Annotated in this window: 39 protein-coding genes and 1 pseudogene (2 of these 40 cut by a window edge); 12 read left to right on the top strand and 28 right to left on the bottom strand. The window is 53.8% G+C overall.

Annotated features, from left to right (window positions below; translation table 11 throughout):
- The 4 genes from ftsH to smpB form a co-directional block, all read right to left on the bottom strand.
- On the bottom strand, nucleotides 1-1,711 hold the 5' portion of the coding sequence (ftsH, locus tag METAL_RS06440; RefSeq protein ID WP_005370748.1) for an ATP-dependent zinc metalloprotease FtsH. The gene continues 194 nt to the left of window position 1, outside the view; 1,711 of the gene's 1,905 nt are visible here — the first part of the coding sequence; the start codon lies at nucleotides 1,709-1,711; the stop codon falls past the left edge of the window.
- A gap of 154 nt (nucleotides 1,712-1,865) precedes the next feature.
- Nucleotides 1,866-3,239: a sigma-70 family RNA polymerase sigma factor gene (locus METAL_RS19860; protein ID WP_005370746.1), complete on the bottom strand. Its 1,374-nt coding sequence runs from the start codon at nucleotides 3,237-3,239 to the stop codon at nucleotides 1,866-1,868.
- A 1,117-nt stretch (nucleotides 3,240-4,356) separates the two neighbouring features.
- Nucleotides 4,357-4,710 carry a HopJ type III effector protein gene (locus tag METAL_RS06430; protein ID WP_005370744.1) on the bottom strand — a complete coding sequence of 118 codons (354 nt, stop codon included), beginning with the start codon at nucleotides 4,708-4,710 and terminating at the stop codon, nucleotides 4,357-4,359.
- A gap of 72 nt (nucleotides 4,711-4,782) precedes the next feature.
- Complete coding sequence (gene smpB, locus METAL_RS06425) at nucleotides 4,783-5,268, bottom strand: SsrA-binding protein SmpB (protein ID WP_005370742.1); 486 nt, start codon at nucleotides 5,266-5,268, stop codon at nucleotides 4,783-4,785.
- Nucleotides 5,269-5,373: 105 nt separating this feature from the next.
- Between smpB and METAL_RS06420 the strand changes: the two genes are divergently transcribed.
- From METAL_RS06420 to METAL_RS06410, 3 genes are read left to right on the top strand one after another with little or no spacing between them, the layout of a single operon-like run.
- Complete coding sequence (locus METAL_RS06420) at nucleotides 5,374-6,735, top strand: sodium-dependent transporter (RefSeq protein ID WP_005370740.1); 1,362 nt, start codon at nucleotides 5,374-5,376, stop codon at nucleotides 6,733-6,735.
- A 2-nt stretch (nucleotides 6,736-6,737) separates the two neighbouring features.
- Nucleotides 6,738-7,169 (top strand): type II toxin-antitoxin system RatA family toxin, encoded by a 432-nt coding sequence (locus METAL_RS06415; protein ID WP_005370739.1) that lies wholly within the window; start codon nucleotides 6,738-6,740, stop codon nucleotides 7,167-7,169.
- Nucleotides 7,162-7,461, top strand: a complete 300-nt coding sequence (locus METAL_RS06410; RefSeq protein WP_005370738.1) for an RnfH family protein — start codon at nucleotides 7,162-7,164, stop codon at nucleotides 7,459-7,461. The genes METAL_RS06415 and METAL_RS06410 overlap by 8 nt, the downstream gene beginning before the upstream one ends.
- A 17-nt stretch (nucleotides 7,462-7,478) precedes the next feature.
- On the opposite strand, the gene METAL_RS06405 is transcribed toward METAL_RS06410, so the two are convergent.
- Both METAL_RS06405 and METAL_RS06400 read right to left on the bottom strand, forming a co-directional pair.
- The gene (locus tag METAL_RS06405) at nucleotides 7,479-8,345 is read right to left on the bottom strand and encodes an aldo/keto reductase family protein (protein WP_005370735.1); all 867 of its coding nucleotides are present in this window, start codon (nucleotides 8,343-8,345) and stop codon (nucleotides 7,479-7,481) included.
- Nucleotides 8,346-8,890: 545 nt separating this feature from the next.
- Nucleotides 8,891-9,499: an outer membrane protein assembly factor BamE gene (locus tag METAL_RS06400; RefSeq protein WP_005370734.1), complete on the bottom strand. Its 609-nt coding sequence runs from the start codon at nucleotides 9,497-9,499 to the stop codon at nucleotides 8,891-8,893.
- 179 nt (nucleotides 9,500-9,678) lie between these two features.
- Between METAL_RS06400 and fur the strand changes: the two genes are divergently transcribed.
- The 3 genes from fur to lolD are packed head-to-tail and all read left to right on the top strand — an operon-like array spanning nucleotide 9,679 to nucleotide 12,040.
- Entirely contained in the window at nucleotides 9,679-10,095 is a 417-nt protein-coding gene (gene fur / locus METAL_RS06395) for a ferric iron uptake transcriptional regulator (RefSeq protein WP_005370733.1), read from the top strand.
- Nucleotides 10,096-10,119: 24 nt separating this feature from the next.
- Nucleotides 10,120-11,367, top strand: a complete 1,248-nt coding sequence (locus tag METAL_RS06390; RefSeq protein WP_005370732.1) for a lipoprotein-releasing ABC transporter permease subunit — start codon at nucleotides 10,120-10,122, stop codon at nucleotides 11,365-11,367.
- Nucleotides 11,360-12,040, top strand: coding sequence for a lipoprotein-releasing ABC transporter ATP-binding protein LolD (lolD, locus tag METAL_RS06385; RefSeq protein WP_005370731.1), 681 nt, complete (start codon nucleotides 11,360-11,362; stop codon nucleotides 12,038-12,040). Before METAL_RS06390 ends, lolD begins: the two co-directional genes overlap by 8 nt.
- A gap of 111 nt (nucleotides 12,041-12,151) precedes the next feature.
- Here the strand turns inward: lolD and METAL_RS06380 are convergent, their stop codons facing one another.
- A complete protein-coding gene (locus METAL_RS06380; RefSeq protein WP_157203443.1) occupies nucleotides 12,152-12,718 on the bottom strand; it encodes a DUF2062 domain-containing protein in 567 nt (188 codons plus the stop codon).
- A gap of 123 nt (nucleotides 12,719-12,841) precedes the next feature.
- On the opposite strand from METAL_RS06380, the gene METAL_RS06375 reads away from it, so the two are divergent.
- Entirely contained in the window at nucleotides 12,842-15,109 is a 2,268-nt protein-coding gene (locus METAL_RS06375) for a DNA internalization-related competence protein ComEC/Rec2 (RefSeq protein ID WP_005370729.1), read from the top strand.
- A 15-nt stretch (nucleotides 15,110-15,124) separates the two neighbouring features.
- Here METAL_RS06375 and METAL_RS06370 read toward each other — a convergent pair whose 3' ends face one another.
- Both METAL_RS06370 and METAL_RS06365 read right to left on the bottom strand, forming a co-directional pair.
- A complete protein-coding gene (locus METAL_RS06370; protein WP_005370728.1) occupies nucleotides 15,125-15,712 on the bottom strand; it encodes a CDP-alcohol phosphatidyltransferase family protein in 588 nt (195 codons plus the stop codon).
- Entirely contained in the window at nucleotides 15,709-16,377 is a 669-nt protein-coding gene (locus METAL_RS06365) for an endonuclease/exonuclease/phosphatase family protein (protein ID WP_005370726.1), read from the bottom strand. Before METAL_RS06365 ends, METAL_RS06370 begins: the two co-directional genes overlap by 4 nt.
- Nucleotides 16,378-16,507: 130 nt before the next feature.
- On the opposite strand from METAL_RS06365, the gene METAL_RS06360 reads away from it, so the two are divergent.
- On the top strand, nucleotides 16,508-17,464 hold the full coding sequence (locus tag METAL_RS06360; protein WP_005369880.1) for an IS5 family transposase: 957 nt from the start codon (nucleotides 16,508-16,510) through the stop codon (nucleotides 17,462-17,464).
- A 200-nt stretch (nucleotides 17,465-17,664) separates the two neighbouring features.
- On the opposite strand, the gene METAL_RS06355 is transcribed toward METAL_RS06360, so the two are convergent.
- Nucleotides 17,665-18,198 (bottom strand): CDP-archaeol synthase, encoded by a 534-nt coding sequence (locus tag METAL_RS06355; protein WP_245549484.1) that lies wholly within the window; start codon nucleotides 18,196-18,198, stop codon nucleotides 17,665-17,667.
- Between METAL_RS06355 and METAL_RS06350 the strand changes: the two are divergent.
- The 4 genes and pseudogenes from METAL_RS06350 to METAL_RS06335 all read left to right on the top strand — a co-directional run.
- A pseudogene (locus METAL_RS06350) lies at nucleotides 18,170-18,639 on the top strand (transposase); the annotation flags it as partial. The gene METAL_RS06355 and the pseudogene METAL_RS06350 overlap by 29 nt on opposite strands.
- Nucleotides 18,640-18,839: 200 nt before the next feature.
- Nucleotides 18,840-19,721 carry a 3-mercaptopyruvate sulfurtransferase gene (gene sseA / locus METAL_RS06345; protein ID WP_005370725.1) on the top strand — a complete coding sequence of 294 codons (882 nt, stop codon included), beginning with the start codon at nucleotides 18,840-18,842 and terminating at the stop codon, nucleotides 19,719-19,721.
- Nucleotides 19,722-19,750: 29 nt separating this feature from the next.
- Nucleotides 19,751-20,731 (top strand): ABC transporter ATP-binding protein, encoded by a 981-nt coding sequence (locus METAL_RS06340; protein ID WP_245549483.1) that lies wholly within the window; start codon nucleotides 19,751-19,753, stop codon nucleotides 20,729-20,731.
- Nucleotides 20,728-21,489 (top strand): ABC transporter permease, encoded by a 762-nt coding sequence (locus METAL_RS06335; RefSeq protein WP_005370722.1) that lies wholly within the window; start codon nucleotides 20,728-20,730, stop codon nucleotides 21,487-21,489. The genes METAL_RS06340 and METAL_RS06335 overlap by 4 nt, the downstream gene beginning before the upstream one ends.
- 206 nt (nucleotides 21,490-21,695) lie before the next feature.
- Here the strand turns inward: METAL_RS06335 and METAL_RS06330 are convergent, their stop codons facing one another.
- From METAL_RS06330 to METAL_RS06245, 18 genes are all read right to left on the bottom strand, one after another.
- Entirely contained in the window at nucleotides 21,696-22,181 is a 486-nt protein-coding gene (locus METAL_RS06330) for a phage virion morphogenesis protein (RefSeq protein ID WP_005370720.1), read from the bottom strand.
- A gap of 25 nt (nucleotides 22,182-22,206) precedes the next feature.
- Nucleotides 22,207-22,425 (bottom strand): DUF935 domain-containing protein, encoded by a 219-nt coding sequence (locus METAL_RS06325; RefSeq protein ID WP_005370718.1) that lies wholly within the window; start codon nucleotides 22,423-22,425, stop codon nucleotides 22,207-22,209.
- Between the two features lie 322 nt (nucleotides 22,426-22,747).
- On the bottom strand, nucleotides 22,748-23,506 hold the full coding sequence (locus METAL_RS06320) for a hypothetical protein (RefSeq protein WP_213069473.1): 759 nt from the start codon (nucleotides 23,504-23,506) through the stop codon (nucleotides 22,748-22,750).
- Nucleotides 23,507-23,514: 8 nt separating this feature from the next.
- Complete coding sequence (locus METAL_RS06315; protein ID WP_213069472.1) at nucleotides 23,515-24,495, bottom strand: toll/interleukin-1 receptor domain-containing protein; 981 nt, start codon at nucleotides 24,493-24,495, stop codon at nucleotides 23,515-23,517.
- 1,171 nt (nucleotides 24,496-25,666) lie between these two features.
- On the bottom strand, nucleotides 25,667-26,359 hold the full coding sequence (locus METAL_RS06310) for a hypothetical protein (protein WP_005370713.1): 693 nt from the start codon (nucleotides 26,357-26,359) through the stop codon (nucleotides 25,667-25,669).
- 169 nt (nucleotides 26,360-26,528) lie between these two features.
- Nucleotides 26,529-26,828, bottom strand: a complete 300-nt coding sequence (locus METAL_RS06305; RefSeq protein ID WP_005370712.1) for an addiction module antidote protein — start codon at nucleotides 26,826-26,828, stop codon at nucleotides 26,529-26,531.
- Nucleotides 26,829-26,831: 3 nt separating this feature from the next.
- A complete protein-coding gene (locus METAL_RS06300; protein ID WP_005370711.1) occupies nucleotides 26,832-27,128 on the bottom strand; it encodes a type II toxin-antitoxin system RelE/ParE family toxin in 297 nt (98 codons plus the stop codon).
- Nucleotides 27,129-27,382: 254 nt separating this feature from the next.
- A complete protein-coding gene (locus METAL_RS06295) occupies nucleotides 27,383-27,613 on the bottom strand; it encodes a hypothetical protein (protein WP_005370709.1) in 231 nt (76 codons plus the stop codon).
- Between the two features lie 43 nt (nucleotides 27,614-27,656).
- Complete coding sequence (locus METAL_RS06290) at nucleotides 27,657-28,820, bottom strand: tyrosine-type recombinase/integrase (RefSeq protein ID WP_005370708.1); 1,164 nt, start codon at nucleotides 28,818-28,820, stop codon at nucleotides 27,657-27,659.
- 156 nt (nucleotides 28,821-28,976) lie between these two features.
- Nucleotides 28,977-29,948 carry a sulfotransferase domain-containing protein gene (locus tag METAL_RS06285; protein WP_005370707.1) on the bottom strand — a complete coding sequence of 324 codons (972 nt, stop codon included), beginning with the start codon at nucleotides 29,946-29,948 and terminating at the stop codon, nucleotides 28,977-28,979.
- Between the two features lie 75 nt (nucleotides 29,949-30,023).
- Complete coding sequence (locus tag METAL_RS06280; protein ID WP_005370706.1) at nucleotides 30,024-32,024, bottom strand: carbamoyltransferase family protein; 2,001 nt, start codon at nucleotides 32,022-32,024, stop codon at nucleotides 30,024-30,026.
- A 127-nt stretch (nucleotides 32,025-32,151) separates the two neighbouring features.
- Nucleotides 32,152-33,459 (bottom strand): glycosyltransferase, encoded by a 1,308-nt coding sequence (locus METAL_RS06275; RefSeq protein ID WP_245549482.1) that lies wholly within the window; start codon nucleotides 33,457-33,459, stop codon nucleotides 32,152-32,154.
- A 147-nt stretch (nucleotides 33,460-33,606) separates the two neighbouring features.
- The gene (locus tag METAL_RS06270) at nucleotides 33,607-34,800 is read right to left on the bottom strand and encodes a PepSY-associated TM helix domain-containing protein (RefSeq protein ID WP_005370700.1); all 1,194 of its coding nucleotides are present in this window, start codon (nucleotides 34,798-34,800) and stop codon (nucleotides 33,607-33,609) included.
- A gap of 84 nt (nucleotides 34,801-34,884) precedes the next feature.
- Entirely contained in the window at nucleotides 34,885-37,461 is a 2,577-nt protein-coding gene (locus METAL_RS06265) for a TonB-dependent siderophore receptor (protein WP_040578300.1), read from the bottom strand.
- Nucleotides 37,462-37,662: 201 nt separating this feature from the next.
- Entirely contained in the window at nucleotides 37,663-41,862 is a 4,200-nt protein-coding gene (locus METAL_RS06260; protein ID WP_005370697.1) for a non-ribosomal peptide synthetase, read from the bottom strand.
- Complete coding sequence (locus METAL_RS06255) at nucleotides 41,859-51,644, bottom strand: non-ribosomal peptide synthetase (RefSeq protein WP_005370690.1); 9,786 nt, start codon at nucleotides 51,642-51,644, stop codon at nucleotides 41,859-41,861. The genes METAL_RS06260 and METAL_RS06255 overlap by 4 nt, the downstream gene beginning before the upstream one ends.
- The gene (locus METAL_RS06250) at nucleotides 51,641-54,985 is read right to left on the bottom strand and encodes a non-ribosomal peptide synthetase (protein ID WP_005370688.1); all 3,345 of its coding nucleotides are present in this window, start codon (nucleotides 54,983-54,985) and stop codon (nucleotides 51,641-51,643) included. The genes METAL_RS06255 and METAL_RS06250 overlap by 4 nt, the downstream gene beginning before the upstream one ends.
- Before the next feature lie 174 nt (nucleotides 54,986-55,159).
- Nucleotides 55,160-57,671, bottom strand: partial view of a non-ribosomal peptide synthetase gene (locus METAL_RS06245; protein WP_245549481.1) — the 3' portion only. The gene runs 662 nt beyond the window's last position; only the last 2,512 of its 3,174 coding nucleotides appear in the window; its start codon lies off the right edge, out of view; it ends in the stop codon at nucleotides 55,160-55,162.

Genomic DNA, 57,671 nt, shown 5'->3' with positions numbered 1-57,671 from the left:
GCAGGATGTCGACGTGCTCGGTCAGGATCTGCTCGGCCCGGTGGTAGTTGCGGTCGATCACCGCCTTGATCTCTTCATCGATCTGGTGGGCGATCTCGTTCGAGAACGAGGAGCCCGGCGAGGCGTAGCCCATGAACGGCTGGCCGCTCTCTTCGCCGTATACCTGCGGCCCGAGTTTGTCCGAGAACCCCCAGCGCTTGACCATGTTGCGCGCCAGTTCGGTCGCCCGCTCGATGTCGTTGGAGGCGCCGGTGGTGACCCGGTCGCCGCCATAGATCATCTGTTCGGCGATGCGCCCGCCGAACAGGCTGGAGATCTGGCTTTCCAGTTTGCGCTTGCTGGCGCTGTACTGGTCTTGCTCGGGCAGGAACATGGTAATCCCTAAAGCCCGGCCCCGCGGCATGATGCTGACCTTGTACACCGGATCGTGCTCGGGCACCAGCCGCCCGACGATGCAGTGCCCGGCTTCGTGGTAGGCGGTCAGCCGCTTGTCGTCTTCGGTCATCACCATGGTGTGGCGTTCGGCCCCCATCAGCAGTTTGTCCTTGGCTTTCTCCAGGTCGGCCATGGTGACTTCCTGTTTATTGGCACGGGCCGCGAACAAGGCCGCTTCATTGACCAGGTTGGCCAAATCGGCCCCGGAGAAGCCCGGGGTGCCGCGGGCGATGTATTTGAGTTCGACGTCGGCTCCGGCCGGCACTTTCTTGATGTGCACGTTCAGGATCTGTTCGCGGCCTTTCACATCGGGCAGGCCGACGTTGACCTGGCGGTCGAAACGGCCGGGCCGCAACAGGGCTTTGTCGAGGATGTCGGCGCGGTTGGTGGCCGCGATCACGATCACCCCTTCGTTGCCGTTGAAGCCGTCCATCTCGACCAGTAATTGGTTCAGGGTCTGTTCGCGTTCTTCGTTGCCGCCGGAGAAGCCGGCTCCGCCGCGCTGGCGGCCCACCGCGTCGATTTCGTCGATGAAGATGATGCAGGGCGCATGCTCTTTGGCCTGCGCAAACATGTCCCGCACCCGGGACGCCCCGACCCCGACGAACATTTCGACGAAGTCCGAGCCGGAGATGGTGAAGAACTTGACTCCGGCCTCCCCGGCAATGGCCCGCGCCAGCAGGGTCTTGCCGGTGCCCGGCGGGCCCACCATCAGAATCCCGCGCGGAATCTGGCCGCCCAGCTTCTGGAATTTCTGCGGATCGGACAGGAAGTCGACCAGTTCGACCACTTCTTCCTTCGCTTCCTCGCAGCCGGCCACGTCCGCAAACATTACTTTGCGCTTGTCTTCTTCCAGCAGCTTCGCCTTGCTCTTGCCGAAACTGCCCGCGCCGCCGGCCTGTTGGCGCCGCATATAGATCACCCAGACCGCAATCAGCAGCAGCATCGGAAACCAGGATACGAAAATCTGCATCAAAAACGATTGTTTGGGCGGTGCCACGGTGCGGATCTGCACCCCGGCGGCCAACAGGTCGTCGATCATGTGCGGATCATCGGGATTGATCGTTTCCAGATCCTGGCCGTCGTTGGTACGGATTTTGACATGGTCGCCCATGATTTCGACGCGCGTGACCTGCTTCGCCTTGACCTTGGCGAGGAAATCCGAATAAGCGATGCCGTCCATTGCCGGCGGGGGCGCGTTAAAGCGATTGAATACCAATATCAAGCCGGTGATCAGGATCGACCAGAACAGCAAGTTATATAGATTGGATTTCATTTTTATCTCTCCTGACCCTTTCTGATTTTCAAGTTCTACATGCCGGACTCCCTTCCGAAATCACCGCACCAAGTGCCCAAGGCGGCGAATAACTTATTATTTTAATCAATTAATTAAGTACGGCCTTGTTTTTTTCAAGGTCCGCGGAAATATTTTACAGAAAATTGCCCAGTTGCCCCCCGTAATGGGATCTGATTTTATTCAATGCCGCCATCTCGATTTGCCTGACCCGCTCCCGGGTCAGATTCAATTCCGCCCCGATTTCCTTCAAGGTCTTTTCCCGCTCAGTATCGATTCCGAAATGCTGACTGATGATCTTTGCCTCTCTCGGACTCAATATCCTGAACGCTTGTTCAATCAACTGCTCAAGGTCGGATTGCGCAAGCACGCCAAACGGCGTGGAAAAAACCTGCTGTTCGAGAAAATCAATGGGGGCATAGGTGTCTTCGTCATTTTCCGCGGAGGCCTCGATGGGTACCGCCGCCTGCGAAATCGCGAGAATTTTGTTGATTTCTTCGAGCGACAGACCGGTATGCCCGGCCAGATCCTGCAGGGAAGGTTCCTTGCCGAGGCGCAGGATGAGTTGCTCGCGATCCCGAAAAAACTTGTTGATCACGCCGATTTGTCCGCACGGAATCCGGACCACCCGTTCACAACGGGACAGTGCCCTGGAAATCGCCTGCCTGATCCAGTAACCCGCGTAAGTCGAAAACTTGAATCCAAGCCGATAATCGTAACGGTCTGCGGCTTTCAGTAAACCGGTCTGGCCCTCCTGGACCAAATCATCGAAATCCAGAAAACCGCCTTTGTACTGATTCGCAATATACAGAACCAAGCCGGAATTTGCGGTTACCAACTGTTGGCGCGATGCAAGCCAGAGACGTTCCTTCGCAAGCAGGCCCTGAACATATTCATAGCGGTCTTTGTTTTCGGGAAAAAGCCATTCCCATGCTCCGAAATGCTGCCGGTCGAGTTCGAGAATCGCGTCGAAATCCTCCCTGCACCGCCTGGCGTTGCGTCGTCTCAGGCGCGCACCGAGCTTTCGCCTCCCGACACTGCTTTCCGTAGCCTGCAGAGCCGCATAGCAGTGCAGATCGACCAGTTGCGTCAGATCTTTGAATACAAAGGGAAACCATTGCAAAGCCTGCCGCAGATCCTGCGCCTCGGGACCTGCGCCTGCATGAATGAACCGCTGATAAGACTGATGAATGAGAACAAGGGACGACTTCAATTCGGAGGATAGCTTCGGTTCATCGTCGACTTCCTGAGGTTCTTTGTCGAACTGCCGTTCATATTCATTAAGCAGCCACAAGGGAGTCAGCACGGAACAAAGCAATGCATCGATCAAGTCGGCTTTGCGGATTTTCAGCTCCCTTGCAATCAACATATTCGACTCCCCCGTATTGACGGTATTGACGGTGGAGCTTTCCGGTTTTTCCGCCGTCCCATCAAACTCTGGGTAGACGGTTTCCTGATCGGTCTCTTCCCTCAATTCCGAAAAATATCCTTCCGATATCGTGACAGCCATTTGCCTATCCTCCCCAAAATGTTACTGAATCAACGCTCGCAATATCCTCAAAATAAAAACTTCCTTATCTGAAGCGCCGAAAACCGTCCGTTGTTAACCGCTCGCTGCCATTGAAAAAAGCCTGTTGATTGAAAACCTTTACAATAATTATTCAATATGCTGAAAAACAAGAGCGGCCGCTCGATTTTGTTTCCCTGTCTGAGTTTGACAACACTTTGATAAATTAGTTTATTTATTGCCGACCTCACTCACTGGTAAAGCATGAATGTATTTGCAATTTAACAATTTTCACCTCCTGCGTCAAATAAAAATCTATACAATATTTATACAAAAGCATTCCGGAGAGTTGATTTGTCAATCATTTCCGGAACACTGTACATAAGCGAACGACTAAATGGCGCATGGAAAGCCTTCTTGTCAAAAAATCGAATACTGCGACTCTCCTTCAATGGACTTCTGACTGCCGAACTTGTCCGATAACGGTTTTCTTCAAGCCGTCGAGCGAACTGCCGTTCATCATCAGGTTTTTTATTGAAATGGGCCCCCGCAACATTCGCTGCAACGTAAAAAATTTATCATTATGTACAACTAAGTACAACATTACTTTTTAAAAGATAAGTATGATCAATAGTGTGGATAAATAGAAAAACGGAAGACGAACTCGCAAGATCAGTCCGGAGAAAATAAAAGAAGATTCAAGAGCGGGGGGCGCCGCACACCTCATTCTTATTGCGAGAACTTATCCGGAGAGAGCCGCTCGCGCGCTAAAACAGCCGACGGACGCACGGAATCCGCAGGAAGCCATTGCGAAAGAAAAATGAAAGTTAAACCTGTGACTTCTGATCCCGTTCACGGATAACTACTCTATGACCCAGCGTCATGCCGAAGACGGTTCTCAGTCCCGAGACGGGATAACAAGCAGTAGAAGGTAATGATTTCGAGCCAATTTTCGTCGACTGGAGTTTGCCTTTCAGATCGGCCTTGTCGGCATAAAAGGCTATCGATGATGAGTAGAAAGTTCGGTTCCCACATGTCCTTTGCGGCCGGAAGCCGGGAGGCACCGGAAAACACCTTCCGATGCCTTAAGCGGCCGGAAGATCAGGCCAGGCCGTTCGAGTTATTTTTCTTCCAGCGGCATTTCTTCGAACTGTACGCCTTCCCAGCCGTATTTTATGAAATTGCGGATATTTTGATGGCTTTTGCCTTCGGGATCTGCCAGAACCTCCTGCCGGTAAAAATCGCCGAATAAACTCAAGGTTTGCTGTTTATCCAGGTCGTGCAGCAGTGCGAAGGCGAAGATCTTGCAGGATCCTTCGTTGACTCCCGCCGAATTGACCAGGCGCTGATCGCCCAGGCCGTTGCTGAATTCGACCGGATGATAATCGTAGTGTTCGCTGATTATCGAAATCGTGTCCTGAAAGCTGACCGGTTCGTTTTTTCTAACTTTTTCTAAAAATTTGGCAAGGGACATCGGAAAGTCGAGATGAAGATTCAAGATAGGATGGGTTTAATTTCAAAAGCAATACCAACAGCCGCTCAGCCGTCAACCGTGTTTCATGATCCGGGCTTTTTCGCGCTGCCAATCCCGGTCCTTCGCACTGGCGCGCTTGTCGTGCAATTGCTTGCCTTTCGCAAGGCCGATTTCGAGTTTGGCGCGGCCGTGCTTCCAGTAGAGCGAGAGCGGAATTATCGTGTAACCCTTGCGCTCGACGGAGCCGATCAATTTGTTCAATTCGTGCCGGTTCAGCAGCAGTTTCTTGGCGCGCACCGCTTCGGGCCTGATATGGGTCGAGGCGGACAGCAGCGGCGAGATATGCGCGCCGGACAGCCAGGCTTCGCCGCGCTTGATGCTCACGTAGCTTTCCTTCAATTGCACCTTGCCTTCGCGCAGGCTTTTAACCTCCCATCCTTCCAGCACCAGCCCCGCCTCGTAGCGTTCTTCGATGAAATATTCGTGGGTCGCCTGCCGGTTGACCGCGATCGTGGAATTTTGCTGACTCTTGTTCTTTTTGGATTTTTTATCGGCCATGAGGGGCGAACGGTAATTTTCGACTGACGTAAAACAATAAATTTGTTATTTTACTCGATTAGACTCGATCCAGTGTTTTTATATAGCTTCTGATAGGCACTCCTCATGGCGAATGTGAAAAAAACGATTCACGGCGAATGGTCGTCGCGCTTTGCTTTCATCCTCGCGGCCACCGGTTCGGCGGTCGGCCTCGGCAATATCTGGAAATTCCCGTATATTACCGGCGCGAACGGCGGCGGGGCATTCGTCCTGGTGTACCTGCTGTGCGTCGCGCTGATCGGGATTCCGCTGATGATGGCCGAAACGATGCTCGGCCGGCGCACCCGCCAGGACCCGATCAATACGATGGAAATCCTGACCGAGGAAGCCGGCGCGGACAAGAACTGGCACTATCTGGGCTGGATGGGCGTCGCGGCGGGGGTGATGATTCTGTCCTACTACAGCGTGATCGCAGGCTGGTCCACCGCTTATGTGCTGAAAGCGTTTACCGGCAGCTTTTTCGACGCCGACCCGGCCGTGATCAAGGACATTTTCGACGATTTCGTCTCGAATCCGCTGCGCCTGACGTTCTGGCATTCGCTGTTCATGATTGCGACGCTGCTGATCGTGGTGCGCGGCGTAAACAACGGGCTGGAACAGGCCGTACGCTACCTGATGCCGAGCCTGTTCGGCCTGATGATCCTGCTGCTGGGCTATGCGATGACCACCAGCGGCTATTTCGACGGTTTCAACTTCCTGTTCAAGCCGGACTTCAGCAAGCTGACCGGGGATTCGGTATTGACCGCGATGGGCCAGGCGTTTTTTACGCTGAGCCTCGGCATGGGCTCGGTAATGGTGTACGGCTCGTATTTATCTTCCGACATTTCGATCGCAAAGACCTCGATCATCATCGCGGCGGCGGACACCTTTGTCGCGCTGCTCGCCGGCCTGATCATTTTTCCGCTCGTCTTTACGCACGGCCTGCATCCCGATTCCGGCCCCGGCCTGATCTTCAAGACCTTGCCGATCGCGTTCGGCTCGATGACCGGCGGCTGGTTTTTCGGGGTGCTGTTCTTTATCGTACTGGCGATCGCCGCGCTCACCTCCTCCATCGCGCTGATCGAACCCGCGGTCGCCTGGCTGGTCGAGAGCAAGGGTTACAGCCGCGAGAAAGCCTGTACCCAGGCGGGCCTTGTGGCCTGGGCATTGGGGCTCGGCACCGTATTTTCGTTCAATATCTGGTCGGACGTCAAACTGTTCGAGCGGACGTTTTTCGACTTGATCGATTATCTGACCGCCAACCTGATGCTGCCGGTCGGCGGCTTCTGCATCGCGGTATTTTGCGGTTGGATCATGCACCCTCGGCACAGCGAACAGGAACTGAACCTGGGCCGGCCGCTCTGGTTCAAGCTGTGGATGCTGCTGGTCCGTTATGTCGCCCCGCTGGCGGTATTCCTCGTCTTTCTGCATGTGGTGGGAGTGCTGTAACGATGACCGTTGTGCAGAAAAGCGCACTGGTCAGATTTTCCGCCAAACAGATGTTCGATCTGGTCAACGACATCGAGTCGTATCCGAAATTCCTGCCCTGGTGTTCGGGCAGCCGAATTCTGAAACGCGAAGGCGACATCGTCGAAGCCGAACTGACCATTTCGAAAGGCGGCTTCAAGAAAACGTTTTCGACCCGAAACCGGATCGATCCCGGCGGCAAAATCACCGTTTCGCTGCTCGAAGGCCCTTTCACCTACCTGGAAGGCGTCTGGAGCTTCATGCCGCTGCGCGAGGATGCCAGCAAGATTTCACTGGATCTGGAGTTCGAAATGCCCGGCATGCTGGCCAGCCTGGCCTTCGGCACGGTGTTCAACCAGATCTGCAACACGATGGTCACTTCGTTCACCGAACGCGCCAAGGCGGTCTATGCATAACGCCGATAACGGCCAGGACGAAGTGCTCGTAGATGTCGCCTATGCGACAAACGATGTTCAGACCCTGGTGACCCTGAAATTGCCCGCCGGCGCGACGGTGGGGGAAGCGATCGAGGCGTCGGGACTGTTGATCCATTTTCCTGAAATCGATCTGGCCGTCAATCCGGTCGGTATCTTCGGCAAGGCTTGCCCTCTCGATCGAGAAGTCAAGGCCGCCGACCGGATCGAAATCTACCGGCCGCTCCGGCACGACCCGAAGGAGGCCAGAAGGCAGCGGGCCGTCAAAAAGTAGACGCGGGTTATCCGGTTCTAAAACGCGATACGCTTGATCAGCTCGATTTCTTCGTCGGCAAGCTCAAGCCGGTAGACCGCCAGATCCTCGATCATGTGTTGCGGGTCGGCCGTACCGGTCAGCGGAATCATCCCGACCTGCAGTACAAACCGGAACACCGCCTGTTCGACCGTGCAGCCATGGCGTTCGGCGATTTCCCGCATTTCGCGCCGCCCTAACGCTGCCAGGTTCGCGGTCAAAAGGGAAAAGCCCTGGTAAGTAATGCCGTGCGCGCGGCACAGCGCCCGGATTTCCGCATCCCATCCCGTGCGCGCAAAGCAGCGGTTTTGTACGAATGCAGGCTTGATATCGGCGTTCTTGAGCAGCAGTTGCAATTGTTCGAGCGAAAAGTTGGAGACGCCGATCAGCCTGACCCGGCCGGATTCCTGCAGGTTTTCCATTGCACCCCAGGCTTCCCAGTCGGCCGAAGTCAAACCCCGGCCGGAAGCCGGCCCATGCAACAGGTAGGAATCCAGATAATCGGTATGCAGGTGCGCTAGCGAACTCTGCAAGGATTGCTCCACCTGCACCGCGTAACTGGCCTGCGAATCGTAAGGCAACCGATGATCCTGGCTCGAAACATAGGTGAATTTGCTCTGCAGGAACAGGCCGGTGCGTTGCAGTTTCCCCGAAGCCAATGCCCGACCGACCGCTTCTCCGACGCCCTCCTCGAAATAATGGCGGCGCTGATTCGCCGTATCGATTCCCAGGAAGCCGGATTCGAGCGCCAAAGCGACCAGCCGTTCGGTTGCATTCTCTTTCCAGGCCGTGCCGTAAAGAAAAGTCGGCACGCTAACGCCCCGATGCTCGATCACCGGGCTAATCGTCAGGATAGGATTCGGCATGATCATTCCTCCTTAATTTATAGCAACCGACCGGTTATAGACCCATGCCCCTATACATAAATGCCGTCATACCCGCCGGGAAGCGGGTATCCAGCGCCAGGGATGGCAAGTTCAAAACATCCCTGTAACCTGGATTCCGGAAATCCCTGACCGGGGGCAGGCTTTGCCGGAATGACGGACTTGTGTATAAGGACATGGGTTAGACCGGCATAAACATCGATGATTGCATTACGCTCGATTGCCTTAGAGGCCGGCTTTTATGGAAATCCTCACAGGGCAGGCAAATTAGGGAGGGAGCGTCGTTTTCACCTTCGCAATCCGGCGGAAACGCCAGGATCAAAATTCGGCTTCCCCCTTAAAAATCGAAATTTGATTTCCCCGAAATTTCCGACAAGATAGGCTGGAAGCGCGTCGATAAAAACCATCCGCTCCGCCATCTCGAGACCTTCCTCAACGGTTGTAATCGCATTTGGAAAGGGAGGGCTTAAAGCGAAGGAGCCTCGATTTTTTCGACATCCCGGCTCGGCCAGTCAGGGGAAACACCATCATTCACCTTCCGCGTCAGCCGGAGTGACGCCCTGCCCTTCGCCTTTCTGCGGTTCATCGCCTTCATCCGAACGCATCCAGCCGGTCAAACTTTCCCATAAGCTTTTCGATTCCTCCGCGGGCGCGTTCTCCTTCTCGCTTTCCTGCTGCGATGCGGCGGCAGACTTATCCGTGCCGAACCATCCCTTGATGGTTCCCCATAAACTTTCGTCGAGATTCCGTTTCGGCACCTCCACGGTCGCGTCGGGAGAAGGCTTGAGCACCGGCAATTTGCTCGGTTTGAAATCGCCTTGCAAGCCGACTACGCTGTCACCTTCAAAAATCAAGATGAGCCTCTTCTGTTGCCGCGGTTCGCCGCCGGGCTGATTCGAATAAAGATATTCCCATCGGTTCTCGCGAAAGGATTCCTTCAACATCGGAGACCCCATGATATAAAGCACCTGACGCTTGCTCATCCCGGGCCTGAGCTGGTCCACCATCGACTGATCCACGATATTGCCCTGTTGCACATCGACCCTGTAGACGCCGGGCAGATTATTTAAAACCGTCGAACAGGAAGCAACCGCCATTCCGGCCAGCAGCGTAAAATAAAGTAAAAACTTACGCATGAATCTCGGGTATCATAGAAAAATGCTGCATCATACCTGATGTCAAAAAATAATCCTATTCGCCTTTATTAATAAGGCCCTACCGCCTTCAACTTCTCATCCCATTCACGGTCAAAAAAGGCTACAATGGCCAATTGCAATGGAAAAACGGCTGATCTCGGCTCTATCGGAGATAACTAGTGGAATCGCATGATTTAAGAAACGCCGGCCTGAAGGTGACGCTGCCTCGGATCAAAATACTCCAAATCCTGGAAAATCAAGTCAATGACCGCCATTTGACCGCGGAGCAGGTCTATAAAATCTTGCTCAGCGAGGATGAGGAAATCGGCCTGGCCACCGTTTACCGCGTGTTGACCCAGTTCGAAGCGGCGGGCCTCGTCACCCGCCACCATTTCGAAGGCGGCAACTCGGTCTTCGAATTGGCCAGCGGCGACCATCACGACCATATCATGTGCATCAAATGCGGCAAAGTCGATGAATTTTCGGACGAGGTGATCGAAAACCGCCAGAAAGAGATTGCCGAACGGATGGGTTACAAGCTGACCGACCACGGCCTCTACTTGTACGGTTATTGTCCGAACTGCAAAAAATCCTGATTTTCCCACCTCTCGCCCAACTTCATGTTCAAACCACTGATATTTTATATCGGCTTGCGCTACACGCGTGCCAAACGCCGAACGCAATTCATTTCCTTCATTACGCTCACGTCCGTATTCGGGATTGCGCTCGGCGTCACCGCGCTGATTACCGTACTGTCGGTAATGAATGGCTTCGAAGCCGAGCTGCGCGAACGAATCCTCGGCATGACTTCGCATGCCACGGTCACCGGGCTGAACGGCCAACTCGACAATTGGCCGGAGGCGGAGGCGAAAATCAAGAATCAACCGCATGTCGAAGGCGTTGCCCCGTTTATCAGCGGTCAGGTGATGATCAACGCCGACCGCCGCGTCAGCGGCACGATGCTGAACGGCATCCTGCCCGATTATGAAAACAAGGTTTCCAAAGTCGGTGCGAACATGGTGGAGGGCAGGCTGTCCGATTTAACCGCTGGCAGCTACAACATCGTGCTCGGCGCGGAACTGGCCAACTATCTCGGCGTGATCGTCGGCGACAAGATCACCGTGATCAGCCCGCAGATCAATTCGACGCCGGCAGGCATACTGCCGCGCATGCGCCGCTTCACCGTCACCGGCCTCTTCAAGGTCGGCATGTACGAATACGACCGCAACATGGCGCTGATCCATCTCGACGATGCGGCCAAACTGTATCGGATGGATACAGCCGTTTCCGGCCTGCGGATCAAACTCGACGAAATTTTCAACGCGCCCAGGATTACCCGTGAACTGGCCTCAGAGTTCTACGGCGAGTACGTGGTCAGCGACTGGACACAGGCCCACAGCAACTTTTTCCGTGCGGTGCAGACCGAGAAACGGGTGATGTTCATCATTCTGTTGCTGATCGTGGCGGTCGCCGCCTTCAATATCGTCTCGACGCTGGTGATGGTGGTCACCGACAAGCGCGGCGACATCGCGATCCTGAAAACCCAGGGCCTGACTTCGCGCGCGGTGATGGGCATTTTTGTGGTGCTCGGTACGATCATCGGGGTGACCGGCACGGCGATCGGCACGCTCGGCGGTATTACGCTGGCCTTGAATGCGAGCACTATCGTGCGCAAGATCGAGACCTTTTTTCAGGTCAACTTTTTACCGGCCGACGTGTATTACATCAGCGAATTGCCCTCCAAACTGGTGCTGACCGACGTCTACGCGATCGCCGGAATGGCTTTTTTGCTTTCCCTGCTCGCCACGCTGTACCCCGCCTGGCAGGCCGCCAAAGTCAACCCTGCGGAGGTCTTGCGCTATGAATAACACCGCGATACTCGAATGCCGGCAATTGACCAAGCGTTACACCCAGGGCGAGCTGGACGTCGAAGTCCTGCGCGGCGTGGATTTGACGATCGGCGTGGGCGAGCGCGTCGCCATCATGGGCGCCTCGGGGTCCGGCAAGAGCACTTTGCTGCATCTGTTGGGCGGACTCGAAAAACCCAGCGGCGGCCAAGTGGTGCTGGACAACATCGACATCAACAAAATCGGTTCCTCGGGCTTGGCGAAGCTTAGAAACCGCGCGCTCGGCTTCGTCTACCAATCCCATCACCTGCTCGGCGAATTCACCGTCCTGGAAAACGTCGCGATGCCGCAGTTGATCGGCGGAAAAACGGTCAAGGAAGCGTCCGAAAACGCCGTGGAACTGATCAGGCGCGTCGGACTCGGCCACCGGATCGAGCACAAGCCGGGCGAATTGTCGGGCGGCGAAAGGCAGCGCGCCGCAATTGCCCGAGCCTTGATCAACAAGCCCGCACTGGTCATGGCGGACGAACCGACCGGTAACCTGGACAGCAAAACCGCCCATCAGGTTTACGAATTGATGCTGGAATTGAATCAGGAAATGAACGTCAGCTTCCTGGTCGTTACGCACGATCATGAGCTGGCTTCGAAGATCGGCCGAGTACTGCACATGGAAGACGGTTTGATCGTTTCTTAAAACGGTCACGCCGTTGATCCCCTTCTCCAGGCTGGAGAAGGGGTCATACCTCAAAATCCAGACCGCTTATTTTATCCGGTAGGCACAGCGGCGATTACGCAAAACCTTTTTCTATGACTTGCGCCAGTAAGTGCACTGGAAAGGCCGGATGCGATCCGCTCTTTTTTTTCTATCGGTCCATTTTTTGGTGATATGGGCCCGCCAAAAATAGTGGATGCCGAAATAGCCGGCGGCTGAAGAAATCACGCCCAGTATCAGGCAACCCAACAGGAACGGCTGCCAGACCTCTCCCAACTCGGAGAGCATATTGCCGACCGAAAAATCGGCGCTCTGCTCGGTGGCCGGCGTATTCATGAATAATAGCCCGACCCGGTAGGCGAAATAAAACAAAGGCGGCATCGTAATCGGATTGGTCACCCAGACCAGCGCCACCGATAAAGGGATATTCGAACGGAAATAAATAGCGGCGGCCGCAGCAAACACCATTTGCGCCGGCAGCGGAACCCAGGCGAAAAACAGGCCGATCGCAAAAGCCTTTGCGACCGAGTGCCTGTTCAAATGCCACAGATTCGGTTCGTGCAGACTGTCGCCCAGAAACTGCAAGTGCTTATGTCGCTTGATCACGTCGTGATCGGGAACGAGCTTGTCCAGAAGCCGTTTTACCAATTGTTTTGCCATAATGCCTAGAGAATGCAGCTGATGCCTGAGAGCGCCCGTGCAGGGCGGAAAAGGCCCCCTGTCAGGCATGGCTTAAGTGTAACAGTTTTTTAATTGCGCTAAAAAAATATTGCCGACAGCCTTATGATCATCGCGGCGATCAGCTATTTGATAGGGGTTATGCTGGTCCAGCAACTCCCCGATATGACCGGGGCGGGCTATCTCTTGTTCCTCGTGCCCGTATTCGGCTTTGCGTTATGGCGGCGCCATTGGGTCGTGGCATTCATCCTGTCAGGGTTGTTCTGGGGAACCGGTTTCGCGCTGATCCGTTTACACGACCGGCTGCCTCAGGCGCTGGAAGGCACCGATCTGAGAATCACCGGACGGATCGCCAACCTGCCTGACGTAGGGGATAAAAACTTACGCTTCGATTTCGCGATCGCCGAGTCGCCGCCGGAATTCCCTTCGCGGATCCGGCTCACCTGGTATCGACCGGATCGCCCGGTGAAAGCCGGACAAACCTGGACTTTTACGGTCAAACTGAAACGCCCGCACGGCACCCTCAATCCGGGCGGTTTCGACTACGAGCGCTGGCTGTTTACCGAAGGCATCGGCGCCACCGGTTACGTGCGAACCCGCCCGCCACCCGTGTTGATCAAAGAAGCCGCCTACGCCAATGTGCCCGGCTTGAGACAAAAGATCGCCGACCGGCTGAACGGACTGTTGACCGGCTCGCCCAGCCTCGCGCTGCTGCAGGCACTGATGATCGGCGACGGCAGCCGGATCACGCAAGCGCAATGGGATATTTTCAGAAAAACCGGAACGACGCATCTGATCGTGATTTCCGGTTCGCATATCGGACTGATCGCGGGCTTTGTCTATTTTCTGGCGCTCAAAGGCTGGGCCCTGACCGGCGTGTTGCGCTGGCCGCCGCCAAGAATCGCGGCGCTCGTAGCACTAATTGCGGCCGTGTTTTATACGTTTCTCGCCGGTTTTGCGGTCCCCGCGCAACGTGCGCTGATCATGCTGGCCATCGCGATGGCGTCGGTGATCGGGCAGAGGAACAGCAGGCCCATCGATACCCTTGCCGCCGCTTTACTCGGGGTACTGATCCTCGATCCTCTCGCGGTCCTATCGACCGGCTTCTGGCTCTCATTCTTTGCGGTCGGACTGATCCTGTTTGCGGTCGCGGGCCGCCTGGCCAAACCGAAACCTTTCGGCGCGGCGGTCAAATTACATGGGGTCACATCGCTCGGGCTTGCGCCTTTCCTGTTGTTCTTTTTCCAGCAAATCACTTTTATCGCGCCGTTCGCGAATCTCCTGGCCGTGCCGGTGATCAGCCTGGCCGTGTTGCCTTTGGCCCTCCTCGGCCTGTTGCTCCTGCCGCTATCCTCGACGCTCGCCGGCCTGTTGCTGTTGCCGGCCGACTATATCTTGCGGAGCTTGATGTGGCTGCTCAATTTAATGGCGCAAATTCCGGCCGCAACCCTCAGCCATTCCGCGCCTCCCTACTGGGCGCTGCTGACCGCGATACCAGGCGCCTTCTGGCTGCTCGCGCCGTTCGGAACGCCTTCGCGCTGGTTGGGCGTGATAATGATAGCGCCGCTGATTTTCACTGCCCCCGCCCGGCCGGCGGTAGGCGAAATCAGGATGACCCTGCTCGATGTCGGCCAGGGACTTGCGGTCGGCATACAAACCGCCGGCCACTGGCTGGTGTACGACACCGGCCCGCAGTTTTCTCCCGAGAGCGATATGGGGCGCAACGTGGTACTGCCGTATCTACACAGCCGGGGGGCAAACAAGATCGACACACTAATCGTCAGCCACGGCGATAACGATCATATCGGCGGCGCGCGCTCGATTTTGCGCGCGCTGCCTGTCGCACACCTCCTGACCGGCGCGCCGGAGGGCCTGGCCGAATATGCGCCTGCCCTCTGCAAGGCAGGGCAAAGCTGGCGATGGGATGAGGTGGACTTTACGATGCTCGCACCCGAACGGCTCGACCCGGCAACCGACAACAATAATTCCTGCGTGTTGAAAATCCGCTCCCGAAACGGCGCCATTCTGTTGGCCGGCGATATCGAAGCCGCCGCGGAATCCCGGCTGGTCGACCGCTACGGGTCTGCCTTGCGCGCAGACATTCTGGTCGCCCCCCATCACGGCAGCAAAACGTCTTCGACCCAGGCATTTTTAGAGACTGTAAAACCTCGATATGTCTTGATTCCCGCAGGCTACCGGAACCAATTCGGCCATCCCCACGCTGGCGTACTCGCGCGCTACCAGAAAATCGGGGCAAAATGGCTAAAGAGCGCCGACAGCGGGGCCATTCTGGCCGATCTGTCCGCACACGGCCTCACCATAAAAACGTATCGGGAACTGGATAAGAAATATTGGCGGGCCGGAAGCGAATAATTTCCGCCGCCAAGGTCAGGACTGGCGTTTTTGCAGCACATTCCAAAGCGAACGCACATTCGATTCGGGCGACGGCAACAATAAAGTAATGGTGATTTCCTCAAGCGCCGCAGTCAGCGAGACGAAAGCCGCGATCCTGAGCGGCCAGACGGTGCCGCCCAAAAACAGAATGAACAGAGAAACGCCGACCACTACCGCGGCCGCCTTGACCAGCCAGGTATGGTAACTGGTGAGCCTGCCGAACTTGATCATGCCGGCTGCAGGCGGGGCAATGCAACTGCCGACGATCATCAGGACATACAGCCATTCGCGCATGACCAGATCGGGCCATAGCCAGAAGCTGCAGACCGCGATCGTCATATAGGTCAGCAAATCGGCAAAACTGTCGAGCGTGGCACCGAATTCGGTCACCTGCCCGGTCAGGCGGGCCGCAAATCCGTCCAGTACGTCGCTCAGAAAAACCAGCGCCAGAAGACTTATGAAAGCCCGGTCATGGCCGGACCAGGCAAAAGCCAGCAAGCCGGGCGCCGCGACGAAGCGGAAGCAGGTCAGCAGATTGGGAAGAGTCCATAAGGACCGGAAAAAAGGTTGATTGCCGTTCATAAGCTAAATGACGCCGCCAACGGGGCATGATCGGAAAGCCTGCGCCATGGCGCGCCCGCCAGACGTTCGCACCCGACCGGAGTCAATCCGCGGAAATAAATCCGGTCCATCGGCAAAAGTGGCATCCAACACGGAAAAGTCCGCGCATAATCGCCATGCGTCACATGAAAAACCTCTTTCAGCCCGAGGTGCCGTTCAAAATGCCGCTCCGCCTGGCTAAGCCAGTCGTTGAAGTCGCCGGCGACGATCAGCGGCGCGTGATGCGGTACATATTGATCGATCCGCTCGCTCAATCGGTCAAGCTGCGCGCGCCGCTCGCGGCTGGTCAATCCGAAATGTATGCACACGATATGCACCTCCTCGTCCGTGTCCGGCATACGGATCACGCCGTGCAGCATGCTCCGGCTGGCCCACGGAAACGGCGAAACATTGATGTTTTCCCAGTTGACGAACGGAAAACGGCTCAAAATCGCGTTGCCGTGGTGACCTGTCTTGTACACTGCGTTCTTGCCGTAAATATAAAACGGCCATACGCCTTCGGCGATAAACTCGAATTGCGAAATCGCCGGCCAGTCTTCGACTTCCAGCGCATGAAGATGGTGCTCTCCCTGCATTTCCTGCAGAAACAACAGGTCGGCTCCCGCCTCTTCCAAGGCTTCTTTCATCTGATGCAGAACGAAGCGCCGATTGCCCGGATTAAAGCCCTTGTGGATATTGTAAGTTAAGGAAACTCTGAATAAGTCCTACGCCTGGGATAAAATATCCGCAGCTTGCCATTTTCGATAGGTGCCCGCCATGAAGCAACTCGGACTCAGTGCCCCGCTGTTCGTGAAGAAACCGAAACAGACTCGGCGGCAGCAATTTCTCCAAGAGATGGAGCAGGTAGTGCCTTGGAGTTTGTGGGCGAGCCGGATAGCGCCGCACTACCCGACAGCGGGCCGAGGCCGCCGCCCCTTTCCCTTGGCGACGATGTTGCGCATTCACCTGATGCAGCAGTGGTTCGGCTATTCCGATCCGGCGATGGAGGAAGTATTGCACGACATGCCGCTGCTGCGCGAGTTTGCCGGGCTCGATGCGGGCGAGGACGCCCTGCCGGATGAAACCACGATCCTCAAGTTCCGGCATCTGCTGGAACGCCATCAGTTAGCACAAACCCTATTTGATGAAACGGCGGCGCTGTTGGCCGAAAAAGGCCTGTTGCTACGGCAAGGCACGATCGTCGATGCGACATTAATCGCTGCCCCGCCGTCCACCAAGAACCGGGCGCGCAAACGGGATGCCGAGATGAGTTCGACCAAGAAAGGGAACAATTACCACTTTGGGATGAAGGCGCACATTGGGGTCGATGCCGAGTCGGGGTTGGTGCATACTGTGGAGATGACCACCGCCAAGGTGGCGGATGGGGTCATGACGGAGGCGTTGCTGCACGGCGAGGAACGGGTCGTGCTGGGCGATCGGGCCTATACCCGCAAGGACCGGAATCTAGCGGCGGATCGCCTGGAAGGCGAGCCGGTTTGGGCCTTTCCGTTCAAGCGGGGGAAGGGTGAAGAGTTGCCGGTAGAGCAAGCCCTTCACAACCACATGCTGGCGCCGTTACGCGCCATGGTCGAACATCCGTTCCGGATCGTCAAGCGCCAGTTCGGCTATACCAAAGTGCGTTACCGGGGGCTGTTCAAGAATGCCCAACAACTCTACTTGCTGTTTGCCCTGGGCAATCTTTATCACGTTCGGCAGGCGCTGCAGCCGACCTAGGGAGACCTTTGTCCTTCGCCCTGGAAAACCGAGAACACTGAGTGAAATCACCCCGATAGCGGGCGCTGCCGGGAAGGATTTGCCCATTTTCGGCGAGGTGCCACGGATGTCGCACGGTGTCGCTTATAAAAACCACTTATTCAGAGCTTCCTTAAGACCTTCAGGCCCGGTTTATTCATACTCTCCGCACCGCGGAAGAACTACGGGTGTTTACGCAAACGCCATTTGACCAAAACAGGCGAAAGCCATTCTTCAATCAAGTAAAAAGCACCCACTGAAATCACGATTTCAAGCCAGCCGATGCCCAGGCTCGATTTTACCATTAACAGCGGAAAAAGCGACTCGGGCACCGTATCGAGGCCGCGCACATGGCTGCCTTCGGCCATGCCTAACCGCCTTTTGCAAAAACTGGCCAACAAATCGCCACACAGAGTGCCGACCGCGAATAATAGACCGGTAAGCGGACCCTGTCCCAACAGATAAGCAGCCGCAGGCGTTGCCGCACAGGCGGCGAATAGGCCGCGCCATGTTTTGGCCGTGCCGAACAAAGGATGACCATCGCTTAACCGAAGGCCGCCATCTATCGGCTTCATGGCATAGGAACCCGCTAGTGCACCCAGCAATACCGGGGCACCGTTCGCAGCCAGAAGCAGAAACACGGCGTCAAAGATAACGCTCGAACTTAAACTGTCCACTGTATAGCGAAAACGGGATGCTGAAATGAGTTCGACCAAGAAAGGAAACAATTATCACTTTGGCATGAAGGCGCACAGTGGAGTCGATGCCGAGTCGGGCCGGGTGCATACGGTTGAGGTAACCACCGCAAAAGTGGCGGATGGGGCTATGGCCGAGGCGTTGCTGCACGGCGAAGAAAAAGTTGTCGGCGGTGCCCGGGCCTATACCCGCAAGAACCGCAATCTGACGGCAGGTCAACAGGATGAGCCGGCGTGGGCTTTTCCTTTCAAGCGTCAGAAGGACCGGCGGAGCAAGCCCTTTACAACCGCCTGCCGGCTGCGTGCCGTACCGTAGTCGAACACCCCTTCCGGATCGTCAAGCGCCAATTCGGTTATACCCACGTGCGCTACCGAGGACTTTATAAGAATGTGCAGCAACTGTATTTGCTGTTTGCCCTCGGCAATCTTTACCACATCCGGGAGGCGATGAGGCCCTCCTAGGGGAACGTCCGTTCCGTGCCCTGGTAAAAACCGGGATGAAGGGTGAAAAAGGCCATCAAGGAGCAGTTGCTCGGAGAAAATCGGCCAGTTTTGACTCCTAACCCCGGCAGGGGGCCCAATTCTGGAAAACTCACTTATTCAGAGTTTCCTTAAAGTAAGGATCTCGGCGAAGACCGTTACTCTTATGATAAAGTGAAAACATGAGCATTCCCCCACTTCCAACCAATGCCGAACTTGATACCGACAGCGCTTTAATCAGTTGCGAAGGGTTGCGCCAGCATCTTGATCGTCCCGATTTGGTCATCCTGGACGCCACCTACTTTTTACCGAGACAGCAACGGAGCGCTCTTGCAGAATACCACCGCCAGCATATCCAGGGCGCCCAGTTTTTCGACATCGACGACATTGCCGACCAGACTCATCCTCTTCCGCATACTCTTCCCAGTGCTGAACAATTCGGGCGTCAAGTGGGTCAGTTGGGTATCGATAACCAGACTTGGATAATCGTTTACGACCGTCACCACTTTTTTGCCTCGGCCCGCGCCTGGTGGATGTTCCGAGTATTCGGGCACGACAAAGTCAAAGTCCTGGATGGCGGTTTAACCCGATGGAAGCAATTGGCGTTTCCGTTGACTGACAAAAGAAAAGCCCCGGTCTATAAAGCCTTTCATGCCGTCTTTCACCCCGAACTGCTTGCCGATTTAGCGCAGATGCGTGAGATTCAACAGCAAGGCTCCGCCCAAATTCTGGACTCCCGTTCCGCAGACAGCTTTATGGGTCAACGGCCACAGCATGAGCCCGGCCTTCAACCGGGCCATATCCCTGGCAGCTTCAATATTCCCTATCAACATTTGTTCAGGCCGGATGACCATCGATTACGGCCGGTTGACCAACTGAGACAACTCCTGTCATCGACAATGGTAGAGTCTTCCAAGCCAATAGTGACCAGTTGCGGCTCGGGTGTTTCAGCGGCAGTCTTGCTTCTGGCGCTGTATCAGGCGGGTATTCATAAGATTCCGTTATTCGACGGCTCCTGGGCCGAATGGGGGAGGCGCAAGGATGTGCCGATCGCGCCTCGGTAATCAATAGACTCTGGGATTTACATTCATCCATGAAAAAAATGCCCGTATCCGCGCCCATGACCACCGATAGCTCCGCCCCCATCCTCTCCGTGCGCGACGTTAACAAGGTCTATGCCGACGGTTTCCGGGCGCTCAACCACATCAACCTGGACATCCGACGCGGCGAGATATTTGCCTTGCTCGGACCCAATGGAGCCGGCAAGACGACACTGATTAGCCTGATCTGCGGCATCGTCAAAGCCACGTCCGGAACCATCTTCGCCGACGGGTACAATATCGTGCGGGACTACCGCGCGGCGCGGGCCGCCATCGGCCTGGTACCACAGGAACTGCATACGGATTCGTTCGAGTCGGTCTGGGCCACCGTCAAATTTAGCCGTGGGCTATTCGGTAAGTCACCCGACGCGGTCTATCTGGAAAAAGTCCTGCGCGATCTGTCCCTGTGGGACAAGCGCAACGCGAAAATCATGACCCTTTCCGGCGGCATGAAACGCCGCATGCTGATTGCCAAAGCCCTCGCGCATGAGCCGGCGATCTTGTTCCTCGATGAGCCGAGCGCCGGCGTGGATGTGGAGTTGCGCCACGACATGTGGCGCCTGGTACGCAAACTACGGACGCAGGGTACCACGATCATTTTGACTACCCATTACATCGAGGAAGCAGAAGACATGGCCGATCGGATCGGCGTCATCAACCAAGGGGAATTGATCGTGGTGGAAGACAAAGAAATACTGATGCGCAAGCTTGGCAAGAAGCAGCTTACCCTGACTTTGCGGCAGCCCCTATCCCGCATTCCCGCCGGGCTCAACGCTTGGCCGTTAACGCTCTCCGACGACGGGCATGCCCTGATTTATCACTTCGACGCCCAAAAAGAAGAAAGCGGTATTGCCGCGTTGTTGCGCACGCTCAATCAACACGGCATCGATTTCAAAGACTTACGCTCCCGCGAGAGTTCACTGGAAGACATCTTCGTCAGCCTGGTACATCAGTCCAAGCAGGAGCAGACATGAACCTCTACGGCATCCGGGCCATTTACCATTTCGAAATGGCGCGCACCTTTCGTACGCTGGCGGAAAGCATCGCCGCACCTGTGCTGACCACCTCGCTGTACTTCATCGTCTTTGGCAAAGCCATCGGTTCGCGCATGGGCAACATCGACAGCGTCAGTTATGGTGCCTTCATTATCCCTGGGCTGGTCATGCTGAATTTACTGAACGAAAGCATCGCCAATGCTTCGTTCGGGATTTACATGCCCAAGTGGTCGGGCACGATTTATGAGCTGCTCTCGGCACCGGTTTCTTGGATCGAGGTGCTGATCGGTTATGTGGGCGCAGCGGCGACCAAGTCGGTGATGCTGGGCCTGCTCATTCTGGGCACCGCGCGCCTTTTCGTACCCTACGAAATCGCCCATCCGGGGTGGATGATCGCCTTTCTCTTGCTGACGGCGGTGACTTTCAGTCTGTTTGGCTTCATTATCGGGTTGTGGGCCGATAATTTTCAGAAACTCCAGGTGGTACCGATGCTGGTCGTCACGCCCCTGACTTTCCTGGGCGGCGCATTCTATTCGATCAAGATGCTGCCCCCGTTATGGCAGAAGATCACGCTATTCAATCCCGTGGTGTATTTGATCAGCGGCTTTCGCTGGAGTTTTTACGGTGTTGCCGATGTACACGTCGGCATGAGCATTGGCATGATAGCGGGCTTTCTGATCCTCTGCCTGACTTTTGTCTGGTGGGTGTTTAAGACGGGGTACATGAATAGAAATTAGATAAATGAAAGGGGAAAAGCGAGATAAATGGAAATGAAACGAAATGAAGAGGGATAAAACGGAACGAAAAATAAAAATAATTTGCGCAGAGCGAAAATAAAAAAATCAGCGCACTCGCCCCTCAAAACGGGGTCTTCAGGGCATGAACCAAGCCCGGATCAAAAACATCCCTTGCAACGCTCGAAATCCATAGACAATAGCAGAACTCACAGCGCGGCCTGGATATGATCGCGAATGATGTCCAGAATCTCATCCCGATCGTCATCCGACACGCCCAGAAACGGCCGCTCCGGAATATGCCGCCGCGGATCGCCGAATTGGTGCGTGGCGCCGTACTTGAGGATCGTGCCGAACAGCAGCTCATCGGCCGAGACATCAGCATGCAGCGATCTCCGCAAATCACCCTCCAGCGTTAAAATCTTGTCCTGGTTTTTCGGCTTGCGCGCCTGGTAGCCGGGTGATAATTCCTTCCACGGCTCGCCGTCCGGCGCAACCTGTCGACCAAAGCGTTCGTCATGACTTCTGGTCAAATACTCGCCGATATCCGCAAAAACGGGCTCCAAATCGCCCGTAAACGCCGTATCGTGCTGCTCGCGAACCAGATCGTTCCAGCGCTCGGTCGGGACCAGCTCCTTAGCCCGCCAAAAGGCAATTTGTTCCTTGAACGGCAGCGAACCGTACCGGACACCCATTATCGCAGACTCGGACGCGTCGTCATCAACGCCCCTCGCTCACATCGCCCCGGCCGGCCAACTCCGCCGCCAAGAACGCTTCGGCGAACACCGCCGCCAGCGCTTCTTTGCCCCAGGCCGGAAATATCCCCGCGAGCCGCTCCCGCACATCCAGCAGATCGGCGGACGAATGCAGCACGCCGCGCACCGCCTCCATCAGCCCATCGACCGCCGGCTGCGCGGCGCGCTCCAACAGGTCCACCATTTCACCCGGCGGATCGTCGAGCGGACGGGCTTCTGCAAATTGCGCGGCCGGATTATCGGCCTTCCGCCCGGCGTTATCCGGCCGGGCGGGCAGACGGGTTGCCAGAGCTACCGGGTCATTTGTGGAGGTAGAGGTATTAGTGTCGGGTTTTGACCGTTATGAAAAGCTTTGCATAACGGCCATAAGTTGCCGTTGATTGTTCTGCAGCCTTGCCATTCGAATGACCGCTTCATTCTGAAACCTGACGGGCAACCTATGCGTGCAACTCGACCTTATCGGGCGTTCATTAGAGAGAATACCCGCCTCAAGAACGACCGCTTTCTTAGTAGTCGGAGGCTTCCTCATCGCTTTGTCTCGTTCCCAACACCCATTCGGTCACCGCATAACTTAGCCCAGCCTCCCGAACTGCGTTTTTAGCCGCCTCAATCAGAGGTTCCGAGGCGGTTTCACCTTGATTCCTCTCCTCACTCTGTTCTACACCTCGGATTGGAACCCCATCCAGCTTGGACTCTGCGATCTCACTAAAAAGCACCTCAGCACCTTTAGGGGCCTGGCCAACAACACCGATAACTCCCAGACGCATATTCGATTCCATGGCATTATGAGACAGACGTTCAAGGATTTTCCTTGAGATCTTACCAATAGCAAGTATCTGAGAAGGTTTCTCCCGCTTTAGAAAATCATCTAATTGATCATCTAGAGCTTCGAGTGACTTAGGGATAATCCTTTTTTCCATTCCGCTATCGAGGTCCATGATACCCAAATCAACCAGTTCTGAAAGCAAGCCACCCTCATCATATCGCGTCTCTTTGCTGAATTCAGGATCCCGATACAACGGATCCGGGGTATCGAAAACATTACGAACCAATCCGGCCAATACAATTGGCGATGGAAAGCGCTCTCCTCCTTCTACTGTTCGCTCTTGCTGATACCCGACGATTGCTGTCCCCACAGCCAACACAGTTTGGGATGTTCCGACAAACAGGATTCGACGCTTGGACTCAACGGCCAATCCGGCTGCAACAGAGGCAAGATCCATTAAGTAAGGATCAGCGTCTGCATCAGGTCCTACTAGAATCATTAGGGAATTCATGGGTTTACACCATTGGCGAAGTTATGGATTGAACCGGGTAACTGATATGGTCCGCGAAGCAGAACAATGGCCAGCTGAGCGAGCCAGTCGAGTTCCTGATTCGCCCGTGGTGGAAGATGCTGGTGCTGTCCGGCTAAAATTCTAAAATCAAAAGTACTTTTAAAAGAATAAGTTAAAGCGATATTGTGCAATTCTGACAAGTTTCCTGGTCTTCCACTGGGATAGACGAGAGCTGTTTTACCGCGAGCGGAGAGAGCATATGTTCCATTCCCTAGTTCCTGGAATCCAACCCCTTTTGACTGAGAGGTTTTCCGCAATAATTCTTCATAAAAGACTCGACGAGCAATGGAGTTGATAGTGTAACGCCGAGCGATAAAGTCAATAACAGTCCCTAAGTCTGAGATAGAAAGTTCCCCAGAGGATGGTTGGGTTCTAACATTCATGCGATCTGGCGACTGAGGGCCCGCAGGAAGGAGTGGAGCACCGTCTACATTCAATGCCATCAGGCCTAGGTGATAATGGCGCGCAAAGGCAATCTCCCATCTAGTCCAGCGGGACTTAGCCAAGTTTGGACTCTCAAGCAGCAGTACACATCCTTTGTCTGCTAGTTCCTCGGCAATTTCCTGTGGGAAAAAGCGGCCTGGCGTTCCCGAGAATCTGTCAAGATACACGCGATAGCCACGCTGAACTAGAGCATGGTGGATCTGGTCAGCAAGATTCTTGGTGTCGTCACGGCGATAGCTTAAGAAAAGCTTTCGTTCTGCCCCCACTTGGATCCAACGTAGAATATCGGTGGCAAGCCAGGCGGCGTTACCCACATCAGCCAGTCGGTTCATGCTTTGAAGGCTCTTCGGTAGAGAAGACCCACCTGCACTAGGAGGCAGAACCGGAATGATGATACCGTTTATTCCTGCCTGCTGTTTCCAATCCAGAGCAAACTGCTCAACATGATTGTTCAGCGAAGTACCATCGGTCATCAAAACGAGGATATGTTGGCACGAGGGCTCCCTCCAAGCCATACAACTCATTCCGTCTTCCCATCTCCCTCGCACTCCCGGACCACCACACGGACTGGTTCCAACCGGAAGGCTCAGCTGAGTCTTAATGGAATTAAAGACAGCGACGGTTTTTAACTCGACGCTAGGCTGGCATGAAAGCAAGTGGATATGAATGGGACGGCCGAGCCCTGGAACGGTATCTTTTAGACAAACGTTGTTTGTACCACTTCCTATGGGATGGTTCATCTGTAATACAGTGTTCCGAGTCATCGTACGGCCTCATTAGAGCTAATTGAAGACGATAAAGAGGTGAGCCAAACGCCCGCGGTAGGTGAAAGGCCGCCATAAGCCGACGAGCAACCTCCTCACCAAGTTTCTTCAAATTTTGAATCTGTTTGGCATTGTCCATCTCCCTCATATTTTTCATGTTTTCGTCTGGGGTGGTCATCCGAAGTAGCTCAAGGGCCTTACCATCCAGCGGGGAATCATATCGCAGATAGATTAACCCAGCTGTACCATGTAGTAGGTCAGTCGATAAATTACCAACTTCAATGTCTATTTCTCTTAACTGTAGGGCTTTTTGACATTAGCTGCAACAATAAATAGCTCGGAGAATAATTGGGCTTCGCTGATTAACATATCTGGTATCGCTTTTGCCCAGCTAATACCACCTTGTTTAAGGAATGAAAATGTCCAATGCCCCTACTACACATCCCAGAACCCTGTTCCTAATGGAAACCAACAGCAAATTATCGGCCCCCATTTCCCCTGAAAGGGGTAGCCCTTTAGTCGTGTAGGTCGGGCACGCGCTTTTTGCGCCCGACATTTCCAAGGCCTTGAAAGATGGCAGGGTTTCAGACCCGCGCAATATTCCGAAGCAGGATCGCCACATGATCGTCGGGCAACGATAAAGCGGTTGCCCGACCTACAGGGCTTTTTCGTTAAAAATACGGTGTAAAGCCGTGGCCAGAGTTGAAAAAATATCCATCGCTGTTCCTCTTTGTCTAGGATGTTAATTGATCAGAGGGTTAAACAACGAATACAGGCTTTAAGTTTCTTAAGTTGATGCATATGGGGTACGCACCGCGTACCCTGCCCTACGTGAGCACCGCTAACGAAATATGCGTTGACGTTCGCGCGATTGTTAGCCCTAGTTTTTTCGGCGCTTCAATTCAAAGTCAATTAGGCTTATGTAGTAGTTAAGGCGCGGCAATGCATGGTGTACTGCGAACGCAAAAATATAGATAACGAACATTGCAACGGCTACAAGTACAGCAACTTGCTGGGAAGTTTTGCTTGCTGCTGCAAAATATAGCGTAACCAAGCCTGGCAAAACACCTGTTTTATCGATCACTCCGACAAAGATACCTATGCGCTGAGATATTGCCAGATGCCCCACTTCAAGGCTTCGCTTTACCATTTCCAATGAATCGTTGCTAAATTTCTTAAGCTCTGCAGCCAACATCATTTCATGAGCTGATTCTTCCACAAGGCTGTTTATGAATATTATCAATGGGTTTTTCAAAAATTGCAGAATTGACCCCTTGTCTGCATAGAGCTCCAAAATTTGGACAGCTATGATGCCAATATACCCAACCAAAGTTAGCACTAGAATTATGAATTTAAGCCACTCGTTAGGATGAAATATCCATCCTACAACCGCCAAAGACAATGCCAAAGCGAATGGGATCAAGATATAGCGTTTTCCAATTCGCTTTGATTCTGGATGGGCAAGCTTCGGAATTTCAAAAAGCGGAGAAACGATAGCGTTCTCTTTTTTTTGGAGAAGTTTGTATAGTTCATTCACTTCTTCGTCGAATTTGGCGGTATTACTGCGGTCCACAATTGCTCCTTTTAGCTAGCAGGTAGGTTGGGTTAACAGCTTTATCGGCAATAGCTCTGCCCATAGACCACCCTTGTGGTGGCATCCATGCAGTCGTCGTTAACCCAACACATCGCTGTACCCAATGTTGGGCTGCAAAAAGCGCAACCCAACCTACGCGACTATTGATTTAAACCGGCTCTGCGTGCAGCCGGATACCGAGCGCTTTGCAAACCTTCACGATCGTGTCGAACCGCGGCTGCGCATTGGGCCGGAGCGCTTTGTAAAGCGACTCGCGGCTCATGCCGGCGGCGCGGGCTATGTCCGTCATGCCTTTGGCGCGGGCGATATCGCCCAGGGCGGCGGCCAACAAAGCCGGATCATCTTCTTCCAGAACAACGGTAATGTATTCGGCAATCGCCTGATCGCTGTCGAGATGCTCGGTGATGTCGAATTCCGGTAAGTCTGCAATGTTAATTTTTTCGGCCATCGTTCAATCCTCCAGGGTAGCGGCCAATTGAATGGCGTTCGCGATATCGGCGGCCTGACTGGATTTGTCGCCGCCTCCCAGCATCACAATCAACACCTCGCCGCGTTGTACATAGTACATGCGCCAACCCGGACCGAAATGCTCGCGCATTTCGAACACGCCGTCGCCACCGGGCTTAACGTCGCCCAAATTGCCCAACGTCGCTTTACGCAGCCGGGTAGCCAGGCGACGGCGCGTCAGGCCGTCTTTCAGGCCGCTCAACCAATCGCTAAATTGCGGGAGTTGTTTGATTGTGTACATAAGGCGACTGTAGCCAAACGATTACAGATTGTCAAGGACTAGCCAGATAGGTTGGGTTAACGGCCTGCGTAGCCCCCAATTAGCGAAGCGTAATCGGAGGAATGCAAACCTCGAATTCGTACGATTACGCTTCGCTAATCGTACCTACTACGGTCCTGTACCCGCAATCGGTTATGTTGATTCCCTTGAGCGCATTGACTGCCGGCTCCCTGCCTTTCAGCAGACCGATAACAACATTCGTATCCGGCAAATACTTAATCCCACTCATCACGCATCGCCTTTTGAATTTCGAGCGGGTCGCCTTGAAATGAAGGGGACCTCGCCAATACGCCGGCAAAATCGGTTATCAGATCGCCCTTGTCGCGCATGACGTTTGCATGCTCTACCAAGGCCTTCTTGACCAATTGCACCGCGCCGATATGTTCCTGCTCGGCCAGTCGCGCCAAGAGTGTGGCGGTTTCGTCGTCTAACTCTAAAGTCATCATGGTTGTTTCCTCTTGTTAATGGGAATAATCTCGCCAGACTCTTTCAAGACGCCAGCCGCCAGCATTGCGCCGGTAGCTCGTTCGACTGATTCCCGAACCGGATCAAGGTCCAGCCGGGCATAAATGGCCGCCTTCGATGGCGACTTGTGGTTAAGACTTTGCCGACAATCGCCAAGGATGCGCCGGTTTTGGCTTGCCAACTCCCCAGCGTGCGCCGCAAGTCGTGAATCCGTAGATTATCAATGCGCGCCCGATCCAGCACGCGCCACCATGCTTTCTTGGGTTCGACGATATGCCCGGTTGCGCCGGTGCCGGGGAAAACCCAGACTGCATGACAGCCTTGCCGGTTGCGTAGGATTTCCACGGCTTCCGGGGATAGGGTGACAGTCTGAGGCTCGCCGTTCTTAGTGGTCGGGATTCGCCATTCGGCCCGCGCCAGATTGATCTGGACCCACTCCATTTCCAGAACATTGGAGCGCCGCGCTCCGGTCAGCAGCGCCATCAAAAAGTAATCGCGGAAGGTGTCGTTCGGTTCCTTCGCCAGGGCCTTGAAAAACGCGGGCAGCTCGTCCGATTGCAGAAAGCGGTCGCGCTTGGTTTCGGGAAACTTCTTGATGCCGTGCGCCGGATTTGCGCCTTTGAACAGCTTGCGCTCGGCGGCATAGCCGAACAGGCTCGACGCCATTGCAATGACGCGGTTCGCCGTCGTGGGATGTTCCTTGCCGATCTCTGCATGTAACTTGCCGAAGTCAGTATCTTTAAACTGCGACAGTTGGCGCTTGCCCCATTTTTCCAGGTACAGGGCAAAGTCGTAACGGTAACTGCGCTTGGTTATCTCGGACAGAAACGCCCCGCGCTTGTTGCGCCGATGTTTCAGAAATTCATCGAACAGCTCTTGCAGGGTGGTTTCGGTCTTTAAGGCTCTGGCGTCGGTATTGGGGTTGATCTTCTGCGCGATTAACGCGCTCAGTCGCGCCGCTTCCTTTCTGGCGTTCTCGATGGACATATTAGGGAACTTGCCGATAGTGACACGCTCCGGCTTGCCATCTACGCGTTTTTGAATGAAGAACGTCTTCGTATTGCCCGAGTGCCGAAGTTGCAGCCCGGTTGCGTTCTTGTGGGTGTCGTGGTAAACGATTCGTTCGCCGGGTTTTGGCTCTCTCAGTGCTTCGAGTTTTGGCTTGGTGAAGTCGAAATGCGTTGTCATGGCTGCCTTTGCGTCGATTTCTGGTTTCGGTATTTCTGCGTAAGGCCCGTAGATTTCCTTACACATGAAGTTGACGGCGGATTGATGCAGCAAAGCCGTTGAACGATAAAACAGCAGGTGCAGAACAATTATTTCTAAACTAATTCCGATATCTAATTAACTCCAATTGAATTCCCTTCCAAGCAACGGCCAAAGCTTCTCATTATAGGGTTTAAAAAATTCACTAAGTTTAGATAAACTTTCTTCATCCGGCGGCGGCAATACAATAGGGTTCTCGTTTATTTTATTAGCGAATACAGGACTCTCAAAACTAGGCAAACCGACGAATTCATAAATTTGGTTTAAAAAGCGATTGCTATCAAAAAAATAGTTCGCTACGTCCAACACCAGTACATTGTCGCGACCAAAACAATCCATCCAGTAACTTACAGCTTTCCAGTAAATACTCGTTTGCAACGGATCAAAGTAAGTAGCTGTATACATTGGATATTCTGGAAATACTGAGAGCGCTCTATCAACATAGGCGGAAAATGAGCTCAAAAACGGCAGCTCCGCAGCATGTTTGTTTCCGGACAAAAACACCTCCCACTTCCACTGCGAATAAACCCGTTTAACCGGATCCCTCAAGGTAAGCACAATTTTGGTATTGGGTTGCACTTGCGACAGTCTATAAGTTACATCCATCTTATGAAGATAAGGCGCAAGAAATGGAGACAGCGCAAAACCGTGCCGGGCTGCATGGTCTTTCTTCTGCCGCGTCGTTGGATAAAATATTCGCCATTCCTCAGGATCGGGCCTATAAAACTCCTTGGCTAACGGCACCATGATATTGGGGTGCAGCAGGATGTTGACCGCCAAGTCACTGGTGCCACTTTTTATCGCTCCGATAACGCAAAAATCCGGTAACGTACGCTGGCCGTCGAGTTGTCTCAACAGCCTTCGCCAACCTGGCGACTCTCCAAAATAATGAGGAAGAAATTGATATTCCAGTAGCTTGGCAGCATATTGCAACTTCGAAGGCAACTCGTGGCCAGACATATAGCCAGTGCGCATGCGCCAGTACTCAGACTCCAGTTGATAAGCCCGGGACAACCTATTTCTTTTGCGCTCAATTGCGGCAGCATCCATTTACTTACGCCTTCATCATCAAATTCAAGGCAATAGACCAGATTGACGACACTATTTCCACAGGTGCAACCATCTTCATGATTTGGAATCAGGTCGCATCACCAGTAATCGATCCGACCACAATCCAGACAATTCCTCCCAAGCCTGCACTTGCTGTGCTTTTGAAAAACCCAGCATAACCATAAGCTGACCTACGGATTGTTCTCCATCCGCCGCTTGCAATATCTTGTACCCTACTTCCGACAAGGCATGCCGCCGTGCGGAATCGTAATTCCAGACCAGTGCATAACTAAAACCGCGTTTGCTTTGGCTGATGTAGCGATCTTCTCTAAGCAATACTGCGGCTTTCGGCAAGCTGACGATTAAACCGGCCATGTCTTCAGGCTGCCAGTCTTTTTTACGAACCAAATAATCGCCCACGACCAGATAATCCAATCCGGACGTCAAAAAACACACCACTGCATCGTCTATGCTATCGACAATAGGCTCTGCATTGTTATTGAACGAAGTATTAAGCAAAATCGGGATGCCGGTTTTGCGACCGAAGGCGTCGATCAACTCCCAGTAGCGAGGATTGCTCGCCTTGTTTACGGTTTGCAGCCGGGCGCTGCCGTCTACGTGGGTGATGGCAGGCAATTGCTCACGCCATTCCGGTTTGACGTTCAGCACGAAGGACATAAAGGGAAAATCGTCCCGTTCTCCCGGCACTTCGAAGAAATCCCGCACCCGCTCTTCCAGGATCGACGGCGCAAACGGCCGGTAACCTTCGCGCATTTTGATCATGGCATTGATCGTCTCCTTGTGCGAAGCGACACGCGGATCGGCCAGAATACTGCGGTTACCTAAAGCCCTGGGGCCGAATTCGGAACGCCCTTGCACCCAACCGATCACCGCCCCATCTATCATCAGATCGGAAACCCGCTCAGAACGATTGTTCATCTTCTCGATATGCAAAAACGTCCGCCAAGCCGCCAAAGCGTCGCCGACTTCATCGTCATGAATCGGCGTTCCCCAATACGCGTGAGCAACGCGTGCAAAAGGCAACGCCGGTTGTACCTGGTGGGCGACATAAGCCGCAGCACCGTAAGCGCAGCCGGAATCGCCGGCAAAAGAGGGTATAAAAACATCCTCAAATAAACCGGAACAGAGAATCTTGCCATTCATGCTGCTGTTTTGGCCGACACCGCCGCTGATTACCAAGCGAGTGTGGCCAGTGGCTTGCTGAAAATGGCGCAGAATATGAAAAACAATAGTCTCTAACGCTTCTTGCAAGGCCGCTGCGATATCCATGTGGACTTGACTAAACGGCGCATCCTTTTTCCTAGGATTCAATACGTTGAACAATTCAATTACGCGATCTCGATGCAACGAATAATCGCCGTTTGGCAATAAGGTATACAATCGCCGAAATTGCTCCTTATAGATTTCACTACAGCCATAAGGCGAAAGCCCCATGACTTTATATTCATCAAAATGACTATAGCCAAGAAAACGTATCACTTCCCAATATAAAAGCCCTAACGAATCAGCAGCAGGCTTACTCAACAAACTATCAAAGCGCTTATTGCGAACATCAATGACATTGGTCGCCAGTTCGTCGCCGAGTCCATCTATGGTCAACACCAAGCTGTCACGAAAACCCGACATATAATAAGCTGTTGCCGCATGCGTAGTGTGGTGGTCGACAAATACAAGCTGGTTATCCTTTAAACAGTAATTGAATTCACGATAAAACAAATAATTAAATAACTTATGCGTATCTGCAACTTCAGCTAGCGCTGGATTGTTTAGTTGTTGCTGTTTTAATACCTTATTTAAAATATCTTCATTGGAATAGACTGCAATATAATCTATATCTTCAAGTTTTTTATTTGCCTGTTCCAAGCAAAATCGTACTGCGGATACCCATATTTTGTTGGTATGTTTAATACGAATCAGCCGCTCTTCCTCAATTCCGGCAATAACATTACCATCTTGTATTAATACTGCTGCGGTATCATGATAGGCGTTTTCAGACAACCCAAAATACGCATCAAATACCGTGTCGCCGCCACCATTTAAGCCAAGAACAAGCATTATATTTTCCTTAAAATTAAAACCGCATAATCAAGCGCCATATTTATAAAATTATCATAAGCATACAGCCTATAATAAAAATCCATATAGCAGACGAAAAAATAAAACATAACTGCTTCTTACTAAATTAATCCAAAAAAGGTGGAATATCGGCTTGACTTATAAATCTTTCAACCAACTGTATGCTAGGTTTAGCGTCTTCAATTTCCATGAACGATCTTTGCATTGCCTTTATTCGTTCTATAAACTTGGGATTAGTCGTTACTTCTTCTATGAGCGCTTGCAATTCTTTGGAGGTAATTGTTTTAAAATTACCTTTAAGTCCCAGGCCATGATAAATAACTCTGGCAACATTACCAGGTTGATCAAACCATAATGGAAAAACTATCATTGGAACGCCAAAAAATATACATTCCTTAATAGAATTAGGTCCGCCATGAGTAATCATTAATGAGGCTTTTTTTAACAATTCCAGCTGTGGGGCACGATTGACAATAATCACATTAGAACAGGCATACTTAAAATCATCGATGCTCAAGTTATTACCAATCGAGAGTACCCAATTCCATTCAGGCCATTTAGTTGATGCCTTTATAACTGTATGAAAAAATTTTTCATAATCAGATTTAGCCATCAAAGAAAGAGTTCCTAACGCCACATATACTATAGGCTGCGAGTCATCAATTTTTTCCCAAGGAAAAGATGGTTGTTCTCTATTTAAATCAATTGATGCTTCAGCATAATATCGCCCTTTTTTTTTCGCACTCGGAAAATCAAATACACGCGGAAAAAGCACCAACTCAGGCAATTTCAATTGAAAACCCGGCATATCTGTCCAAAAATCAATATCTTTGTGCGAATAGTCGCAATAATTAGAAATTTTTCTTAATTTATCAGGCGATATTAAATCAAGCCCATTACGAACCCGATATTTTTCATGCCATATCTTCTTTATTCTATAAATAAACCATACCGAAACTGTTTTTATTGAAGACCACAGCGAGCCATCTGAAACCAAATCGGTATGTATTGGTGGTACGGTATGATTACACCCGCCTAATACATCAAAAACATATATGACTTTCAGCTTAAGTTTATGAAAGAACAATGCCCATACAACAGAATCAGATAAGGACGTTGATACAAGAATTAAATCCGGTTTTAATTTTTTAATCGCAACATTTAACTCCTCATCACCGCCTGCAATCAAATAATCAAGAAACTCATTAAACCTGAGTGTATGACTTCTGGTTTCCGATAAGTTGCTCGTATCCGAAGACTGCAATTTCAAATAAACGCCTTCAAAACATCCTTTTGGAAACCATTCCTCATAAATAGACACAAATTCAAAACCATTGGCGCATATCAAAGGCTTACAATCAGTAATGCCTATATAAGTTATTCGGTGACCGCGTAATTTTAATTCTCTAGCCAATCGTAAACTTGAATTAATAGTACTCACTATAGGAGGAAAACAAAATACAATATTAGCCATATATACATATAAATTAAATATCACATTAATCAGAAGATAGAATAATAACTACCCACTCATACTTCACCCAACAACTTTTTCAATTTTTTATTTCCGGCCCGCTTCAAGCGGCTTGATACCGTGTTTCTTCGCAACTGCTTTACGTTTTTGCAGCCAGCGGATGACACCGGTCACATAAAGCACTAAAGGCACTAATCCTGATATAAAAATAATAAACTGCCCGGTAAAACCGAAAGCTTCGCCGCTGTGTAACGGATAAAGCCATTCTACAAATATGTCGCCCGCAGTACGGCTGCCGCGCTCCCGCTCATGAATGATTTCTCCGCTGTATTGGTCAATCCAAAGGCGCCGGTAAGGCGACCTTTGATTAATCTCATCGATTGCTGGTTTACCCACTTGATAAACACCTTGATCATCTTTGGGAAAACCGATCCATCGATATTCCCCGTCGGGGAAACGCGCATCGGTGATGCGTGTGACCTGGGCAAGATCAATCGGTATTTTAGCCCCCGTTGGTACAACGCTCCGGTATATCGGGTAAGGTTCTATTACCGGTGAAAATACACTTATCAACCCCCGACCATAGTCCGGGAAGATCAGGTATACGCCGGACAGTATCAACAATAAAAGTACGGCCGAACTATAAAAACCGAATGTTTTGTGCAAATCAAAGTTGAGCCGTTCAGGACTGGCGTTACTCTTAATCATCAACGCTTTTCTGAACTTCCCCTGACCGGGCCACCATAAAATCAAACCGGTTAACATTGAAAACAATAAAGCCAGACCGATAAAACCCATAAGAGTCATTCCCACCGATCCTACAGCCAAGCTATAGTGCAAACGAAGAACCACATCCATTAACGGTCCTCGCCAGCCTCGCTCAAAATCAACTTTGAGACGCTGGCCGGTAATCCCGCCGGTGTAGGGATTGATGAATATCTGATGGCTTTCAAGACGATCCGTATTCGGAGAAGGCTGTTGAAACCACAGCTCAAAAGCCAACCCTGAATGCCTGGGAAAACCCAAGCTGATCGCTTTGCCATTGGCTGGCAATGCTTTCAAGCCCGATGCAACAAGAGCATCCAGCGGTAAATAGCTTTTATTCTCCTTATCGACCGGAACAGTCATCAGCTTGGTATTGAGTAGCTCATCCAACGGAACTTCAAAAGCCAACAAGCTACCGGTGAGGCCGGTCAATACGAATACCGCTCCGGCTAGCAAGCCAAGGTACAGATGTACCTTGAGCCAGATTTTACGACGGGATTTAAGCGCAACAGCCATAACAATCATTTAACCAAAAGGCATAAATGTTGGGTTGCCCAAAGACGGCAACCCAACAACCTTCGCTACTACACAGCTACACACTCAAAACTCGACCCGAATCGAACCCATGAAGCTACGCGGAGTACCGGGCATAATGCCTTGAGTTCTGCTGTTTGCGGCACTGTCGTAATACGATTTATCCAACAAATTGTTCACGTTAAGCTGTGTCGAAAGTTTTGTGCGCCCCACTTTCCAGCTGTAACCGGCCATCAAGTTGGCTGTAGCGTAGCCCGGCAGTTGGAAGCTGTTGGCATTGTCGCCTTGCCGCTGGTCGCGCACGATCAATCCTGCGCCGAATATGAGTCCGCGCAAATCGCCCGCTTGAAACTCATAGGTATTCCATAAACTGGCGCTGTTTCTGGGTACATTCCACAAGCTTTTGCCCTGATTGCCTTGAGTTACGGCGCCGTTAACGAGTGCTATGTCCTTGGTAATCTCTGAGTCTATATAGGAGTAACTTCCGATAAGCTTCCAGCCAGGCAGCAGCTCTCCGGCAAGATCCAATTCGATCCCTTGATTACGAACTTCGCCGACAGACTGTGAAAAACCCAGAGCCGCTCTAGCCGGGTTAGGATCGGTGACGGCAATGTTCTGCTTGGTGATGTCATACCAGGCGAGCGTACCGGTGAAGCGTTTGTCGAACAGCTCGGTCTTGATTCCCGCTTCCCATTGCTGGGCGGTAGTCGGTGGCAAGGAACTTCCATCAGCATTTTGGCCATTGGCAATCCCAAAGTTTTCCACATAATTACCATAGAGGCTTAGCTCTGGAATGGGCTGGTACAAGATACCAAAACGCGGATTCACGGCTTCCTGCTGAAGAAGCGTATTCGTAGATTGAACAAAGGGGTTTCCAAAATTAAAATTCAAGTCACTCCAATTGGATTTTCTAACCGTGTCATATCTAAATCCTGCGAGCAGATGGACATGATAGGGCAGCTCGATCGAATCCTGGGCATAGAAACCGCCCCATTCTTCTATGAAATTTGAGGAACCGGAAAGATTAGGGTTGCTCAGCAGATCGGCATTTACACCGGTATGAACCGGGTTGTAGGCGTCAATAGGCTGACTGAATGCCCATGCAAAGTCGGAATGGTGTTGCAAGCGCTGATAGTCGCCGCCGATCAGAACGGAATGATTCAGCCCCCAAGTACTGAACTTCCCGTTGAGGTCCAGCGTGGTGTAATAATTCTGGTCATCCCGTTGATCGGCAAATGTTATGCGATTCACAGAGCAGGAGGCGACCGTACAATTTTGCGGATCCGGGCCTTGGCCGTATACAGAAGGACCGCCGTCGGCTTTGGGCAGGAAGATGGCATCGAAGCGATGGCTCAGAGTCCAATTGTCATTGAAAGCGTGCGACCAGTCGAAGCCGACAATAAAAGTTTCACTCTCGGACTGTGTGCCCGCCTCGCCCAAGTTACGCTCACGCGGCACGTCTACAGGACGAGTGCCCACGGCAAAGAGCCCGGTATCGAAAGGGTCTTTACTGTGCTGGTATTCCATATGGAAATTCGCCTTGGTTTTATCGCTGATATTCCATTGAACGGTTGGCGCAAAAAACACCCGGTCATTGTCGATGAATTCTCGAAAAGAACCGCCGTTTTCATAAGCGAGGTTGACGCGATAGAGCAAGGATCCATCTTCAGTGACCGGGCCTGCAGCATCTGCCGTAGTGCGATAGAAGTCGAAAGAACCGAACTGCTGCTGCAACGAATAATAAGGCGTCGCCAGAGGCTTCTTGGTGACAATATTAACCATTCCGCCGGGCTCCATTCGTCCATAGAGGATGGAGGCAGGCCCTTTGAGCACTTCTATCCGTTCAACGTTGGCCATCTCTCGAGGTCCATTCACCACAAAGCTCCCGTTAAATCGTCCGCCATCCCGGTAAAAATCGGTGGTCTGGAACCCACGAATGGTGGTGAAACTCTGCCCGCCGCCGATGCCGCCCGCGCTACGGCTCGGCTGAACGCCACTGACGTTTTCCAAAGCCTGATCCAAACGTACCGACTGCTGATCCTGCATCACTTGCTTGGATATTACCTTCACTGAAAAAGGTGTTTCCATAATCGGCGTATCGGTTTTGGTCGCAGTAACGGCATTGGTGATTTTATAGTCCTGGTTATCAGGATCATTCACATCCAGAACCGACTCGCCTACCACGGTCATCGTTTTTAACGTAGTCATACCTGTTTGCGGCGCTGAATCACTTTCTTTCGCCGCCAACGCAATCGCATCGTTACCTGTATGACGATAAGAAATGCCGGAACCGGCTAAAAGTTTTTGTAGGGCTTGATCGGCTGTGTAACTGCCGGATAGTTGCTCGGACTTAATATCTTTAACTAAAGCCGCCGGATAGCTCAATTGGTTACCGGTTATTTCCGAAAAGGCAACCAATGAAGCAGCCATATTCTGGCCTGGAATATTAAATTTAAAGACTTTTGAATTTCCACCGGTTTCTGTGTATCCGGGAATCGAATGTAATATCGTTAAGATAAAAAAAACGCTAAAAGAACAGACCTTGATTTTTTGAGATAACCGAATTGCAGCCCCATCATCAGAAAGCGGCTCTCGTCTCCGCATAACCAGCGATTTACAGCTAGGAGCAATAGTGTGCATCATATTTCTCTCGTCATGAATATTATGTAAGAACGATTTATTTTTATGTTCAGGACGGAGACGAGCAAACGTAAGTATTACCTCACATTATTCTGCATTCCGCCATAAATATCTCGCCTAAGTGGAGACAACTATGTTGCATGGTTAACCTCGTCAATCGACGACATTGTGTACCGTTTGTGCTCCCTGCCCGGTTCCGGTAATTCATAATGGCGTCTGACTATTTTTCAATATTTCGCCAAGATTGTTATGCAGTTGCTGATTCTTGATAATATCCATATGGTTAGATTCAATTTCTTCATTAATGACGATGCCGGTAGAATATAAGTGCCAATCCTCAGGTATCCGGCCATATCTTTTTAAAGTATCACTTGCCCACCATGCGTAAATTGGCGCTTTTATAAAACCCCATTGATGCGCGTTGATCAATCTGAGCGAGTTTTCGGCAACGATAAATTGCAGTTTCATCAAAGAGACAGGCAAGTTGCGATGCAGGCAACCCTGCTTGGAAGCCCATAAGATGACCTGCTCCAACTGCTCGTCGAGGGGCAGAGTTGAAAGAAAAATTTGAAATTCTTCCCGCGTATCGTCATCTATTTGCTCAAATGCCTTAAGCTCATCAGGATTCAGATAACGCGCGTAACGCATCAGCAAGCCTGCATCTTCGTCTGCTTGGACAAATGACTTGATCTGGGTATCCAAAAGGCCGACAAACGCCACATTATGGCCCCGGCTTTCTAATATTTGAGCAATAATCAGGGCGATAGCGCCACCCATCGACCAGCCCAGCAGATAATACGGACCTTCGGATTGATGTCGTAGGATGGCCTGAACATAATACTCGGCGGCATCAACAAACGACTCGTACTGTCTTGTAGGATTAAGCAATAAACTGCGCGAATCTATGCCGTAAACCGGTTGTTGATGATTCATTGCTTGAGCCAAGGTCTTATATTCAAAAATATAACCCCCCGGATCGATGCAGTAAAGCGGTGGGCGCGTTCCGGAACTTTTCAATGCAACCAAAGGCGATAATACGGTAGTAGCTTCATCGGCCAATCGTTTAGCGAATTCTTCAATGGTCGGCGCCTGGAACAAAGCAACCAAATCCAAATTACCTCCCAGTACCGACTGAATGGTGTGAGCCAGCTTCACAGCCAGTAAAGAGTTCCCGCCTAATTCAAAAAAATTATCTTCCACCCCAATCTTTTCAATATTTAACAGCTCAGCCCAAATGCTCGTCAAAATTTCCTCAATGGCGGTGCGTGGCGCGACATAGTGCTTTTGTTCGCAAAAATTTGGCGCTGGCAGCGCTTTACGATCGAGCTTGCCGTTGGGAGTGAGCGGGAAAGCGGACAAACTGACAAAAGCACTGGGTATCATATAATCCGCCAAGCCTGTAGCGAGCTGGGCGCGTAAATCCGCAACGGCCAATTCAATGCCTTCGTGTGCAATCAAGTACGCAACCAGCCGTTTATCCTCAGGATTATCTTCACGGACAATAACGATCGCTTCGCGCACCCCGCTACAAGCCGTAAGATGCGCTTCAATCTCACCCAACTCAATACGGAAACCGCGGATCTTGACCTGAAAATCGTTTCGGCCGATGTATTCGATATTACCGTCGGGTAGCCAGCGACCTAAATCGCCGGTTTTATAAAGACGGGCATTACTCTCGGCATTCGTACCGAAACTATCCCGGATAAAGCGTTCCGCGGTTAATCCGGGTTGATTCAAATAGCCCCTGGCAACGCCCGCACCACCGATATAAATTTCACCGGATACACGCAACGGCACGGGTTGCAGTTGGGCATCGAGAATATAAATCTGCGTGTTGCCGATAGGCCGGCCAACGGACTCGCATGGATATGATTCAGTTCGTTCGGCGTCTATTAATCGGCAAGTGGACCAAACGGTCGTTTCCGTTGGTCCATACATATTCCACAGCTCGCCGACACGCGCCTTTAACTGTGTTGACAGATCAAGAGTCAATGCTTCGCCTCCGCAAAGCGCTTTAAGCCCGCTTGCGCCTTGCCAGCCGCCGCTTAACAATAACCTCCATGTCGCCGGAGTGGCTTGCATGATAGTAATCCCGGCCTGAGCTATCGTTTGTTGTAAAAATACCGGATCAGCCGCATTAGCGCGGCTGGCAAGAATTACTTTTGCGCCGTTAATCAGCGGAAGAAACAGTTCCAAACCTGCAATATCAAACGATAGCGTGGTGACCGCCAATAACGAGTCCGAGCAGGTCATTCCAGGAACTTTGGACATCGCGCATAAAAAGTTCACCATATTCCCGTGCGCTACCATGACCCCTTTGGGTTGGCCTGTTGAACCGGAGGTATAGATGATATAGGCCAGATGGCTGGACATTAATCCGAGCATTTGCGGATCAGGATTGCCAGCCGGTTGTTCGGCGAACAGTGCCAAAGCATCCAATAGCACGACGGGAACCGCTAAATTCATTAGGCTTTTTTGTACGCCGCTTTGCGACAAGATGGCTACGGGCTTACTGTCGCCGAGCATGTAAGCTAAACGTTCACAGGGATAGCTGGGGTCCAGCGGAATATAAGCCGCACCCGATTTAAGAATACCCAATAAACCTATCACCATATCCAAACCGCGTTCCGCACAAATCGCTACCCGATCATCAGGGCGTATGCCCAATGCCAGCAAATGGTGAGCAACCTGATTACCCCTCCGGTTGAGATCCTTGTAAGTTAAGCTTTCATCTTCAAAAACCACAGCGATGGCATCGGGTGTTTTTTCAACTTGCCGTTCAAATAATTGCTGAATCAGGCAGTCATCGGAGTAATCCATTGCCGTAGCATTGAACTCTATCAGGATTTGTTGCCGTTCCGCCTTAGTCAGCAACGGCAATTCAGACAAACGCCCATCAGGGTTATCGACGATACCTTGTAACAATATCAGATAGTGTTCCGCCAGCCGGGCAATCGTGTCATAGTCAAACAAGTCGGTGTTATATTCGATTATGCCGTTTAATAACCCGGACTTTTGTTCATGAATGTGTAAGGTCAGGTCAAACTTGGCAATGCAGCTTTCTTTCTCTACCGCGCTAATGCCCAGGCCTGACAATTCCGGCGAATGCCGAACCGCGTTTTGCAATGTGAACATCACCTGAAATAACGGGCTATGACTCATATTGCGTTCCGGCTGTAAAACCTCGACCAACTGTTCAAAGGGTAAATCCTGATGATTCTGGGCCTCCAGAACAGTACGTCGAACCCGGCTTAACAAATCTATAAACGACGGACCGCCAGACAAATCGGTACGCAGCACGAGCGTGTTAACAAAAAAACCGATCAAACCTTCGAGTTCCAGACGATTGCGATTCGCTACGGGTGTGCCGATACATAAATCCTGTTGATGGCTATAACGGAATAACAAGACATTAAACGCCGCCAACAAGGTCATGAATAGCGTCGCATCGTGGCTGCGATTTAAAGCATAAATCTGTTTAGCCAGCTCAAACGGTATGCTAAAGCGGTAATTTGCACCCCGATAGCTCATGACCGGAGGCCTGGGACGGTCGGTAGGCAATTCGATAGCAGTTGGAGCGGCATGCAATTGTTTTCGCCAATAGTCTATTTGCCGTTGCAATACGTCGCCGACCAACCACTGCCGCTGCCAGTAAGCAAAATCGGCATATTGGATAGCTAACTCGGCTAGCGGAGACACCTTGCCCTCGCTGAATACCTGATAAAGCGCGACTAATTCGCGCATCAATATCTCTGACGACCAGCCGTCTGAGACGATATGGTGCAGTGTTATTAACAGGATATGTTCCTGCTTGTTCGAATCATTAAACAACTCGATTAACAGCGCACGCAACAAAGGCCCGGTTGATAGAACAAACGGTTTTTCAGCCTCCAGACGGCTCAAATTCAGCAAAGCCAACGGGCGTGCCTGATCAGGTAAACCGGTTAAATCCACACAGGCAAGCGGAAGCTTAAACTGTTCCGTAATCACCTGCTCGGCTTGTCCGTTTACGCCAATGAAAATGGTGCGCAAACTTTGATGCCGCCGGATAATTTCATTCAGGCTTTGCTCCAACGCAGCGGTATTCAACTTGCCGTTTAGCCGCAGAGCAAGCGGCACATTGTAAAAAGCATTGTTTGGCGCTAATTGATCAAGAAACCATAGGCGTTGCTGAGCATAGGACAGAGCAATTGAATCCGTTCCGGGAGCCGGTTTTATCGATATTTCGTTATATTTTCCGGCTTGCGAGAGGACTTCAATTAATTCATTTTTTCTGACCCTAAGATGGTTTTTAATTTGATCGGTCAGCACATTCCGGGGCGCCTTACATTTTAACGCGCCATCCTCAACATAAAGATGAACATTCAAAGCGCGCAAATCAGCGAGCAATTCCGTCAACATCATAATTCGATGTCCTCGTACTCGATTTGATCTTCCGGCAAAACCGGATGATTCCCAACCCACAAAACCAGATCGACTTTTTCCGCTATTTTTTCAATGGTGCCGGCTTCAAACAACGCCTTAAGAGGTAGTTCGACATTAAACTTCCGGCACACTCTGGAAACCAACTGAGTCGCCAGTAACGAGTGTCCGCCTAAGTCGAAAAAATTATCCCTCACGCCCACTCGTTCCAAGTCCAGCACTTCGGCCCAAATACCGGCCAGAACTTTCTCTGTTTCCGTACGCGGCTCGACATATTGTTTTTGCAGTTGCTCACAATAATCCGGAGCGGGTAAAGCCTTGCGGTCCAACTTACCGTTCGCGCTTAGCGGCATCCGGTCAAGAAAAACGAACGCATTCGGCAACATATAATCCGGCAACGTTGCTTTGAGATGGTCGCGCAATGTATCCAGCTCCGGCGAACCGTCCGGATTGCCGACTAGATAGGCTATTAGCTGCTTATTTCCCGAGTTATCTTCGCGAACCAGTGCAACGGCTTCATGTACATCGCAATGTTCCAAAAGCCGCGCTTCGATCTCGCCCAATTCGATCCTGAAGCCCCTGATTTTGACTTGATGATCCAATCGGCCCAGGAATTCGAGGTTACCGTCGGCGCGGTAACGCGCCAAATCGCCAGTCCTATATAACCGGCCGCCGTCACTCGCGAACGGGTCGGGCATGAACTTTTCGGCCGTCAAACCGGGGCGGTTCAAATACCCCCTGACGATACCCGAGCCGCCGATATAAAGTTCGCCGGCAACGCCGACCGGAACCGGCGACAACGTAGAATCCAATAAGTAAATCCTGACATTGCCAATGGGCCGGCCTATCGATACCGGCCTGTCCGTATCCTCCATGCCGACCGGGTAAACGCTGCACCAGACCGTGCCTTCGGTCGGACCGTATTCGTTGTACAAACGCGCATTGGGCAAAACGGCGAAATGCTGTTTGACCACCTCGCTCGTGCAAGCTTCTCCGGCCACGATAACGCTATTCAAAGCTTGCAGTTGAGCCGGAGCCTGCGTCAGCAATGCACTGTACAGCGACGGCAGCGCCAATACATGCGAAATCCGGTATCGGTCGATTAAACCGGCCAACGCGGTCGGGTCTTTCGCCTCGTCGCGCTCGGGCAGGCACAAACAGCCGCCCTGCCCCAAAGTCCAGAATATCCCGGCCACCGAACTGTCGAACGCAAACGAAGACAATAGTAAAAATGCCCGCACCGGTTCCTGGTAATTGGCGAATCTTGCGGTCGTCGAATGCACCGCGTTACGGTGCGTAACCGCGACAGCCTTGGGCTTGCCGGTAGAACCCGAGGTGTAAATGATATAAGCCGTATTCAACGGATCATGTCGTCCGTCGGGATTGGCGTCGCCAAAACGCTCGATTGCCGGCCAGTCGCGATCCAGGCAAACCGTATCGGCCGAGCAATCCGGCAATTTGTCCAGCAGCCGCTGACGGGTCAGCACCAATGGCATGCCGGCATCTTCGATCATATAAGCGATGCGCTCTTCGGGATAATCGGGGTCCAGCGGCACATAGGCGCTGCCGGCTTTCAATATGCCCAGCAGGCCAACCAGCATTTCCGGCGAACGATCGATGCACAGCCCTATCAATGCTTCAGGCCCGGCGCCGCATTGCCGCAGATAATGCGCCAGCCGGTTAGCCTGGGCGTTGAGTTCGGCATAGCTCAAAGTCCGGCCGGCGCATGCTACGGCCGCCGCATCGGGCGTTTTTTCAGACTGCCGTTCAAACAAGCGGTGCAGACCGTCGTGCTGCGGAAAATCGGCGCCGGTACGGTTCCAATCGGCGACGATCCGTTGGATTTCGGCCGGCGTCAACAGCGGCAAGCCGCTTATGCGCTGCCGATCGTCGGCGATCATGGCGGCTAGCAGTGTTTGCAAATGCCCGGCCCAGCGCTGGATCGTCGCCGCGTCGAATAAATCGGACGCATATTCCAGGTTGCCGGTTATCGTATCGCCGGTTTCCGTTAGCGACAGCGTCAGATCGAACTGCGTGGTCTCAGTCGGCCTGATGACCGGCGACAAACTCAGCCCCGGCAACGCTACCGCATCGGCCTTGGGCGTATTGTTCAACGCCAACATGACCTGAAACACCGGGCTGTGGCTCATGCTGCGTACCGGTTTGACGGCCTCCACCACTTGCTCGAAAGGCAAATCCTGGTGCGCGTAGGCGCTCAAGGTCGCGGCTTTAACATGCTCCAGCAATTGCGCGACGCTGGGATCGCCGTCCAAAGTCACGCGCAACGCCAAGGTATTGACGAAAAAGCCGATCAGCGCTTCGACTTCGGCGTGTTGCCGGTTTGCGACCGGCGTGCCTATCGCCAGGTCGCGCTGCCCGCTAAGCCGCGCGATCAGCACCGACCAGCCGCACAACAGCGTCATAAACAAAGTGCAGCCGTAGCGCCGGCTTAATTGACGCAGCCCTGCGCTCAAGTCGGCCGGTAATTCCAGCTCGACGCTGCCGCCGACATAACTTTGCATCGGCGGCCTGGGCCGGTCGGCCGGCAATTCCAACAACGCCGGCGCGCCGGCAAGATAACGCCGCCAAAAATCGGCTTGCAGATCCAGAATTTCACCTTGCAGCCATTGCCGTTGCCAAACCGCGTAATCGGCATATTGAACCGGCAGTTGCGGCAGTGGATCGGGCAAGCCCCGGCTGAAAGCGGCATAGAGTGAGCAAAGCTCTTGCACGAACAGCCCGACCGACCAGCCGTCGGAAATAATGTGATGCTGGGTAATCAGCAGCAGATGTTCATCGCCGGCCAACTGCAACAACCGACCCCGTATCAACGGACCAGCCGACAGATCGAACGGTTGATCGGCTTCCTCGGTGCCAATCCGCTCGGCGGCGGTTGTTTGGCTGTCGGCCGACAGAGCCCGCAAATCGTGTTCCAACAGCGCAAAGCCGGATTCTTGCGGGGCAATAACTTGCATCGGCTGGCCGTCGATGCCGACAAAACAGGTACGCAAGCTTTCATGGCGGGCGACGATACGGTCGAGCGACGCGCGCAAGGCGTCCCGGTCCAGCCGGCCTTGCAGGCGCACACCGATAGAGACGTGATAAGCCTTTCCGGCCGTCGGATCGAGCTGATCGATAAACCACAAGCGCTGCTGCGCCCAGGACAACGGCAACAGATGGCTGCGGTCGGCGGCCTCAATAGGCGGTAACGATTGTCCGGTGCGGCTGACAAGACAGGCCAGGGCGGCCGGCGTCGGTTGCGCGAAAAAATCGCCCAACGCTATGTCGGCATCGAGCGTCTGCCGCAAGCGCGCAATCAGTTGCACGGCAAGCAAGGAATGACCGCCCAACGCAAAAAAATCGTCGTGCCGCCCCACTCGATCTATGCCCAACAAGGTTTGCCAAATGCCGGCAATCGCTGTTTCCAGCGAGCCTTGCGGTGCTTCGTAAGACCGCAAGATCAATGCGTTGGCATCGGGCGCCGGCAATGCCTGCCGGTCCAGTTTGCCGTTGGCGGTCAACGGCAGGCTAGGCAGCGTCACGAACGCGCTCGGCACCATGTAATCCGGCAAGTTGACCGCCAGCCGTTCCCGCAACTTGGCCACCACCGGCTCTACACCGGCAACCGCGACCAGGTAGGCCACCAATCTCTTATCGCCCGGCCTGTCCTCGCGGGCGATGACAACCGCCTCGCGCACGCCGGGACATTGGGTCAGCCTGGCTTCGATTTCGCCCAACTCGATCCGGAAACCGCGGATCTTGACCTGGAAGTCGTTGCGCCCCAGGTATTCGATGCTGCCGTCCGGCAACCAGCGCCCCAAGTCGCCGGTTTTATACAAACGGGCTTCGGCATCGGGACTAAACGGGTCGCGCACGAAGCGTTCCGCGGTCAGCTCGGGCCGGTTCAAATAGCCGCGGGCGACGCCGATGCCGCCGATATGGATTTCGCCGGCCACGCCCAAGGGTACCGGTTGCTGCCCAGCGTCGAGAATATAAATCTGGATGTTGGCGATCGGCCGTCCTATCGGCACGATGCCGTCATGCAAACCGGCATCACAACGCCAGGCGGTCACATCTATTGCCGCCTCGGTCGGGCCGTATAGATTATGCAGTTCAATGTCCGGCCATTGTTCGATGAATTTTTGTTGCAGTGCATAAGGCAAGGCTTCGCCGCTGCATAACACGCGGCGCAAGCCGAGGCAGCGTTGTTTGCCAATCCGATCCAAGAATACCTGCAACATCGACGGCACGAAATGCATCGTGGTAATGCCGGCCGCTTCCACGCAGTCGGCAAGATATTGCGGGTCTTGATGGCCTTTCGGGCGCGCCATGACCAGACGGGCGCCCGCCAACAGCGGCAGGAAGAACTCCCAGACCGAGACGTCGAAACTGAACGGCGTTTTTTGCAACACCCGGTCGTCGGCTGCCAACCGGTATTCGTCTTGCGCCCACAGCAGCCGGTTAACGACGCCGTCATGCTGGTTCATCACGCCTTTGGGCAAGCCGGTCGAACCCGAGGTATAAATCACGTAGGCCAGATTGCGCGCAGTCAAGCCCAGCTTGACGGGATCGGGATTGTGTTCGGGCTGTTGTTGCCAAGGGCCGGCCGCATCGTCCAGCACGACCAGCGGCACCGACGCTTCCGGCAGGCTGGACAGCAGGCTGCGCTGACTTAACAACGCTACGGGCGTGCAATTGTCGAGCATATAGGCCAGCCGCTCGGCCGGATAATCCGGGTCCAACGGCACATAAGCGGCGCCGGCCTTAAGAATGGCGAACAAGCCGACGACCATGTCCAGGCTGCGTTCCGCACAAATCGCGACCCGGTCGTCGGGCCGGATGCTCAGTCCCGACAAATAATGCGCCAGCCGGTTGGCCCGAACGTTGAGTTCCCGGTAGCTCAACGCCGTCTCCTCGAACTGCACCGCAACCGCATCCGGCGTTTGTTCCACTTGCCGTTCAAACAACTGGTGGATCAGGCAATCATGCGGATAAGCCGCGCTTGCGCCGTTAAAATCGAGCAGCAATTGCCGGCGCTCAGGCCCCGATAATAAATTGCATTGATCGTGATACGCATCCGGCTCTTCGGCCATAGAGGTCAACGCCGCAACGTAATAGCCAAGTATCCGCCCGATATGCTCGGACGGCACACGGGACGAAGCCAGCGCCAGCTCTATGCCCCGGCCGGCGGTATAACTGCAATTGACCGCCAGCGCAAAGCCGGTGTCCTCGAAACCGCCGGCGTCGATCGCTCCGATGCCGTCAGCGTCTTTCAATTGTTCGTAGACGTGAAAATTGATGTAGTTAAAAATGACTTCGTAAAACGGCACGCGCCCATGATCCAGATAGAGCTGGAAATAGGGATATTGCCGGTGTTCCATGACCGAGAGTTCCGCGCTGAACGTTTCGCGTATCAGCTCGGACCAACTCGTGTGGCGCAGTTTCTGCCGGAACGGCAGCGTATTCAAGAACAATCCCAACACTTTTTCACCGTCCGCCTGCTCCGGCCGGACATTGCAGACCAGTCCGGTCGTGACGTCGGTTTTGCCGGACACCATGCCCACCACCCGGACATGCGCGGCCAGCAGCAGCGTGCGCATCGGCACTTGCAAACCGGCCGCCAGCCGTTGCAGGCCGGCGCAGACTTTATCGTCAATCCGGGCAACCTGCCGGCTCGGCCCGGCGTCCGGTTCTGACCCGTTATTCGCGCAAGGCAACGCGCAGAAAACGTATTCGTCCAGGTATTCGCGCCAAAATGCTTGATGCGCCTGGTATTGCAAAGCCTGCCGCTCTAGTATGACGGTGGCTTTCGGCGTCAGCGACAGCGGCGCCAGTTCCAGCGTTTTGCGGCCGGAACGTACCAGCTCCGCGTATGCCTTGAACGCCTCGGTTTGCAACGACGCCACGCTCCAGCCGTCCAGAATCGCGTGATGGAAACTCAAGCTGAATTGAACGGTTTTCTCCGCTCTTAGATGAATAAAAACACGCAGCAACGGCGGCTCGTCCAGCGTAAAAACGGTTTTTCTTTCGCGTTCGATAAACTCTTCAACGATACGATTTTGGGCCTGGGCATCGGCATCTTTGATATCGGCGACAATCAGCGGTATCGGCGCCGTTGCATGGACCAGTTGCATAGGCTCGCCGTAGCGGTGCAAATCAAAACCTGTCCGTAGCACCGGATGCTTGCGTGACAGCGCATCCAAAACAACGCGCAACGCATCCTCGTCCCAGTCCGGCACGGTCAGCAGCGTGCTGAAAACATCGTGATACAGGCCTTGCTGCCCGGACAGTTGGTTGTGGTACACCATGCCCATTTGCAGCTGCGTCACCGGATAGGCGTCTTCGACGCCGGCCGGCAATTCGGGCCGGGCAACATCCGGCTCAGGATGGGTATGTACGGGCGCGCTATTGAAGGCAATCGCTTTAGCCAAATCGGCGATGGTTTGGTGTTTAAAAATGTCGATGACCGCGAGCGCAAGGCCCACGCTTTTGGCTTTGGCGACAACGCTAATGCAGCGTATCGAATCGCCGCCGATGGCAAAAAAATTGTCGTTGACGCCGACTTTGTCCAGTTGCAGCACGTCGGCCCAGATTTTAGCCAGCACGGCTTCGATTTCGTTGCCCGGCGCTTGGTATTCTTGGGCCGCATAAGCGCCGCTTTCCGGCAACGGCAACGCTTGCCGGTCCAGTTTGCCGTTGGCGGTCAACGGCAGGCCAGTCAACATTACGAACGCGCTCGGCAACATATAATCCGGCAAATTGGCCGCCAGCCGTTCCCGCAACTCGGCCGCCACCGGCTCTACACCGGCATCCGCGACCAGGTAGGCCACCAATCTCTTATCGCCCGGCCTGTCCTCGCGGGCGATGACAACCGCCTCGCGCACGCCGGGACATTGGATCAGCCTGGCTTCGATTTCGCCCAACTCGATCCGGAAACCGCGGATTTTGACCTGGAAATCGTTGCGCCCCAAGTATTCGATGCTGCCGTCCGGCAGCCAGCGCCCCAAATCGCCGGTTTTATACAAGCGGGCTTCAACATCCGGGCTGAACGGGTCGCGCACGAAACGCTCGGAGGTCAATTCGGGCCGGTTCAGATAGCCGCGGGCGACGCCGGCCCCGCCGATGTAAATTTCGCCGGCCACGCCGATGGGCACCGGTTGCAGCCGGTCGTCGAGAATATAAAAACGCAAATCGGAAAGGGGCTTGCCGATTACGCTGCCCACCGCAGCGCGGATATCCGTGTCGGTCAGCGGAAAATAAGTGGCGTGCACGGTGATTTCGGTGATGCCGTACATATTAATCAGTTGGGTTTGCTCCAGGCTGTTGCGTTCCAACCACGGCAGCAAGGTATGAAACTCCAGCGCCTCGCCGCCGAAAATCACCGCGCGCAGGCTATGCGGTTCGTCGCTGCCGTTGTACGCGGCAATCAATTGCCGGAAGGCGCTGGGCGTTTGATTCAGCACCGTGACGCGCTCGCGGCACAGTAACCGGTAAAACGCGTCCGGCGAACGCGAAATGTCATAAGGCACGACGACCAGTCGGCCGCCGTACAGCAACGCGCCCCAAAGCTCCCAAACGGAAAAATCGAACGCAAACGAATGAAACAGCGTCCATACGTCGCCGGAACCGAAACGAAACCAACGATCGGTTGCGGTGAATAAGCGCGTTACATTGCCGTGCTCGACCATCACGCCTTTGGGCAAGCCGGTCGAACCCGACGTGTAAATCACATACGCCAGGTTTTTCGCGCTTAGTCCAAGCCTTGCCGAATCGGGGTTGCCTTTGTCATGACCGGCCATGTCCATATCCAACAACACAATGGGCAAGTCTTGATGCGGCAGCTTGTCCTGCAACGCGGACTGGGTCAGCAGCGCGACCGGCGCACTGTCGCTGAGCATGTGCAGCAATCGATCGTGCGGATAATCGGGGTCCAACGGCACGTAAGCGCCGCCGGCTTTAAGGATGCCCAACAAGCCGGCCACCATGTCCAGGCTGCGTTCCACGCAAATCGCGACCCGGTCGTCCGGGCGTACGCCCAGCGCCAATAATCGGTGCGCAATCCGATTGGCGCTACGATTCAGTTCGGTATAAGTCAGCGTGTCACTTTTGTATACAACGGCGATTGCATCCGGCGTTTGCTCTGCTTGCCGCTCGAACAGGCGGTGTATCAAACCGTCGGCTATAGCCTCGGTTGCCGGAACATGATCGCCATCATCGGTGTTGAATTCGACCAATAATTGGCGCAACTCGTTTGCCGGCAGGATGTTCAAGGTTTCGATGGGCTGTGTAGGCTGCACGGCCAACATATCGGCCAGCCCGGCAATGGCTGTCTCAAGATAGGCGGCAATACGGCCCGGATCGATGCCGGCCGCGCATTGCACCGTCAGGCTGAAGCCTTGGCCCAGATCGTTAACGGACACAGAGATCGGATAGTTGGTACGTTCCTCACTGCTGACCACACGCATGCCTTCCCACTCGAGCGCGGCGTCGCTATGCCGGTAATTCAGCAACGTCGTAAACAACGGCGTTCCGGTCGGCACCGCGCTGCAACGTTGGGCCAGCGCAAGCGGCCCCTGTTCGTGCTCAAGCAATTCGGTCAAGTTCCGGTAAGTATCGCCGACGGCCCGGCGCGCGTCGACACCGGTCAAATCAATCCGTATCGGCAAGGTGTTGATGAACATGCCCAACGCCTGGTGCGCTCCGGCCGAACCGTGCAGCCTGCCCAACAACACAGTACCGAACACGACGTCGCGGCGTCCGGTGCAACGCGCCAGCACCTGCGCCCAGGAAACATGGAACAGCACGGCGGCGGTGACGCCTTGTTGCCGTGCGCTGTTGCGGATACGCCGCGCCAGCTCGTCGTCCAACAATAAAGTCGCTTCGATTATTTGGCCGCCGTTGCCCTGAATATCGACGATGCCGAACGGAGCGGTCGCTTCGTCGACCGCACCGAGCCGGCGCCGAAAATAGGCTTCGTGCTCGGCCGGGGACACGGCCAACGCTTGAGCGATGAAATGCCGGTACGGCACGGGCGGCGGCAATCGATCGCCCTGCCCTTGCAACAGCATCCGGATTTCGGCCAAGGTCAACGCCAGCGTGATGTGGTCGCAAACCACGTGGTGGTTGAGCAATGCCAGCAACCATTGCTTGCCTTGCGGATCAGCGGCAATACAGGCTTTAAACAGCGGAGCCCGCTGCAAATCCAGGCGCATAAAGCGCGGATCGGTTTTGGCATACAGTTGTTGCAGCGCATCGCTGCCGGGAACCGGCCCGATTGCCTCGACCGGCAGCTTCGCGGTTCGATGCACGACTTGCACCGGCTGCGCCAAGCCTTCCCAATGCACCGAGCTGCGCAATACGTCGTGGCGGTCGATCACGGCTTGCAGCGCGTCCAGAAAAGCGTCCAGCCGTTCACGGCTATCGAAAGCGAGCACCGAACGCAATAAATAAGCGTCGCCTTCGCCCTCCAGCAAATGATGGAACAGTATGCCTTCCTGCATCGGCGCCAGCGGATAAATATCCTGGATGTTGGCCTCGCCTTCAGGCACGCGGCTCGCAATCAGGTCGATCTCATCCTGGCTGAGACTGATTAATGGCAAGCTGCCTCCGAGCGCCGCCAATAAAGCCTGCTTATGCGATTTCAGCAATGCCAGCGTTTCGGCATCGACGACGCCATGCTCCGCTCGAACCACCAGTTCCCCGTTATCCGAAGCAATCGCTATATTTTTTTGTTTCAGGTAAGCGAGCAGCTGTTGCGTGGTCATAAACGGAATTCCTCGATGGTGTTGTGAGTTAAAGGCTGGGAAAAATGGTCCGGCATCGGATTGGGGAGCTCATCAGCATCCGCTCGATTACCGGCGTTGCTGATGGCCTCGGCCATGCCGGCTACGGTAGGCGATGCGAAAATCATCCGCATGTCGACGGTATAGCCCTGCCGGCGCAGCGGTTCGATCAAGCCGACCAGCATCAATGAATGTCCGCCCATTTCGAAAAAATTATCGTGCCGCCCGACTTGCGCAACGCCGAGCAAATCCTGCCAAATCCCGGCGACAGCCGTTTCCACGGGGCCTTGCGGCTCCTCGTAAACTCTGCTGGCAACGAGCGCCGCGTCGGGCGCGGGCAATGCCTTGCGGTCCAATTTGCCGTTGGCCGACAGCGGCAACGCGGGCAGTGTTACGAACGATGCAGGCACCATGTAATCGGCCAGAGTAGCCAGCAGCAGGGCTCGCAGTTCGGCAGCTTGCACCGTCGCACCGTCCGATACGACCAAATAGGCGACCAGGCGTTTGTCGCCCGGCTGGTCTTCTCTTGCCAGCACGACCGCTTCCTTGATGTCCGGGTGTTCCAACAGCCGCGCCTCGATTTCGCCCAGCTCGATCCTGAAGCCTCTGATTTTGACTTGATGGTCGATCCGCCCCAGGTAGTCGATATTGCCGTCGGCACGATAGCTCGCCAGGTCGCCGGTTTTATACAACCGGCTGCCCGCTAATCCGTAAGGGTTGGGGATGAATTTTTCCGCCGTCAGGCCGGGACGGTTCAAGTAGCACCGGCCCAGGCCGATGCCGCCGATATGAAGTTCGCCCGGCACGCCGACGGGCACCGGGTTAAGCCGGCGATCCAGAATATATAGCTCGATATTGGCGATGGGCCGACCGATAGGAATTGCCGCAGCCGGATCGTCCGGCAGGCATTCCCAATAGCTGACGTCTACCGACGCTTCGGTAGGTCCGTAAAGATTATGCAATGCGGCCGGCAATTTTTGCCGGAAACGCGCGGCCAAGTCGGCCGGCAACGCTTCGCCGCTGCATATCACGTGTTTTAGCGAAACACAGGTCTCTACGCCCGGTGTATCGACAAACGCCTGCAACATCGACGGTACAAAGTGTATCGTCGTGACTTGGTGCTGCCTGACGGTATCGATCAGCGCCTGGCTGTTTTTATGCTCGCCCGGCATGGCGACGACCAGCTTCGCTCCGGTCATCAGCGGCCAGAAAAACTCCCAGACAGAAACGTCGAAACTGTACGGCGTTTTTTGCAACACGCAATCGCCGGCAGCCAAGCGGTATTGCTGCTGCATCCATTGCAGCCGATTGAGTATGCCCCGGTGCGGCACGCCGGCGCCTTTGGGTTGTCCGGTCGAACCGGAGGTGTATATGCAATAAGCCAGGTTTTCCGGTCTCAGGACAATATCCGGGTTGGCGTCGATGCCGTCCGCCAGTTGCTGCCAGTCGCGATCCAGGCACAATACGGCAGCCGTTTCGAAACTGTGTTTCTCCAGCAAAGCCGCGTGGGTCAGTACCACCGGCGGCTTAATATCGGCCAACATGAACGCCAGCCTGGCCGCCGGATAATCGGGGTCCAGAGGCAGATAAGCGGCTCCGGCTTTTAGAATGCCGAGCAGGCCGATCACCATTTCCGGCGAGCGCTGCATGCAGAGGCCGACCAGCACGTCAGGCCCGACTCGTTCGGCTAACAAATGATGCGCCAATTGGTTGGCCCTGGCGTTCAATTCCGCGTAAGTCAGCACCTGTTCCTGGAAAACCAGCGCTACGGCATCCGGCGTTTTTTCTACTTGCGCTTCGAATAATTGGTGAATAAACCTATTCTTGGGATAGTCGGTTTCGGTCGCGTTCCAGTCGAACAAAATGCGCCGGTTTTCTTCCGGCGTCAGTATTTGCAAATCGGCAACGGCAACGCTGTCGGAACTGCCGGCGATGCTTTCCAGCAATTGCTCCCAATGCCCTGCCATGCCCGCGATAGTGCCGGCGTCGAACAAATCGCTGCTGTAGTTAAAACTGCAACGCAACGCATTTTTCGATCTTTTTACCGTCAACGTCAGGTCGAACTTGGCAGCCCCTATTTCGGCATCGGCCATTTCGACGCTAAGCCCCGGAACGTCCAACACCTCCATCGCTTCATTCTGGTACACCAGCATCGCCTGGAACAACAGCGTGCGATTCAACGCCCGGTCCGTTCCCAATTCCTCGACCAAGCGCTCGAAAGGCAAATCCTGGTTGTTTTGCGCCTCCAGCAAATGCCGGTTGACGCCGGCCAGCAGTTCGGCAAATGTCGGATCGCCGGATAAATCGGTTCTCAGCACCAAGGTATTGACGAAAAAGCCGATCAGGCTTTCGATTTCCCTGTGGTTACGGTTGGCGACCGGATAGCCGACGCAAATGTCGCTTTGCCCGGTATATCGCGACAACAGGATATTGAATGCCGCCATCATTAACGCAAACAACGTCGTACCGGCCTGACGGCTCAACCCGGTTAACGCCGCCGAAACATCTTGCCCCAACATCCACTCATGCTCCGCGCCGCGATACGACATCAGCGCCGGCCGGGTCCGGCCGGCAGGCAATTCCAATGCCGCCGGCGCGCTCGCCAGGTGCTGCCGCCAATAGGCGATTTGCCGGTCGTACATTTCGCCTTGCAAACGCTTGCGCTGCCACACGGCAAAATCGGCGTATTGCACCGGCAATTCGGGCATGGTTAGCGGAACGCCGTTACTAAAATCGCGGTAACAAACGCCAATTTCCTTGATCAGCAGGCGCAACGACCACTCGTCGGCAACAATGTGATGCAAGGTCGCCAGCAACACATGCCGCCGGTCGTCCAGCTTGAGCAGCACAGCACGCAATAGCGGCGTTTGCCCCAGATCGAAAACGCCTCGCGCTTCCTGCCGAGCCAGCGTTTGGACGACGTATGGCTGGCGCGTCCCGTCCAGCGCCGATAAATCGACCAAACCGACCGGAACTGCCGTTGCTGCATCGATGACTTGCCGAACTTCGCCGTCGACGATTTTGAACGAAGTCCTCAACGCTTCATGGCGGCTGACGACCGCATTCAAGGCCTGCGCCAATACCGGCACATTCAGATTGCCTTGCAATAGCACCGTGCCTGCCATGTTATAGAACGGATTTTCAGGCTCCATTTGTGCCAGAAACCACAGCCTTTCCTGTGCGAACGACAGCGGGCATGGTGAAAAATCCGGACGCCTGGCGATAGCATGGCTGGCGGAAGCCGGTTTTTGCTTGAGCCGCTGCAACAGCAGCGCTTGTTTTTCTTTGGACAGGCCGGCGATTCGGTCGATAGGATTAGGCATGTTTTAAAAAATCCTGATGGGCTAGTGCGGCAAAAAAGTGCAAAGACTGGAGTGTCAGTTTTGTCTACAGGATCGTAGGTCAGGAGCGGAAGCTTTCCCTAAAGCATCTACCGTTGGTGCCTGCACTCCTGACGGCGCATATCGCAAAAATCCGTGTTATCCGGATTCCACGCTTTAAATCTCGTTAGCAAGCAAATAATCGGCTTCGTCGTCGGGTAGCTGTTCGATTTCGGCAAGCAACTTTTCCAGATCGCGGTCGTCATGCTGTTGGATTTGCAACCGGGCCAACTCGGCGGCCTGCAATTCGACGGTCCGCAATTCGAATAACGCTTTCGCCGGCAGCTCGATATTGAACACGCTCTGAATGCGCGACTTGACCTGGATCGCGGCCAAGGAATGCCCGCCCTGCTCGAAAAAATCTGCATCGACGCCGACGGCCTCTAGCCCCAAGACCTCGCGCCAAATACCTGCCAGCTCGGCCTCTATCCAGTTCGACACCGGCTTCAGTTCCCGTTCCGGCAACGCCGGTTCCGCGATAGCCAGCAATGCCAGCCGGTCGCGTTTGCCGTTGGGCATTAACGGCAATTTATCCAAAACCACGTAATTCGCCGGCAACATATAATCCGGCAGCGTTTGTTTGAGGAAAGCCTGCAACGCCGAGTTCTCCGGCACCGTGGCTGACGGGCTGGCGACCAGGTAGGCCAGCAGTTTTTTATGGCCGGACACGTCTTCTTTTGCCAGCACCACCGCTTCTTGAATGGCTGGATGCAACTGCAAACGCTCTTCGATTTCGCCCAGCTCGATCCGGTAACCGCGAATCTTGATTTGGTTGTCGATGCGGCCTAAAAACTCAATCTCGCCGCCGGCGCCAAAACGCGCCAAATCGCCGGTTTTATAAAGCCTTGCACCTTCGGCGCTGAACGGGCTAGGAATGAATTTTTCCGCCGTCAACGCCGGCCGGTTCAAATAACCTCTGGCCACGCCGGCTCCGCCTACGCATAACTCGCCGCCGACGCCGGCCGGCACCGGCTGGAGCTGCCGGTCCAGAATATAAATGCTTACGCTGTCGACGGGCCGGCCGACAGGTAGCGTCATGTCGCCGGCGTTTTCGTCGCTCCGGTAAACGCTGCTCCAAACCGTGCCCTCGGTCGGGCCGTATTCGTTATAGAACCGGACCTTCGGCAATTTTCTGTGGTGCCCGGCCGCAATCTCGCCGGAACAGGCCTCGCCCGCGACGATAACCGATTGCAGCGTGCGTAGCCGGTCCAGATACCTGTCGTCGGCAATAGCCGCATAAAACGAAGGCAACGCCAGTAAGTGAGTGACTCGGTGCCGGTTAATCAAACCGGTCAAGGCGGCCGTATCCGTCAACTCGTCTTGTTTCGGCAGGCATAGGCAACCGCCCTGGCTTAAGGTCCAGAATATCCCGGCCACGGAGCTGTCGAACGCAAACGAGGACAACAACAGAAAGCATTCCGGCATTTCGCGGTAATAATTTGCCCTGGCCAACGTCGAATGCAGCAAATTGCGGTGGCTGATCGCCACGCCTTTAGGCCGGCCGGTCGAACCCGAGGTATAAATAATGTAAGCGGTATTTTCCTGCGCTGCCGGGCATGCCAAGACGGTCGCGGCAGGATAGAGTGCCGGCTCTCGGTCAAGGCAATATACTTTGATGGAGCAGCGCTGAAAGCCGTCGGCCAAAGAACTTTGCGTCAGCATTACGCCGATACCGGCATCGTCCAGTATGGCATCTAGGCGCTCTTTGGGATAACTCGGGTCCAACGGCACATAAGCGCTGCCGGCTTTGAGCACGGCCAGCAAACCGACGATCAGTTCCAGCGAACGTTCGGCGCAAACGCCGACCCGGCATTCCGGCCCCACACCCGATGCCGACAGCCGTTCGGCCCATTGCTGCGCGCGGCGGTCAAGCTCGCCGTAGCTAAGACTTTGGCCGGCAAACACCAGCGCCGATCTATCCGGCGCCATTCGCGCCTGGGCTTCGATGCACTGGTGTATCATCAAACCGTCGGCATAACTGGCTTGGTTATTCCGGCCGCTCCAATCGTCAAGCAACTGTCTGCTTTCCGTTGGCGTCAGCAGCGGCAATCGGCCGACCGGCAAGTCGGGATTGCTGGCCGCGCCGGCCAGTATTGTTTGCAAATGCCCGGCCATCCGGGCGACGGTGCCAGCATCGAATAAGGCCGTGCTGTATTCGAAACTACAAAACAGTTGGCCATCGCGTTCGTCGACGAATAGGCTTAGGTCGAATTGGGCGATATGGGTATTCATCGCCAGCGGCATGGCCGACACATCCTGCATCCGAAAATGCGTTGCCGGCACATTCTGTACCGCCAGCATCACCTGGAACAAAGGCGCATGGCCGGTGTTGCGAACCGGCTTCAGCGTATCCAGCAATTGACCGAACGAAAGTTCCTGATGGTTCTGATCCTGCAAGGCCTGTTCGCGCAGTTGCAACAACAGTTCCGAGAACGGCAGATCGGCTTCGATTTGGCAACGCAGCACCAGCGTGTTGACGAAAAAACCTATCAAAGCCGCCGTCTGGCTTTGGCCGCGCCCGGCCACCGGATAACCGATGCAGATATCCTGGCTGCCGGTATAGCGGTACAACAAGGTGTTGAGAGCGGCGGCCACCACCATGAACAGTGTGGCATTGTATTGCTTGCCC

Origin of the sequence: Methylomicrobium album BG8 (assembly GCF_000214275.2) — a bacterium.
Lineage (GTDB): Bacteria > Pseudomonadota > Gammaproteobacteria > Methylococcales > Methylomonadaceae > Methylomicrobium > Methylomicrobium agile.
The sequence above is the reverse complement of the archived record's forward strand: the minus strand, read 5'-3'. Positions and strand labels throughout refer to the sequence as shown.

Excerpts from the sequence above, each read along its gene's own strand:
- METAL_RS19860 (WP_005370746.1), bottom strand. The coding sequence starts at position 3,239 with ATGGCTGTCACGATATCGGAAGGATATTTTTCGGAATTGAGGGAAGAG.
- METAL_RS06430 (WP_005370744.1), bottom strand. The coding sequence starts at position 4,710 with ATGTCCCTTGCCAAATTTTTAGAAAAAGTTAGAAAAAACGAACCGGTC.
- smpB (WP_005370742.1), bottom strand. The coding sequence starts at position 5,268 with ATGGCCGATAAAAAATCCAAAAAGAACAAGAGTCAGCAAAATTCCACG.
- METAL_RS06420 (WP_005370740.1), top strand. The coding sequence starts at position 5,374 with ATGGCGAATGTGAAAAAAACGATTCACGGCGAATGGTCGTCGCGCTTT.
- METAL_RS06415 (WP_005370739.1), top strand. The coding sequence starts at position 6,738 with ATGACCGTTGTGCAGAAAAGCGCACTGGTCAGATTTTCCGCCAAACAG.
- METAL_RS06410 (WP_005370738.1), top strand. The coding sequence starts at position 7,162 with ATGCATAACGCCGATAACGGCCAGGACGAAGTGCTCGTAGATGTCGCC.
- METAL_RS06405 (WP_005370735.1), bottom strand. The coding sequence starts at position 8,345 with ATGCCGAATCCTATCCTGACGATTAGCCCGGTGATCGAGCATCGGGGC.
- METAL_RS06400 (WP_005370734.1), bottom strand. The coding sequence starts at position 9,499 with ATGCGTAAGTTTTTACTTTATTTTACGCTGCTGGCCGGAATGGCGGTT.
- METAL_RS06390 (WP_005370732.1), top strand. The coding sequence starts at position 10,120 with ATGTTCAAACCACTGATATTTTATATCGGCTTGCGCTACACGCGTGCC.
- lolD (WP_005370731.1), top strand. The coding sequence starts at position 11,360 with ATGAATAACACCGCGATACTCGAATGCCGGCAATTGACCAAGCGTTAC.
- METAL_RS06380 (WP_157203443.1), bottom strand. The coding sequence starts at position 12,718 with ATGGCAAAACAATTGGTAAAACGGCTTCTGGACAAGCTCGTTCCCGAT.
- METAL_RS06375 (WP_005370729.1), top strand. The coding sequence starts at position 12,842 with ATGATCATCGCGGCGATCAGCTATTTGATAGGGGTTATGCTGGTCCAG.
- METAL_RS06370 (WP_005370728.1), bottom strand. The coding sequence starts at position 15,712 with ATGAACGGCAATCAACCTTTTTTCCGGTCCTTATGGACTCTTCCCAAT.
- METAL_RS06365 (WP_005370726.1), bottom strand. The coding sequence starts at position 16,377 with ATGAAAGAAGCCTTGGAAGAGGCGGGAGCCGACCTGTTGTTTCTGCAG.
- METAL_RS06360 (WP_005369880.1), top strand. The coding sequence starts at position 16,508 with ATGAAGCAACTCGGACTCAGTGCCCCGCTGTTCGTGAAGAAACCGAAA.
- sseA (WP_005370725.1), top strand. The coding sequence starts at position 18,840 with ATGAGCATTCCCCCACTTCCAACCAATGCCGAACTTGATACCGACAGC.
- METAL_RS06340 (WP_245549483.1), top strand. The coding sequence starts at position 19,751 with ATGAAAAAAATGCCCGTATCCGCGCCCATGACCACCGATAGCTCCGCC.
- METAL_RS06335 (WP_005370722.1), top strand. The coding sequence starts at position 20,728 with ATGAACCTCTACGGCATCCGGGCCATTTACCATTTCGAAATGGCGCGC.
- METAL_RS06330 (WP_005370720.1), bottom strand. The coding sequence starts at position 22,181 with ATGGGTGTCCGGTACGGTTCGCTGCCGTTCAAGGAACAAATTGCCTTT.
- METAL_RS06325 (WP_005370718.1), bottom strand. The coding sequence starts at position 22,425 with ATGGTGGACCTGTTGGAGCGCGCCGCGCAGCCGGCGGTCGATGGGCTG.
- METAL_RS06320 (WP_213069473.1), bottom strand. The coding sequence starts at position 23,506 with ATGATTCTAGTAGGACCTGATGCAGACGCTGATCCTTACTTAATGGAT.
- METAL_RS06315 (WP_213069472.1), bottom strand. The coding sequence starts at position 24,495 with ATGACCGATGGTACTTCGCTGAACAATCATGTTGAGCAGTTTGCTCTG.
- METAL_RS06305 (WP_005370712.1), bottom strand. The coding sequence starts at position 26,828 with ATGGCCGAAAAAATTAACATTGCAGACTTACCGGAATTCGACATCACC.
- METAL_RS06300 (WP_005370711.1), bottom strand. The coding sequence starts at position 27,128 with ATGTACACAATCAAACAACTCCCGCAATTTAGCGATTGGTTGAGCGGC.
- METAL_RS06295 (WP_005370709.1), bottom strand. The coding sequence starts at position 27,613 with ATGATGACTTTAGAGTTAGACGACGAAACCGCCACACTCTTGGCGCGA.
- METAL_RS06290 (WP_005370708.1), bottom strand. The coding sequence starts at position 28,820 with ATGACAACGCATTTCGACTTCACCAAGCCAAAACTCGAAGCACTGAGA.
- METAL_RS06285 (WP_005370707.1), bottom strand. The coding sequence starts at position 29,948 with ATGGATGCTGCCGCAATTGAGCGCAAAAGAAATAGGTTGTCCCGGGCT.
- METAL_RS06280 (WP_005370706.1), bottom strand. The coding sequence starts at position 32,024 with ATGCTTGTTCTTGGCTTAAATGGTGGCGGCGACACGGTATTTGATGCG.
- METAL_RS06270 (WP_005370700.1), bottom strand. The coding sequence starts at position 34,800 with ATGGCTGTTGCGCTTAAATCCCGTCGTAAAATCTGGCTCAAGGTACAT.
- METAL_RS06265 (WP_040578300.1), bottom strand. The coding sequence starts at position 37,461 with ATGATGCACACTATTGCTCCTAGCTGTAAATCGCTGGTTATGCGGAGA.
- METAL_RS06260 (WP_005370697.1), bottom strand. The coding sequence starts at position 41,862 with ATGATGTTGACGGAATTGCTCGCTGATTTGCGCGCTTTGAATGTTCAT.
- METAL_RS06255 (WP_005370690.1), bottom strand. The coding sequence starts at position 51,644 with ATGACCACGCAACAGCTGCTCGCTTACCTGAAACAAAAAAATATAGCG.
- METAL_RS06250 (WP_005370688.1), bottom strand. The coding sequence starts at position 54,985 with ATGCCTAATCCTATCGACCGAATCGCCGGCCTGTCCAAAGAAAAACAA.